The organism is Salipaludibacillus sp. CUR1 (assembly GCF_021028955.1).
In the GTDB taxonomy this organism is placed as follows: Bacteria; Bacillota; Bacilli; order Bacillales; family Salisediminibacteriaceae; genus Salipaludibacillus.
In genome coordinates this window covers 1-40,663 of the sequence record NZ_JAIWPE010000004.1, presented here as the reverse complement: position 1 = coordinate 40,663, position 40,663 = coordinate 1, and the positions used below count along the sequence as shown (strand labels likewise).

Below are 40,663 nucleotides of genomic sequence, written 5' to 3'. Positions count from 1 at the left end.
GGAAACAGGATTATAAGGGAGTTAGAAAAGAGTAACAGGTAGGTAGGTGATACGTGGGTGATACCGGTGTAACTGTTAGGTAACACCCACCAACGTATCAGGCAGAAATCGAGAGGAAACGGTAGCATAAGCAAGCTAAAAAAGAGTAACAGTCAGGTAGGTGATACGTGGGTGCTACCGGTGCAGCACCTACGTATCACCTGCCAACATATAAGGTACAAATCAATAGTAAATCAGAGCATTTAACACTATTTAAACAATAATTTAACTATATAACAGAAAACACTCTAATATAAGCTTTAATGGTATAATAAGAAGTATAGAAGAAGAAAAGAGAGATCGTTTGGCAAGCTGTACACTGTCTTAATTGTAGTTGAAATAACCGGAGCCTTTCGCCCTTTCGATAAAAGTGAGCATAACAATATGGATAACTGGATCATTTTAAATCAAAATTAGTCTGTAACGGCGGGTAAAACTCTGCTAATTTAACATGTGCGGCATTCATTATAGTTATGGAGGGGGCAATTAAGATGGCTTATATCCTTTTTATTCTTTTATTTACCCTGGCTCATGCAATCGCCTATATAGCTGCTGGTGCAATAGCTTTAAAGTTCAGCAAAGATATTTATGAAGAGAAAAGCCGTCATTGTGATTTTATGAGAGACATGTCCAATAAAGAAGAAAGCGGCCATGTGGAAAAATATTTTCTGCCGGCTCAAATTCTAAGAGGTCTTTTGATGGCTATCGTTTTATTACCTCTCTTACATGCTATATTAGAGTTGCCATTCGCCGTATCGTTTTTGTTTTTCGCAGGCCTGATGTTTATTTACACACATCTGGCAGCTGCTTCCCCTTTTATGGATAATATTGAAGGCCTCGTTTACTTTAAAAAGAGGTATGTGAAGAAAAAGTTTTTCTTTAAGTTCCAGATGGAGATGGTTATGTATATCATTCTGTTTGGTCTCCTGATCACCGCATTTCTCACATTCATCAGTTGAAGATAAATTCCTGAGAAACCCCCTAAGCCATTTTAAACCCATTAACTATGAAAAAGTGTAACTCCACGCCTGTGCAGTTACACTTTTTGTTTGTTTAGCCTCATAGCAGGTAATAATGCAGGATAGAAGGGTTGTTCTTCGTTACTGAAATAATGTAAAGGAGGGAGATTCACAAAATGTTTTCCAGAGTTTTAAGTTTCCTGATCGGAATCTTTCTGATAGATTACTGGTTTCATACAGGAAATGTTCAGGCTTTCGGGTTTGAGGCTGAGACGATGGCTGAGCGTATAGGTGCGTTAGTGTTTACAGGCGCTGTCACTCTGTTAATCTTTTATTTGGCTTACCGTTTTTTCGCCCGCTCGTTTTTTAACGGGGTCATTTTTGCTGCCGGCTTTTTTGCGAGTTTTGATATTGTCGTCGTTCATTGGCTGTTTAATCTGCACCGTCTGACTGATGGGCCTGAAGCCATTTATTTTGAAGTGGCTCTTGTCATTTTGGGAATTATTATGATTGTCTTTTCTCTCGGAAATGAAAAGAAGATAAAGCATTTGCCTGAATCAACCTAAAAGGCGGCCTGATCAGTTTGTGTTCCGCTGGTCCTTTCAGTCATTCTCCACTCGCAGTACTCTGCGCCTATTTATCAAATAATATTTCTCTGGATTTCCTCTTTACCATTCGTAAAGATTTATAAACCGTCTCTTTAAAGTTAAATCTGTCTTTTACCGGTTCGAATTCCTCCTCAAATAACTGGGCGTTGCAAGGGTACTGCTGGCCATCTGATTCAGTAATGAGATAGTCCCCCGTGTGTCCTTTCACTGTGTTACCTTCTGTTTCTATTGAAATGGGCCTTGTGATTTTTACAGCTTCGACAACGACAGGCTTTCTTTTGAATTTAGGCAAGACCTTTTCCTCCTTTCCGGAAAATGGGCTTAGTTTGGTTCATTATATTCGTGTACGGGCTGAAACGTGTCCCTGCTGCAAGTTAAGACCTGTAAGAGGATATTTTAGACAAAAGCAGGAATTTAAGCGGTCTGGCAGAGAATATATAATGAGTGATTATTCATTCATAAACTAGGCAGGAGGGGATTTTTTGCTTTTTTTAAATCCTGAAAAGGCAGGCACACAGGCACCGGATCAGAAAACACAGGACTTGATGAAAAAGACGGTTCAATTTTTTGAGAAAAAAGGACTCGAAGGTATTAAAGAAGATGACCAGGCGTCGGAATGGTATGAGGATTTTATCGAATTTTTAGCCGAAGAAAACGTGTTCGCCACATTGCTGACTCCCGCAGGCTACGGGGATGAAGATACCAGGTTTGATCTGTCGCGTATGTGCGATTTCAGTGAATTGACGGCGTTTTACGGCCTTTCTTATCAGTACTGTTTCCAGGTGAGCATTCTCGGGCTTAGTCCGATATGGATGTCAGGAAATGACACGTTAAAAAATAAGACAGCCCGGCTGTTAAAAGAGGGCGGGATCTTTGCCTTCGGGATGTCGGAAAAAAAGCATGGGGCAGACCTTTATTCAAATCAAATGAAGCTGTACCCGGCAGGCAATGGCAGCTTTAAAGGAACCGGATCAAAATATTATATTGGAAACGCCAATAAAGCAGCATTGGTGTCTGTTTTTGGCCGGATGGCTGATACAAATGACTTTGTTTTTTTCGCAGTCGATCCTGAAGATGAGCATTACGAGCTTCAGAAGAAAATTCATACGTCCGGAGTGAGGCCTGCGTTTGTCGGTGAGTTTTCACTCAAAGATTATCCGGTAACTGAGGATGATATTTTATCTAAAGGTCGGGATGCGTGGGACGCCTCATTATCCACGGTCAATATCGGAAAGTTCCAGTTGGGATTTGCGTCAGCGGGCATTTGCCAGCATGCTTTCTACGAGGCTCTGAATCATGCAGACAACCGGGTATTGTACGGGCAGAAGGTGACTGATTTCAGCCACGTCAGACACTTATTTACGGAGTCATATGCCAGGATCACCGCCATGAAACTTTATGCTCTGCGGGCAGTTGATTATTTCCGGTCCTCTTCTGAAAAAGACCGCCGTTACCTTTTGTTTAATCCGATTCAGAAAATGAAAGTGACGAAACAGGGGATGGAAGTCATCGACATGCTGCTTGACGTGGTGGCTGCAAAAGGGTTCGAACAGGACACGTATATGGAAATGGCTATCCGGGATATCGGAATGATCCCGCGGCTTGAAGGGACGAGCCATGTGAATATGGCTCTCGTAATAAAACTTATGGAGAACTACTTTTTCAACGAGGAAGAGTTTGAAGATATCCCTGTTCGCCGGGACGCAAAGGATGATTCCAACCTTTTTAACCAGACAACAGGGAAACTTGCCAGCGTGACGTTTCCGAATTACAGGAAGAGTTATGAAGGCGTCAGTCTCCCTAACGTCCTTATTTTCCTGGAACAGACTGATTTATTCAGGGAAATGCTTTACAAAGCGCCGCCGACTGAACAGCAGCAAAAAGACCATAACTTCATGCTTCATTTAGGGGAGCTGTTTACAATGGCGGTTTACGCTCAGCTCGTCCTGGAAAATGCAAGACTTCATAAGCTCGATGATGATTTAACGGATTACATGTTTACCTTTATGGTAGGGGATTTTGCCCAATTTGCTTTGGCGCACCTTTCCCAATTCGGTCTTACCGAGGACCAGGAAACTTATCTGGAAAAAATGCTGAAACGTCCGTATAAGAACTCCAGCCGTGATCAGCGGATATGGGAGGAGCAGGTTCTCCCTCTTAAAAGCAGTTACGGGGTCAAGACCGGCAGTCCAGAGTAGTACTGAGAGAGCTGAATGATATGGAAGATGCCAGAACTGATCTGGCATCTTTTTTATGTTTTATGCCAGGGGGTGCTATCGGAGAAAATAGGGTCCTATCAGCGAATATTCGGCTCTATCGGCGAAAAAGAGTGGTCAATCAGCGAAAAACGGTGCTCAATCAGCGAAAAAACAATTCAATCAGCGACTTTGCCCCTCCTATCCGTCTAATTAATAATCATCCTTGCTAATAGTAGGGCGCAAATAGCGGACAGACTATAGGCTAAGTTTTCTGCTAAAGGTTTCTTCAGCTGTGATGGCTTCCTCATGACTTATGATTCTCCACATAATCAGCATATTTACGGAACATCGTTTCCACAGCGATATAAAACGGAATAAATGAAACGACTTCTGTCCCGTCACCGGCGAATGTTTCGGAAGTTGCCGCATAAATGCTGTATGGGGACATTTGAGCAAGTTTGTTATTTTTCAAATTGGTTATTGAGATAAAGTCGAGACCCCGGGCGTTCAGCTGTTTGACGATCGGCATCAGAGCAGGCGTGCTGCCGGATAAAGATAAGATAATGACGACATCGTCCTCCTGCATAGCTTTCAGCATGGTTTCAAACTCGGTCTCATCATGAATAACTGTTATAAACGTGCTCATCAGGGCGAACAGCCGCTGGGCTTCCATTACACAGCTTAATTGTGCCGTGCCTGTGCCGTATATGAAAATCCTGTTAGCTGAGTACAGTTTTTCACTTATCGGATCAAAATCCACAGCTGCTAAATTTTTAAAAGTAGTCGTCACGTCGTTTTCAAGAATTTCCACGTGAGTGCCATGCATAAGTTCAGGCTGCTCCTCCCATTTTAAAAAAACGCGGAATTCACTGTAGCCGCTGAAATTGAGCTTTTTTGTCATCCTGTGGATGGATGACCGCGATGAGTGGCAAGCTTCAGCCAAATCATTGATTCCCATTTGAGAGCATGTCTTTTTATTGTTTAATATGTATTTCAGAACGTGCAGATCATTGTCGTTCAACTTCTCATAATATTCATTAATCAATTCTTCCAGACTCATTTCTACTCACCTCCCAGCGATTAAAGGTACTCGGCACAATTATATCACTGTTTAATAGTTCTAAAGAAATCCTTTACCGAGTATTGCGGGAAATTTCCCGCCTGGTGAAACAAAATTCATTCTCCTCAAACCCCTCCCTCAATTGCTCTCATCCATTGATGTCCAGACTCAGCCATCTTAAAATGAAATCGTTATCAACGAACGCAGACATAATATTTTATTATTTTGAAGGTGGTGCAGTACCCAATGAATTCAATACGCAGATTTGGCAGCGCGATGATTGTTCCTGTTCTGCTCTTCCCGTTCTTCGGGATAGTAGTCGGACTGGCGACCCTCTTTAAAAATGAGCAGATTATGGGTGGGCTTGCGGACCCGGACAGTCTCTGGTATCAATTATGGACCTTTATTGAAAACACGGGTTGGACAGTTTTCAATCATATGGAACTGGTCTTCGTGATCGGTCTCCCGATCTCCCTGGCTAAAAAGGCAGCGGGACGGGCGACACTCTCAGCTGTTATGGCTTACTTGATGTTTAACACGTTTCTTAATTCTATTCTTGAAATTTGGGGGCCGGCGTTCGGTGTCGATATGACTCAGAATATTGACGAGGCAGTCGGGTTAACCGAAATCGCGGGCATACAGACGCTCGATACTAATATTCTTGGTGCAATTATTATATCAGGTATTACTATTTGGCTGCATAACCGGTATTACGATAAGAAATTGCCGGATGCACTCGGTATTTTCCAGGGTGGACCGTTCATCGTCATGATCTCATTCTTTGCCATGATCCCTCTGGCATTTTTAACTGCCTGGGTCTGGCCTGTTGTTCAGGAAGGAATTGCTTCATTGCAAGGATTTATGATCGCTTCCGGTTATGTTGGCGTCTGGCTGTTCCACTTCCTTGAGCGTATTCTTATTCCAACCGGCCTGCATCATTTCATTTACACGCCGTTCCAGTTTGGGCCGGCAGTCGTGGACGGCGGAATTACGGCAGCATGGGTTTCTAAGCTTTCTGAGCTCTCAGCTTCAGCTGAACCGCTTCGGGAACAATGGGACGGAGGAGCTTTCCTTCTGCAAGGGAATATTAAAATGTTCGGTTCAGTCGGTATTGCTCTTGCTATTTACAGTACAGCGAAAGCAGAGAAGAAAAAACAAGTCGGGGCTCTCTTGCTGGCAGCCACATTAACAGCTGTAGTAGCAGGTATTACAGAACCGCTTGAATTTACATTCCTGTTCATCGCACCTCTACTGTTCGCTTTGCATGCGGTACTGGGTGCAACGATGGTGACTATTCAGAGCGCATTCGGCCTTGTCGGAAACCAGGGCGGCGGTTTAATTGAGATCGCGACGACCAACTGGATTCCGCTCATGGGCAACCATTGGGACGTCTATCTTGCCCAAGTCGTTATCGGAGTCATCTTCACGGTCATCTATTACTTCCTGTTCCGTTTCCTGATCCTGAAGTTTGACTTTGCTCTTCCAGGGCGTGAAAAAGAAGAAAATGCTGAAACGAAGCTTTATACGAAAAAAGATTATAAAGCAATGAAAGAAGACGACGGCTCTCAGCAACAACAGCAGTTTGACAGTGAATACGACCAGCGGGCAGCTGCCTTCCTCAAAGGGCTCGGCGGTGCAGAAAATATCGTTGATGTGACAAACTGTGCGACACGTCTTCGTGTAACGGTTGCTGATCCTGAGAAGGTGGAAGACGATAAGTACTTTAAAGAACATGGCCAAGCTCACGGTCTTGTGAAAAATAATGAAAGCATACAAGTTATTGTTGGTCTCTCTGTTCCTCAAGTCCGTGATTCGATCGAATCGTTTATTGATGAACAAAAGAAACAGTAAATTATAATTAGGAGGATGATAGATATGAAAAAATTCTCAATCACGATTGCCGGCGGAGGGAGTACCTTCACGCCGGGGATCGTCCTCATGCTGCTTGATAACCTGGACAAACTGCCAATCAATGAAATTAAGTTTTACGACAATGATGAAGAGCGGCAGGCCGTTATTGCTGGTGCCACCGACATTATTTTAAAGGAAAAAGCGCCGGAAATCACTTTTACGGCTACAACCGATCCGGAAACGGCGTTTTCCAACATTGATTTTGTCATGGCGCACATCCGCACCGGAAAATACGCCATGCGTGAAAAAGATGAAAAAATTCCTTTAAAACACGGAGTAGTCGGCCAGGAAACATGCGGTCCCGGTGGCATTGCGTACGGTATGCGGTCGATTGGCGATGTATTGGAACTGATTGATTTCAAGGACCAGTACTCCCCTGACGCCTGGTTCCTCAACTATTCCAACCCGGCTGCGATCGTTGCCGAGGCAACGCGTATGCTTCGCCCGGACTCAAACATTTTGAACATTTGTGATATGCCAATTGGCATTGAAGAGTTAATGGCGTCGGCGATCGGACTTTCATCCCGCAAAGAAATGGAGGTAAAGTATTACGGCCTCAATCATTTCGGCTGGTGGACAGATATTCGGGACAAAGAAGGCAACGACCTGCTGCCGCAAATTCGCGAGCATGTATCGAAGTATGGATATGTGACAGTCGATGAATCAATCCAGCACGCGGATGCCAGCTGGAACAGCACATTCGCTAAAGCAAAAGATGTGCAGGCTCTTGATCCGGCTACCGTGCCGAATACGTATTTAAAATATTATTTTTACCCTGATCATGAAGTCGCCAAATCCGACCCGAATTACACCCGTGCGAACGAAGTCATGGACGGCCGTGAAAAATTCGTCTTTGGGGAGTGCCAAAAAATCATTGATAACGGTACTTCTGAAGGGACAGAGCTCCATATAGATGAACATGCGTCTTATATAGTGGATCTGGCCCGGGCGATTGCTTTTAATACAAAAGAGCGCATGCTTCTCATAGTAGAGAACAACGGCGCGATCAGCAATTTTGATCCAACCGCAATGGTCGAAGTTCCTTGCCTCGTCGGCAGCCAGGGACCGGAGCCGCTCGTCCAGGGTGAGATTCCACGATTCCAGAAAGGGCTGATGGAGCAGCAGGTGGCTGTGGAAAAACTCGTTGTAGAGGCCTGGCACGAAAAGTCCTATCAGAAACTGTGGCAGGCACTTACGTTGTCTAAAATTGTTCCAAGCGCCCAAGTCGCCAAAGACCTTCTGGATGACCTTATTGAAGCTAATAAAGAGTACTGGCCAGAATTAACTTAACAGATAAGTTCACCCCCGGAGAGATGCTCTCCGGGGGCTTTTATAGCTTAATCCTTAATCTCTGTTAAGCGCCTTTGTTTTTTTGTTTTTCCTTTTCTTTCAATTCGTCGTACCAGCGGCCGTGATGGTCACGGGCATAGTCAACCGGGACGTCCCCTTTTGTCATTCCTTTCATAGAGACCCGGGAATTCGGGTGGCCTACGCTTAAATAAACATGTCCTACGACGACCGCTATGGCCAGGGCGAACCCGATATTATGAAAAACAAACGCCCATTGCACTGCTGAAGCGGAAAAGAACTGGTCAAACCAGAGAATGACTCCGGAGATTACAAGAATAAATCCCATAGAAAGCTGCAGCAGGGAGTTCAATTTTTCCCCGGCGTTATAAAAATCCTGTTTTGGCACGTCTGAATGAAGGCCGAAAAATTCTTTAGCGAATGGCATGAAGAATTTGAAATCATGCTTCTTCCAGGTGAATATTTGTCTTAACCAGTGAACCAGGCTTTGACGGTCGAAAATAAGCGCAATGATAAGCGGAGTCATAAATACGACAGCAAAGATTCGATGGAGAATCATGGCGTTCTCAGCGCTGCCTAAAATGATATACAGCCAATGGAAATACTCTGTATACAGGGGCAGACCTGTCAAATAAAGCATGAAAAAAGCAAGTGCATTCAGCCAGTGAACAAAGATTGCCGTCTTTGAAAAGCGTTTAACCAATCGCCGGTTTTGTTGGCTGCTCATTTTATTCTCCTCCTTCATGGTGTTCGCCTTTATTAAAGAGACGGTTGGAAATGGCTCCGCCGATCACAGCCATTGTGGTCGCCCCAAGCAGCAATTTACCGAGAGGCTGAGCGTAATCTTTCCAGATAATCGCAGAAGCCGGAGTGGTAGCATCCGACTCAAGGTCATACTCTTCAGGCTTATGCGCGAGAAGATAAATCGTATGAGTGCCCCCGACACCTTCCGGGTTATAGATGTTCGCATCCGGATAACGGTCTTTCACCTCAGCCAGCCGCTGTTCAGCCTTTTGAAGGATCTCGTCGCTTTCACCGAAAACAATGGCTTCAGTGTAACAGGTGGAGGCACATGCAGGTGTCATACCTTCAAGGACCTTGCCATTACATAGTGTGCATTTATTAGCCCTGGAGACACTGTTACCCTCCTTATCCTGGCAAAGCTCAACTTTCGCCCTGCCAAACGGACAGTTTTTCTCACAGTATTCACATCCGATACATTGCTCCTGATCCACCACCACTGCGCCAGTTTGAGAATAACTGATCGCGTTCTGCGGACATACTTTCTCGCAAACCGCGTCTTCACAGTGAAGACAGGAGAAACGGTGCATCACCCATTCCACATTGGGGTATTCTCCTTTTTCCACTTCACAAAAAGAAATATAAGACTGGTCGGGAGGCAGGTCATTTTCCATCTGGCAAGCGACCCGGCAGCTGTAGCAACCGATACACTTCGTCACGTCCACAAGCATTCGGTATTGTCCCATTTAAGCATCCACCTTTCTGACATCTACAATCACTTCGTGAATCATACTGCATCCGCTCATTGGCTGAAAATGGAAAGGTACATGTTCCATATAGCTAAAGCCGACTCCTTTGGCGGTCGTTAAGTACTTGGATGTGATGCCATAATGAGACGGAATATAGACAGTTTCAGGGTGGAGGCGGTCAGTCAGTTTCACTTTAACCGTGCTTGAGGCACTGTCAGACGAGACCTCTACAAGATCGCTGTCCTGAATGCCTTTCTTTTTTGCTTCCTGGCGGTTCATCCACAGGCGCTCAAGATCATAATCCTTCGTAATCTGCATCAGCATCGGTATATTAGCTGTCTGTGTATGACTGTGAATCGCCTGCTTTCCTGTCGTTAAACGATAGCTTCCGTTTTTCGGTTCAACGAGAGGGGGGATCCATGTCGGCACCGCATTAAAGCCGGCGTCTTCAAAAGTTTGACTTGCGAATTCCACCTTCCCTGAAGGAGTATTAAATTCAGGGACAGTTCCTATCTCAGCTTTTTTATCTTCGAGAGGAATGGAACCTTTTTCTCTCAGTTCGTCCATCGTAATGCCTAACGGTTCGACAGCCGCCTTATTATAATCCTCAAGAGTAAACGTAAAGTACTCCCCAACCCCGGAGGCCTTTGCCAGCTCAGTAAAAATCTCATCCGCAGGTTTCGTGTTCGGATGGACACGGTCTACAGCTTTCTGTCTGAGAACCACGGCAGCTGTTCCGCCTCCAACGCCGTCAACTGCGTCATCTCTTTCCATGTAACTCGGTTCCGGCAGGACATAATGGGAGAGCAGGGCTGTTTCGGACATTTGCACGTCAATCGTCACAACGAGATCCATCTCATTTAGAGCTTCTTTATAATATTCCGGATTTCCGTAGCCGAGCGCTGCGTTTGAATGATGGTAAAAGGCGGCTTTCATCTTTCCTTCTTTTGCACGCAGAGGAACGATGTTGGCTACGCCCCGCCCTCGTGGCGCCAATGGGAAATCCTCTTCGCCGTCTTTTACGGCATCGGGTTCCTGAGGTGCTGGAAACTGATCAGGGTCCAAGTCTCCGAGACCGGCACTTGCGCCAAAAATATAGCCGCCTTCCTGCTGGATATTACCGAGCATGGCATTGAATAAGGCGACGGCTCTGCCTGTTTCTGTACTGTTTTTATAGTTGCATCCGAAAGCGCCCCGCCAGGATTGTTCAATGACCGCTTTTGGTTTCAATTGAGCCATGTCAGTTGCGATCGTTTTAATCGTTTGGGCATCAATCCCGGTCACTTTTTCCGCCCATTCAGGGGTATACTGTTTAACTTCCTTTTTAAATTCCTCAAATCCAGTTGCATGGTCTTCAATAAAGCCGGCATCATATAAGTCTTTTTCTATTAAAATATGGGCCATGGCTAATACGAGCGCCAAATCGGTTCCGGGCCTGATCGGCAGCCATTGGTCTGCAAATGGCGACGTATTGTTTTTACGAGGGTCGACAATGATAACTTTTGCCCCGTTTTCTTTCGCCTGTGCGAGTGCGCTCATAGAGGAAGGCCTGATCCCGTCGCCGTAGCTCCGGCCAATAAACATAATATAAGAGGAGTTTGCAATATCCGCACTTGGTACGCCCCCGATTGTGTGATTAAACCCTGTATCACGGGAATTATTGCAAGCCACATGGTGGGTGTAGTAGTTTGGCGATCCTAAAGCTTTAATAAACCGGGTGGCATACACATTTCCGGTAGGGCGCGGGTCTTGCACGAGAGCGACCGATTCAGGTCCATGTTCTTTAATAATTTCTTTAAGTTTATCGCCTATTTCTTTGAAAGCCTGTTCCCAGGAAATGGGTTCATACTTTCCGTTTTCCATGCGTTTCATGGGCTGTTCAAGACGCTCTTTTGAATAAATGAGAGTGGCGTAGCCGTGGCCCCTGGCACAAAGGGTCCCTTTGCTTCGCGGATGATCAGGATGCCCTTCCAGCTTCCAGAGACGTCCGTTTTTGGTGTAGGCAATCATCCCGCACTGGCTTGAACAGCCGTTACAGGTTGTAGGAATTTTTGAGATGGCCGCTTTTTCATCTGCAGAGGCAGATGCCATCCAGCTGTGCATATCAAATGAAGTAAGGGAAACTGCAGCAGCAGTGGCTGCCGAAGCTTTAATAAATGAGCGGCGTGAAACGGGTTTTAACATACAGAATCCTCCTTAAGCCGGTCAAAAGACTGGTTACATATTGTGAATTCATTCACAAACTTATTTAATAATTCTGTCAATTTAAGGTATAATGAGTCCTTTTTTTGTTTTCTGATGGCTTCCACGAGATCGTCAAGCCAATTCAAGTGCTGGCTGACCAGCAATGTAAATTTGTCTGTTTCCTGTTCTTCGAGTAAAAAAGCGGCTAACTCCAAAATCACGCTTATATGATCAGGGTAAAACATCGGGTCATATGATGAGTTGAGACCTATTTCTTCAAGTAAATATCTCATGTGCCACGCCGGGTCGCCCATCATCATCCCTTTTGATTGAGCAAATGGAAGAGCGGCAGTCTGATCAGTTGTCCACGGTTTATAAAATGATTCAATGAGAGAAATTCCGTTTTGAGACGAACTGGAAAATAACGAGCGGAATTCTTCTTTCAAGCTGCTTAAGCTGGGAAGGTCACAGCAATCGTTTAAAGCTGCTCCTGATGCTTGTTCAAGTTCCGTCCGGAAATCCGGGTGGCTGATGACTTCATAGACCGCGTCCCCCGGCGGCTTATAGAGCTCTGCGTAAAATAGCAGTAAATCTCTTTGTTTCATGTGATCTGGCATTTTGTCTCCCCCTTACAAACTAAACGTACTGAATTGTAAAAAATTGCACCTTCATTGTACATTTTTTAAAAGTGTTTCAGAGGAAGCAAATATGAGTATTTTCTTAAATAAGTGAAAAGAAAGTGTGAAGTGGGGTCAGACCCCCCAGAAACTGGGGGGTCTGACCCCAGTCGGTATTTGTCGACTGAATTAGTGGTACGAACGCCTGTACGCTGACAACTGCTGTCATTTCCCCCGGTAAACTTGTGGTGAAAGTAAATTATCTGTGAGGAGATGATTTTAATGAGCAGGACAACAGAAATGGTGTTAGGGATATTGGGTGGTCTGATAGGATTTTGCGGAGCTTTTTTCGCACTTTTTATCGGTAGTATTGATGAAGCAGTAAGTGGGAGTAATCAGATTCTTGGGTTAGGGACGAGTGCCTTTATATTCAGCGGATTGGCTGTTCTTGGCGGGATTGTAGTGAAATTTAATCCTAAGCTCGGTGGATGGCTGCTTCTTATCAGCGGGGTGGCAATTTTAATTTCGATAAGTTTATTCGGTGTAGTACCTGCACTTTTACTTGTCCCAGCCGGATTAATGGGTATCATTAGAAAACCGAAGCAACAGGCTGCGGCAGCGTAAAAACAGGTGTCTTACGGGATAAGGTACTAAAGAATAACTTTGTTGCCAAGGTGTTGCTTCACTAGCAGTCAGGAAGGCCGTATAAAAGCACGCGCACCCTTCCTGACTGCTGGAGGGCAGTGAAAGAAAGGCAGCAGAAGAAAACAAATAATAGGCGGGTTCCTGCGTACGATCACAGGGCCCGTCTATTTGCTTTGCGCAGAGGAAGGCGCATTTTCTAAAACTGCCCGGGATGTCTTACTCCCCCTCACTTACGAAACTGCCCATTATTTAAAATCGCTGCAACTGGTCTAATGTCTTTTCTGAAGACATAAACCAATACTGAGGTGTTGTAAATGCACGAACTGTCGCTGATGGCCGAGTTAATTAAGCTTGTTTCTGAGGATGCCCATCATAGAGGCATCATTAAGGTGAGTAAAATTGATGTAATTGTCGGTGATTTATCTAACGTATTGCCTGAGGCGCTCGAGGAAGCGTTTGTTTATTTACGGCCCCGGGTCGAAGCCCCTTTTGATGAAAAAACTGAGCTGCATATTATCCGGGAGGAAGCGAGAGCAGAATGCCGATCATGCGGAACAGAGTTCGTTCCTGATTACCGGATTGCTTTCTGCCCTGTCTGCCGGCTTCCGACCAGCGAGCTTCAATCGGGTGAAACATTCAGAGTTGAATCATACGAAGGATGTGACGAGGATGGAAATTAAATTAAAAGAAGAGGTTCTGAAGGATCAAAATAAAGCAGCCGCTTTTAACAGAAAACTTTTTCAGGACAGCCGCACGCTTGTCATTAATATAATGAGCTCACCTGGTGCGGGAAAAACCACATTGCTGGAAGCAACAGTTAAAGCATTGGCTCCAGAATATAAGATTGGCGTGATTGAAGGAGATCTGGCAACGGAGCGGGATGCTGACCGGTTACGCGCTCTAGGTGTTGACACGGTGCAAATAAATACTGTAGGAGGCTGCCACCTGGATGCGAGGATGATTGCCAAAAAGCTGCCTGAATTTGACTTGGATAAGACTGATATTCTTTTTATAGAAAACATCGGTAATTTAGTGTGTCCGTCAGGCTATGATTTAGGCCAGCACTTTAAGGTTGTCGTCTTAAGTGTGCCTGAAGGGAATGATAAGATCCCAAAATATCCGATTATGTTCAGGCGGACGGATATAACCCTTATTAATAAAATTGATCTTCTTCCCTATGTTCCATTTAATCTGTTGGAAGCAGCAGAGGATTTGAAATCTATTAACCCGGAGGCGTTGTTCAAGCCCGTTTCAGCTTTGACCGGAGACGGGATGGGGGAGTGGACCGGATGGATCAGAGAGGTCTATCAGACATGCCTTTCGCGTTAAAAATCACGGTTACCGGAAGGGTCCAAGGGGTAGGCTTCCGGCCGTTTATTTATAGTCTTGCAAAAAAATATGGCCTTAAAGGGACGGTTCAAAATAACCTGGACGGCTTGCTGATCCATGTTGAAGGAGATAAAAGCCGGTTAAGAAACTTGGCAGATGAGGTTAGACACTCGCCGCCCCGGCTGGCAAAAGTGGCTAATATAACCATTCAGGAAGCAGCTCCTTCAGGCCTGGATGAATTTAGAATTGTCCCGAGCGAAAACGAAGGGGAGGCTGTCCCATGGCTGCCTGCGGATGCTGCTGTATGTGAGCTGTGTACAGCAGAAATGAACGACCCGGCGGACGGACGTCACAACTTTCCGTTTATTAACTGCACCCAGTGCGGACCCCGCTATACAATTATTCAAGGCTTGCCGTATGACAGACCGCTTACAGCGATGAAAGATTTTCCAATGTGCCTCAGCTGCAAGGAAGAGTACGAAGATCCCGGAAACCGCCGTCATCATGCCCAGCCCGTCTGCTGCCCGGCATGCGGGCCGAGACTTAGTCTTATTAACCACGCAGGGCAGCGTCTCAGTGAAAATGCCCATGCGATAAGCCAGACTATCGAATTTTTAAAAAAAGGAAAAATAACGGCAATAAAAGGGATAGGGGGCTATCATCTCGCCTGCGATCCGTTTCAGACTCCTGCTGTTGCACGGCTCAGGCAATTAAAAAGGAGGCCGCAACGTCCATTTGCCGTCATGGTGAAGTCCGTGGAAGCTGCACGAGAGTTTTGCAGTATAACAAAGAATGAAGAACAGCTGCTTTCAAGCCTGGAAATGCCGATAGTCATTCTGCGCAGAAAGGTAGGGTGCTCTTTACCAAACATTCTTTCCCCGGGGTTATCTACCCTCGGCGTCATGCTGCCTTATACCCCTCTCCATCATCTTCTTCTGTCTGGAGACTTACCTTGTCTGGTGATGACGAGCGCCAACACATCGGGACTGCCTATCTCTTACAGAGACGACTCTCAGAGTGATCTGAATAACTTGTGTGATTATCTATTAACTCATAACCGGCCGATTGAGAGACCTGTCGATGATTCAGTCGTTCAATGGGACGGAGAGGAGATAATATTTCTCCGGCGGGCCAGAGGCTATGTGCCGGAACCGGTTACATCCAAGCTCAACGTGAATAACATTCTGGCTATAGGAGGCGATCAGAAAAATACGTTTGCAATCGGAAAGGAGCATTATATTTATTTGAGTCCGCATATAGGAGATGTGGAAAGTGAAGAAATGATTCATTCATTGGAAGACACTCTCTGCCATTACAAAAACTGGCTTCAAAGTGAGCCGGAATGTATCGCCTTCGATAAGCATCCACTCTATGAAACGGCATCTTTAGAGAAAAAACTGCCGGGGATTAAAGTCCCTGTCCAGCATCACCATGCCCATCACGTGTCCTGCATGGAAGATAACAGCCTGGTGGAACCTTGTCTCGGAATTATTCTCGATGGCACAGGCTATGGTGAAGACGGCCATATTTGGGGATTCGAATTCCTGTACGGCAATGCTGACTCTGTCGAACGTCTGGGGCACTTATCATACACCCCGCTCCCTGGCGGTGAAAAAGCAGTGAGGGAACCGTGGAGAACAGCCGCCGGTATGCTGCTTCACTACTGGCCTGAAGAAGGCAGAAAACTTGCCGCTGACCTGTTTCCGGAGCAAACGGGTGATCTTGACGTGATCAGCCGGATGGTCGCAAACGGAATCAACTCCCCTTTAGCAGGTACTTGCGGCAGACTGTTTGATGCGGTGAGCGCTATACTGGGAATTTGTACTATATCGACGTATGAAGGTGAAGCGGCGGTTAAGTTAGCAGATGTCATAGACGGTACAGCTGTCACTGATCATGAAGAAGAAACGTACCCGTTTAGGCTCATCACTTCTCAAGGTCATGGTCATCTGCTCGATTTTTCCGCGATGATTTATGAGATTATCCAGGAAAAAAAGCAGGGTTTGGCTACCAGGAACATCATTCACAAGTTTCACCAGACGATTGTGTCCTCCAGCGTCCAGACAATTTTATCGGTTATAGCTGAAAGGCCGGAGTTGAACAGGACAGTCGTGCTATCGGGAGGATCTTTCCAAAATAATTACTTGAGAAAAGAAGTGAAAAGGCAGCTTAGGAAAAAAGGCTTTACCGTGTTTACACATAAACAAATACCGTGCCATGACGGCGGACTGTCTCTTGGTCAGCTCACCATTGCCGCCCAAGCTATAAAGTCACTGAGTCATAAAAAAAGAGGTGATAAACGGTGTGTGTAGGAGTGCCTGCAAAAGTAATTAAAATTGAAGGTGAAAAAGCGTTAGTCGATGTCATGGGAGCAAAAATGACTGTAGGGATCCTGTTCGTTCCTGAAATTGCCTTAAATAACTATGTTCTCATCCATGCCGGACAGGCGATGGTTATTATTGATGAAGAGTATGCCAATGCCAGTATAAAAGAATGGAGGGAGCTGCTGGATGCTAGAGACAAAGATTTTTTCACATCCTGAATTAACCCGGCGGCTGGCAGACGCGGTTGCAAAATCAGCTGAGACCTTTATTAAAAGAGAAGGAAGAATGCCGGCAGTGATGGAAGTTTGCGGATCTCACACGATGGCCTTTGCTAAGTCAGGCATAAAAACGAGATTAAGAGACTATGTGAGGCTAATAGCAGGGCCCGGATGTCCGGTCTGTGTAACAGATCAAAAAGCGATAGATGCCATGATCCGTTTATCAGAAAAAAACAATGTCATCCTTTGTTCATTCGGCGATATGATGCGCGTTCCGGGGTCTGGTTCTTCTTTGCTGCAAGCAAAAACAAACGGCAGTGATATCAGAGTTATTTACTCGCCTTCTGACAGCATACAGATTGCAGAAGACCATCCGGATAAAGAAGTTATTTTTTTAGGGATTGGTTTTGAAACGACCATTCCCGCTTTAGTCGCTGCGGTCCGTGAGGCAGAAAAGAAAGGTTTGACTAATTTTTCTATTTGGATGACGACAAAGTTAGTGGCACCCGTCTTAAGAGCCTTGCTTCAATCCGGAGAGGTCGAGCTGGACGGCTTTTTGCTGCCGGGGCATGTGTCCATCGTGACAGGAAAACAAAGCTACCGTTTTTTAAATGACGACTATCAGATACCCGGAGTGATTACGGGGTTTGAACCTGTACAGCTTCTCAGCGGCCTTTTAAAATTACTGAACCAGCTCCACGAAGGAAGAACCGGTATTATTAATGATTACACCTATGTCGTTAACGAGGCAGGCAATTTTACAGCACAACACTACATGGAAACATATTTAACCCGAGCAGATGAAGAGTGGCGTGGAATAGGAGAGATCCGGGGAAGCGGGCTTGTCTTAAGAGAAAAATACGCCCGGTTTGATGCAAAAAAGAAATTTAATGTTTTGCCGGCAGTACCGAAGAAAACGAAATGCCGCTGCGGCGACATTATCAGGGGCGTTATTACACCGGAAGAGTGTGTCCTGTTTAATAAAGCCTGCACGCCTTCTAAGCCGGTTGGACCGTGTATGGTCTCTTCGGAAGGGACCTGTGCAGCCCACTACCACTTCATGAGGGAGGACTAATTATGGCTGAACGGATCAGTTTAGCTCATGGTGAAGGAGGAGAATTAACTCATCAGCTTATACAGGAGGTTTTTATTCAGTCATTTGGCCACGCTGAGCAGGCGCGTTTAGATGCTGCGGTTATTCCCTGTTTTTCTGGGAAAATGGCTGTGACGACAGACAGCTATGTGGTGGATCCGCTCTTTTTTCCCGGGGGAAATATAGGCAAGCTGGCTGTAACAGGAACAGTTAATGACCTGGCGGTAACAGGAGCTGTGCCAAAGGTTCTAACGGCAGGTTTTATGATTGAGGAAGGGTTTCCCGTCAGTGACTTAAAGAAAATTGTTAAAAGCATGGCAGCTGAAGCTGAAACTGCGGGAGTTTCAATCATAGCCGGAGATACGAAAGTCGTGGAAAGGGGGAGTGTTGACGGAGTATTTATTAATACCACCGGTATAGGCGCCATCGGGGAAAAGTATATAAATCCTGCTGGGATGAAAAAAGGAGACGCCGTCATTATCACTGGAACGATAGGTGATCACGGAATTGCGATTTTGAGTGCCCGTCAGCAGCTAGGCTTAGTAACCGATGTAAAAAGCGATTGTGCCTCGTTAAACACTCTTCTTCACCAGCTACTCCAGCAAACAGATGGGATTCGGGTAATGCGGGACTTGACGCGGGGAGGTCTCGCGACAGGACTGGTTGAACTCTGCGAAGATTTCAGCGCTTCTATCGAGTTAAAGGAGACTTCTATACCTGTACGCGAGGAGGTAGAAGGAGCGTGTGACATTTTAGGGTTTGACCCTCTCTATTTGGCTAACGAGGGAAAAGCCGTTATTATTGTCGATTCAAAGGAAGCGGACAAGGTGATTCATTTACTGCAATCCCATAAATTCGGTAAGAATGCCAGACTTATTGGCCTCGTGACTTCCATATCTGAAAAAGCAGGCAAGCTGAAATTAAAAACGCCTGTTAACACAACGAGGCGTCTTACCCGTCTTTCCGGAATGGTGCTGCCGAGAATTTGTTAATGTTGCGGTTCAATTTGCATAGGATAACGTAAACCTTTTTAAGGGGGAGGAATTTATGCAAAACATTGCCTTGATCAGGCTCCAAATGAACCATCTTGTCACTCAGGCCCGGCAGGATATCCATTCACTTTCGGTTATGAATGACTCTTCTGATAACTCTCAAACCCTTCAGCGATTATGGGATACCGTTTCAACTATGCATTTCCTAAGTGAGATGCTGGCAAACCAAGCTATGATGGCCGGTTATTATTTTTCAACGGTTCCGGCACCGGCCTTGCCCGCACAAACTGGGACAGCGGCTCAGCCGGTTGTTCCTCCAGTCACACCTTTACCGAACCAGACATTGCCTCCTCCAGGTGAACGAACTCTGACGCTTCAGGAATTAGAAACTTATGACGGGAAAAATGGCCGGCCTGCCTATGTGGCGGTTGGCGGAGTGGTGTATGACGTCACAAATAACCGTGCGTGGGCGGCGGCCACCCATTTCGGACTGGTTGCGGGAAAAGACTATACGGCTGAATTTGCCTCGTGCCATGCCGGGCAGGAGTCCATACTGGCTACATTGCCAATCGTGGGGAGGCTGGCGGAATGAAAAAGGTTGTATTACCTCCGGAATCTTTGACCAATGAAGCAATTGCAGCAAGGCTGACAAATGCTGCAGATGAAAACCTGAAGAAAGGGCTTATTAACAAAAGAAATTTAGTGTATCTGGAGTTAAATGGCTGTTCGGGCAATATTATTTCGTTGCTGAACGGACAGAATCCTTCGTTCGAGTATACGCTGAATTCACTGGTTGACCTCCGCTACAGCAACAGTTTAATGGCGGCAGAAGGAGAGCGGGCTTCAGAGAAATTAATGGCTGTCTTAGATGAAGATTTTATTCTGGCAGTGGAAGGCGCTGTCGCTTTAAAAAATAACGGATTATACAATGTAATCGGCAGCCTGGATGGTCAGCCGCTTACCGGTCTTCAAGCCGCTACTATCCTTGGGGAACGTGCGTCACATATTTTAGCCGTTGGGGCGTGCGCCACACATGGCGGGGTTTCGGCTGCTAAACCGAATCCGTCAGAATCGGTCAGCCTGCAACAGGTTCTTCTTGACCGGGAGATGATTAAATTGCCGGGCTGCCCCGTTAATCCCGACTGGTTTTTAGGAACGTTAGCCCACTTGCTACTGTATGGTGAGCCGGAAACAGATAACTTAGGCCGCCCGCTCATGTTCTACAGCACACTTATTCATGACCGCTGTCCGAGAAGGCCTTTTTTCGACAGGGGCATTTTTGCGGAGAAACTTGGGGATAAAACGTGCTTATTTAAATTAGGATGCAGGGGACCGGTGACCCGCACGGACTGCCCTACAAGGCAGTGGAATGGCCGTGTGAACTGGCCGATCGGTGATGATACTCCGTGCATCGGCTGTTCCCAATTCGGTTTTCCTGATGCGATGGCTCCGTTCATCAGTTTTGACACGACAAGGGTGGTGAAGGATGAGTAAGCGAATTGTCATTAATCCTTTAACTCGGATTAGCGGTTTTATGGAAATAGAAGTGACAGTTGACCGGAATGAAATAGTGGATGCTAAAACGACAGGCAATTTATTTCGGGGGTTTGAGCAGATGCTTGTTGGAAGAAGCCCGTTCGACGCCGTGTATTTTACCCAGCGGATCTGCGGAATCTGCTCTGCGGCACATTCTATGGCTTCTTCTTTAGCATTAGAAGATGCATTGGCTATTGAACCTTTGGAGCAAGGGAGATATTTAAGAGATATTATTCATTGCTGTGAATTTCTGCAGAATCACATCCGTCATTTCTACCAGTACACCGCTCCTGATTATGTATTCATCGGCGAGAATGTTCTTTTTCAAGCAGACCATAATGATTTCAGGCTCCCTAAGAATGTGAACGATCGTCTTTCACGCCATTATTTTGAGTCTCTTCCGATCAGCCGGTCAGCTCATCAAATGCTCGCTGTGTTAGGAGGAAAAGCTCCGCATAACCACGGGGTGTTTATCGGCGGTATAACCACTCAGGCCACTTCTGAAAAAATTGTTCAGCTCGATGAAATTTTACAGACTATTACAGCGTTTATTGAAGAAAAAATGATTCCGGATGTCTACGATATAGCCAGGTATTATCCGGAGTATTTCCGTATGGGGGGAGGATACGGGAATCTGTTAACATTTGGATCTTTTAATAATTATAAAGAATTGGGAACGTTGTATGTTGACCCGCTCGTGTCTACTCCGGAATTGGAATATCCTGAACCGTTTGATGAAAATAAGATAACGGAAAAAATAGATTATTCCTGGTTTAAATCAAAGCAGAATACGTATCTTCCGGATGAGACTGTCCCTGAACCGGACAGGGATAAGCAGAAAGCATACTCCTGGGTAAAATCCCCGAGGTACAACGGTCTGCCGATGGAAGTCGGTCCTTTAGCCAGGTTAATATTAAGCGGTGCCTATGAAAATGGCATCTCAGCTATGGACCGGACGATTGCAAGAGCTCTTGAAGCAAAAAAGATTGCAGATATTATGAAAACATTACTCAGGAAAGTCGTCCCCGGAGTGGATATGCAGAAAAAATATGAGCTTCCGGAGATGGCGACCGGAAGAGGGCTGGTTGATACAACAAGGGGAGCACTTGGTCACTGGCTCAAAATTCAGGACAGGAAGCTGTCATTCTATCAGATTATTACCCCATCAACATGGGATTTTTCACCCCGGGACGATAAAGGTTTCCGAGGGGTGGCGGAACAAGCGTTAATAGGTGCCCCTGTTGACGATCCTGATAACCCGGCGGAAATCGGAAGAATCCTCAGATCATTTGATCCGTGCATGTCTTGCGCTACGCATGTATTCAGCAAGGGTAAACAAGTCAAAACTATTAAGGTGTTTTAATGGAAAAAACAGTGATCTTAGGGATTGGCAATCATTTAATGAGGGATGACGGAATCGGTATGTGTGTGGTTGAAAAACTGGCGGAACACCAGCAGGATTTTGATGCTATCCAATATGTCATTGGGGAATCAGACATTGATTATTGTCTGAAAAAAATTGAAGGAGCATCCCATGTTGTAATCGTAGATGCTGTTATATCAGGAAAAAACCCAGGAGACGTGTCTCTTTTCTGTCTCTCTGACTTAAATGAACAACAGGAATTGACCCTATCGCCGCATAACTTGCATTTATTTAATGCCCTTTACCACGAGCGGGACCGGATAAAAGGATATGTTATCGGTATAGAGCCGTGCGACATATCCTTTCATCTCGGGTTAAGCCAGCAGCTAAATGAAAAACTTAGCGATATTACAGCCCGCGTGGAGAAAATCATTGAGAAGATCACTGTAAAAAAATGGGGGGTCTGACCCCTTATCTATTTAAAGGGCTCTGCTGCAAACCGTGGCAGGGGCCCGTCCAATTAGCAGGATGATTTTTTAACAGGCTAATTCTAGCCGTCGGTGCTTCCCCGGTTACCGAGCGCATCGAGCAAACCTGTAAGTTCATCTGATAACTGTTTCCATTCATCGTCGCTTAATGTGTCGGAGGAAGATAACCTTACTAACGGAATCTCGATTTGAAGTGGAATATCAAAAAGTACAATATCAATTGGAGACGAGATACCGATACATAAAATTTCTCTCCCATCGTTCCTTTTGTTTTCTGCCAACTCAGATCACTCCTTTCCTGTAGAGTACTAATATATATATGAAGAAATTAAGTGATTGCTTGTTTTGACACCTAATTAAGAAGTGGGAGTTTCAGAGTTTTGTTAAAAAAACAGTTGGAAGCCCCAGGACATTCAACTGAATTAATAGAGAGTAAGGATTAAACCTTCGCGGCCATATTGGAAGCGGAGTAGTTTAATATGCCGCTATTATCTTCCAAAGGGATCTCTAAGCCGGTAAGAAAAACTACAGGTGGAATAAATTACTTGGGAAGTTTATGTGAAATGTTTAACAAACACCTTGAATGATTATCATTCTCAATTAAAATAAGGATATATGAGAACGTTTTTCAACACGGGGAGGGGAAGTATCATGAAAAACGAAGGCCTTTGTAAACTGGCTTGCGCCACAGTGTGCCGCGTGAAGAAACTGCCGGATTGTCCGCTTCTTGAAGGGCTTGGCATTGAAGTCGGCACAGAATTTTGTATTAAACAGAAAAGTCCATGGCGGGGGCCAATTGTGGTGGAAACAAAAGGCAGGCGGCAATTAGCCATTGACTATCATATCGCTTCACAATTTGAAGTGGAGGAGGTGAATGGCGGTGTCCTGTCACGAAAATAAAAACCACGTACAAACTGAAGGGAAGAAGCGTGTGCTTCTTATGGGGAACCCTAATGTAGGGAAAAGCGTTATTTTTTCCACACTGACAAAAAAACGGGTTATAACCGCAAATTATTCCGGTACGACGGTCACTGCGATGAAAGGGGAGCTGGTTCAGGCTAAGCCTGAAGCCGTCTTAATCGATGTGCCGGGCATCTATTCGCTTAAACCCGTGTCTAAAGCAGAAGAAGCAGCGATGACGATGTTAAATGAAGGGGCAGATGTGATTATCTGTGTGCTCGATGCAACAAATTTAGAGAGAAACCTTCAACTGGCTCTTGAGCTTAAGCGAAAAGAGACGCCAGTTATTTTTTTGCTGAATATGATGGATGTTGCGGAGAAAAAAGGGATTCAAATTGATGATAAAAAGCTCAGCAGCCTGCTTCAGGCTCCGGTTATTCCGACTGTGGCCGTAAAAAGAAAAGGGTTTAACCGGCTGATTGCTGAGATTAACAAAGTGATCTCAGGACGCGAACACGGAAAGCAGGCGCCGCTCACTGACGCAATGCCCCCTGTCTTAATTGGCGAAGAAGTTCAAACTTATATTGAGTACGAGGAATCGTGGACTGATAAGTGGGAGCGGTGGACAATTCAGCCGAAAACAGGGCTTCCAATCGCCATCCTGGCTGTTCTTCTGGCGCTTGCATTTGTCGTCGGAGCAGGTAAAGCGGTCCGCAGCGTTTTCTTTCTCCCGCTCTTAAATAATTACTATATTCCATTCATGGAAAGGCTGGCGGGAAACTGGACGACAGAAGGAACGGCCCTTTATTCGGTGCTGGTCGGCGAATTCGGGGTGCTTATTAAAGCGGTGGAATGGCCGATAGCCTTAATTTTACCTTATGTGTTCTTATTTTATATTGTTTTATCGTTTTTAGAAGACAGCGGCTATTTACCGCGTTTAGGTATCCTCATAGACGGACTGCTGCGGCGGTTCGGACTGCATGGCCATTCGATCATTCCGATTTCCATGGGATATGGGTGCGCCGTTCCCGCCATTATCGGGACAAGGGCAGCTTCGAGTCTTAAAGAGCGGCTGATTATTTCCGCTCTGGTAAGTCTGGCTGTGCCCTGCATCGCTCAGACAGGAGCATTTATTGCCCTTCTTGGCGATCATTCTTTCGTGCTGCTGTTAGCGGTCTTTCTCGTGTCTTTTTTTGTAATGTTTATCAGCGGGGCGGTCTTAAATAAATTCCTGAAAGGGACGCTCGATCCTGTGTTAATTGAAGTGCCTAACCTGCTTGTGCCAAGTGCCTCTGCACTATGGAAAAAAGTGATGATGCGCACGAAACATTTTATGATTGAAGCCGAAATACCAATGGTTTTCGGGATTCTTTTTGCTGCACTTACGATTGAAACAGGGGCGTTAACCCATGTGAGCTTTATTCTCGAACCGCTTGTTGTGTCTTTCCTGGGTCTTCCGCCGGAAGCAAGTGTGGCACTTATTCTTGGAGTCGTAAGGCGTGAGTTGGCGGTGCTTCCTCTCCTGGGTATGGACTTATCGTTAGCCCAGATGTTTGTGGGCTCGGTTGTGGCTCTCCTTTACATCCCTTGCATGAGTGTATTTTTCGTCCTTATTAAAGAATTCAGAATAAAATGGGCGCTGTCGATTTCAGCGGCGACGATTATCCTTGCCTTTGTTGTTGGCGGCATGGCAAACTATCTGATTCACTTTTTTCAGTGGATGGCTTTGGGAGGGGGCTTTTAAATGACGATTATTCAGGCATGTACACGTTTTTGCGAAAAAATGTGCTGTGATTATCCGGTATGCGCTCGTATAGGCGCTCTTTATTATGCCCCCATAGTAGACAAGGAAGCAGATTTAGCCAAGGTAGGTGATGGAGACCGGGTTCTGTGTGTGGGAGGAGGGAGAACACCTTTTACGGCCTGTCTTTTTGCTGAAAAAACCGGTGCCGCAGTTACGGTGATAGATAATGACCCGGAAGTTATAGAACCGGCAGAGCGTTTTGTAAAAGCATGGTCTCTGCAAAAAGGAGACATTGAAATTGTGTTTAAAGACGCGCGTTTCGTTAATCCTTCTCATTATGATGTGGTCCATCTTGCTCTTCAAGTGATCCCTCAAACAGAGATTATAGAAGATTTGACAGAGTTGATGGCCCGGAGCGGCAGAGGGAAGCTTCTGTACCGTACTCCCCGGCAATTTGCCGAACAGCAGTATCCTTCCTGTCTTCTCTCAGCAAAAGGCGAGGAATGTTCTAATAAAGCGGCTCACAATGGAGCGACCATGATTGGGGAAACGGTTCTCTTTGATGCTGCCGAGTCTTCCGGAGCTGTGTTTAAGGCGAAAAAAAGGGATGTGCAGGCAGGATGAAGAAGCTTATGCTTATTTTAATAATGGCGGGAGCGTTATTATGGGCGTTAGTTACTGTCGATTTAAATGACTGGCGGATGGTAACGGCTTATATTAATTGGCCGGCTGTCATGTTTATTGTTCTCATTCAATGTGCCACATTCGTATTGATGGCCCGGCAATGGGTCAAGCTTTTAAAATATGACAGTTATGTTCCGTTAAAAAAGGCAGTAAGGATTCTGTTGATCAGTGCGTTTACCGAAGGGATCACCCCGTCAGCCAAGTTCGGTTCTGAAGCAGCTAAAGGTTATTTGTTAAGAAAGGAATTTGGCCTGTCAATGACACGGATAATTAGTATCATTTCCGTACAGAAAGTGATAAGCCTGGCTGCTCTGATTCCTTTCCTGACCCTGGCCGCTGCATTGATTACTAATGAGACAGGCGGCTTCATTTATTTACTGGGCGCCATGGCAGCTGCTGTGCTGGTCTTATGTTATGTGATGAAAAAAAGGGGAGCGGAAAAACTGAGGAAGGCTGTTTTCGTCTGGACAAAGAAAGATTATGCTGAGCAGGTAATTCTGTCAGCTCTCATCTGGTTCCTTTTTCCTTTGAAAGCTTATCTGCTTAGCCTCTCATTAAATCTCGATACCTCTTTTATTATGATAACAGCTGTTGTTTTTTTGCCATATGCAGCCGCTCTTCTGCCTCTTACCCCAGGCGGACTCGGAACATTCGAAGCAACGATGATTGCTGTTCTGGCTGGAATGGCCATAGCTCCGGAAGCGGCCATAGCCTTTACGCTGCTGTTCCGGCTGATCACCTTCTGGCTGGGCGTCGCAGCAGGCGGCCTGGCATCCTTAACCCTCACAGCCAAAAAACCAGTCCTTTCATCGTGAAAGGACTGGTTTTTGGAAATTAATGGGGGGTCTGACCCCTTTGTGAGGTAAATTATGGGTTTGGCCCCGTCTCTAGTTGACTGTGCGGGTGCGGTCTTGCCAGAAGGGCTGGCGCAGCTGGACTTTCTGAATTTTACCTGATGCTGTTTTAGGGAGTTCCTCCAGAAAAGTAATACCTTTGGGTGCTTTAAAACGGGCCATTTTTTCCTGGGCAAAGGCGATGAGTTCTTCTTCAGTTGCTCCCCCTTTTTCCCGTAAAACAACATGGGCGTGTGGCACTTCACCCCATTTTTCATGAGGGACAGAGACGACTGCCACTTCGAGAACAGCAGGGTGATCGTACAGGCAGCTCTCGACTTCAAGAGAAGATATATTTTCTCCGCCGCTTATTATGACGTCTTTCTTCCGGTCGACGATATTTATATACCCTTCCGCATCCACGCTTGCCATGTCCCCTGTATAGAGGAAGCCGTTTTTGATCGTTTTGTTCGTCGCGTCAGGATTTTTCCAGTAGCCTTCCATCACATTATTAGACCGGGTAATGATTTCTCCTATTGTTTTACCGTCCCAGGGCACGTCTTCATCGAGTTCGTTTACGACCCTCACGGATGATCCAATCATAGAATAGCCGACTTTAGCTTTTAAAGTATATTTTTCATCTGTTGATTTATCCAGATGTTCCGAGCGGATTTGGGAGGTTGTAATTAATGGCGAGATTTCAGTCATCCCGTAAACTTGTATGAATTTCCATCCTAACTCTTCTTCCGTCCGTTTCACAAAAGCGACAGGAGGGGCTGAGCCCGCAATCACTACCCGCATGTCCTGTTCCAGCTTCAACGGTTCTTTGTTATGCGCGTTTTGCTCCATAATCATATTTAAAACGGTAGGCGCCATATGGGCCACAGTCACTTTTTCTTTTTTAATATTTTCCAAAATTAAAGCCGGATCCATCTCACGCTGCATGACCTGAGTTGCCCCGTTTGCTGTGTAGTAAAACGGCGAGCCCCAGCCGTTCACATGGAACATTGGCAGGACGTGAAGGAGGGTGTCTCTGTCACTGACTCCCAAGTGATGCATCGTTGATAGGGCATGCAGGTAATTGCTCCGGTGGTTCAGCATAACCCCTTTCGGATCGCCGGTTGTTCCGCTCGTGTAAAGAAGGCTGGCAATGTCGGTTTCTTCAAGAGGTTCACGGTCAAACGGGCCATCATCGAACTGGCCCAGCCATTTTTCATAAGCGAAGTCGCCATTTGCATCATCAGCCATCCCGTGCACAATAATGGTATGAACCGTCTCCAGGTGATCCTTGATCTGCTTTAGCTGGTCATAGAGCGAGAGATCAACGAAAAGCACTTGTGATTCGCTGTGGTTTAAGATAAAAATATAGTCTGCCGGTTTAAGCCGTGTGTTTAAAGGTGTCATTACGCCGCCTGTCTGGAAAACGCCGTAAAAACCCTCAAGCATTTCAAGGGTGTTGGGTGCTAAATAGGCGACTTTGTCGTCTTTTTGTATGCCAAGTGACTTTAATCCCCGCGAAAGCTGCTGTACCCTCCCGTTCATCTCTTTGTAAGTCAACCGTCTGTCTCCATCAATGACTGCTGTTTTTTCCCCGTATAGCTGAACGGCCCGATCGAGAAAATCTGTTACAACCAAAGGTACATGCATATCGGTTCCTCCTTAAATTAATTCCTGTATTTTTTGTTGTTCAGGTATGCGCTTTCATGAAGCCGCAAGCCAGCTCATTTGGCAGCAGCTTAAAAAGCATTTTGAAATGTATGTAAGGTCTGTTGTATATCACTTTCTAATAATAAGCGTAGCACATTGACTGAATACTTACAATATTACGTTTTTTTAGTGGAAACTGGGAGGTTTATGCCAGATGAAAGAGTTTATTTCTTACAAAAAAATATTTAAGTTACCTCGATTTCCAGCCTCCCTGATAAACTGATAAGCTCAGTAAACGACGTCGGGGACGGCAAATTTTCCCGCTTATTAGTTCATTTGGTAGAATAAAAGAGACACTCTTTAAACATATCCCCGCGAAAAGGAGGACACTGATAAATGACTCATATTTATCTCGATTTTAACGCAAGTACGCCAATCGCCCCGGAAGTGGGAGAGGCTATGGAGCCGCTTGTAAAAGATTATTACGGCAATCCATCCGCAGCACACTGGGCTGGCAGTCCTGTAAAAGACATTCTGCAGCAGGCACGAAATCAAGTGGCACAGTTAATCGGAAGTTCAGCAAATGAAGTGATTTTCACGAGCGGCGGAAGTGAAGCGAACAACCTGGCCTTGAAAGGCTACTTTTTCAAACACCGCCACCGGGGAAATCATATTATTTCGTCAACCATCGAACACCCGGCAATTATCAGCCCTTGCAGGTTTCTTGAAAAAATGGGAGCTGAAGTCACTTATATAGGGGTGGATGAGTTCGGCAGAGTGGCACCTGAAGATATTGAGGCGGCTATTACGGATGAAACGATTCTTATCAGCCTGATGCACTCAAATAATGAAGTTGGAACACTGCAGCCAGTTAAAGAAACTGGTGAGATCGCAGCAAAGCACGGGATTGCTTTTCACACTGATGCCTCTCAGTCCGTCGGAAAAGTGCCAGTGGATGTAAAGGAGTCAGGAGTGGATATGCTGACGATTGCCGGCCATAAACTTTACGCGCCTAAAGGAATCGGAGCGTTGTACATAAAAAGCGGCATTGAACTGGAGCCTCTAATTCACGGAGCCGGCCATGAATTTGGGCTCCGGGCGGGGACTGAAAACACGCTGCTCGCTGCAGGGCTGGGTAAAGCGTGTGAAACAGCGGAAAAAATTCTGCCTGACAGCCGGGCGAAAGAACTGACAGATTATTTTTGGAAAGAACTTAAAGGCAATTTTGGGGAAAAAGTTGTTTTGAACGGCCACCCGGAAGAGAGGCTGCCAAATACGCTGAATGTCAATTTCATCAATAGAACAGGCCAGGAAGTACTGGATGCCATGCCGGAAGTAGCCGCTTCCACGGGTTCTGCGTGCCACGCCGGGAGCGTAGAATTATCTCCGGTATTAAAGGAAATGAATGTCCCTGAAGAGGTCGGCATGGGCGCTGTCAGGTTCAGCACAGGAAGAACGACAACCAAAGAAGAAATAGACATGGTGGTGAAAAAGCTTAAACGTATGTTGTAAATTTCTGGGGGGTCTGACCCCTTTGTGAATTTTCACATTTAGAATAGGAACCCCCTTTTTCCGGTAGACTAAAGGAAAAAGCAGTGGAAAGGGGCACTTCAGATGGGTAAAAAAGAGAAGAAGCACAGCCGGCAGTTTAAAGAGAATGAAAATCATGGGGAGCATCGTCGCGGACGGCTCAGCCAGGTTAAGAATGTCAGTGAGCACAAAGGCGATGCGGAGGATGCTTACGTTAACCCCGAAAGAGAATAGATAGCTCCATGCCTTGCGGCTGCCGCAAGGCATTTTTGTAACCTAGGCATCGGGCAAACCGGCGGGTCATCTGATCATGATGAATAAATCGATTCAAATTGAAAGCAGCCAGCAAATTAGAAGACCGCTCCTTTTCCGCCTCCTGGATTTAAAATAATTAAATGTATAAACGTCCCGGCTTGAAACAAAACACGGGTAAGGGATGCAGGTCAGCCCTTCAGACGTCCTGCTTTATATTCCGCCTGCTGTTTGTGATGCCTTCTTAAGACCAGTCCAATTTATGTGATCACAAAGCCTTTTTAACCGGCTTTCCTTTCATAGGTTAAGTGATTATGCAACGGACGTCTCCCAGCCGTTATAAAAAACCGGCTCCGGATTTGGTAAATAAGGCTTAGACGGTTAATCCAGCAGCGGCAGCCATATGCCTTGATTTTAGAAAAATGTGGCTATATAATACAGTCCTGTTAAATGTATATTGATTATGGAGCGGATAATTGTGAAATCAACAAGTGTAAAGCCGCATATGAAAATAGAAGATACTGACCTGCAAAATTACCAGAAAAAATTTAAAGCGCTCGCAGATGAAAAACGCCTCCAGATCCTTTCGATTTTATGCAGTGAGGGAGCGTCTTTTGTAGGGGACTTAACCGAAAGAGTAAATCTTCCTCAGTCTAAGCTGTCGTATCATTTAAAAATACTTCTGGAAGCAGACATAATTCTTAAAGAACAAAAAGGGGTATGGAATTATTACGAAATAAATAATGACGTTTTAGATAACCTCCTGTCTGAAGAACTGTGCAGAAAATTTCGCCCGGCTGATTAAAGCCGGGTGTTTTTTAGTGCAGGTAATGTGCCTTTCCCTTCTCTCCAAGCAGTCACATTCCCGGCGTTTTGCTCCTTAGCCTCAGTTCCCGATTTTACATTTTTTTCCTCCCAGTTCCCTGTTCCATTGCCATTTCTTTAACGAAACTAATTAAATTTCCTTAATATACCTTCAAAAATGAATAATTTCCCCCGAAAATGAAAACCCTTTTTCAGAGTGACTTCTTTTCTGAAGATATGATTTTTTGGGGGCAATAACATGACGTTAACTGCGAAACAGATGAAGGTAGAAGCGCATAACTCGGCATTGCAGCATGATCCTTATTTGAGTAGAAAAACCCCGTCCCATTTTTGGAAACGGAACGAGTCTCATATTGAGGAACTGCGGTCGTTTGTTGACAAGCTGCGCCACAACCAGCCGGAATGTGCCCAGCCGGCCGAAGAATGGCTGCTGGACAATAAAGAATTTATTGAAGAACAGGTTTTGATGATAAAAGATAGTTTATCAAAAGCTTATTTAAAGATGCTGCCTCACCTGAAGAATACGGGGGAACTGAGGGTTCTTTCTATTTGTGAAGGTTATGTTCATCTGACAGACGGAGACTTAAATAAAGAATCATTTATGGACTATCTGAAAGCTTACCAGGAAGTTTCTGTTCTGACGATAGCCGAAGTGTGGGCGCTGCCAATTATCATGCAGGTTGCGCTAATCAGGCATTTGGCCAAAGGAATGAAGCCAGTAGAAGAGCGGCATGAGATCTGCAAGCAAGTGGCCGCCATGCTCTCAGATGTGAGAACTGAAGACTTGACTCCGGAAAAATTAAAAGAAGTAATTGAAAAAGCAGGTTACGAGATGCCTCTTTCAGGGCCTGTAATCGTTCATCTTGTCCAGCACCTCCGGGAACGGGCTGATTACTCAGCTACTGTAGGTGAATGGCTGATATGCAAGCTGGAAAACGGACCTGAAAGTCTGGATCACATTATGTCTTATGAATATCAGCTGCAGGCGGGATACCAGGTAATGACAGGGAACGTTATTACGAGTATGCGGCAGCTGACCAGATGGGACTGGCAGGCGGATTTTCAGGAACTGAGTATGGTAGAGCAGACGTTAAGGAAGGAAGCTTCCGGGGTTTATCCCAGGATGGATTTTTCAAGCAGGGAAACGTTAAGGAAAAAAGTAGAGTTCCTTGCCAGGCGCATGAGCGTACCGGAAAATCTGGTTGCTTCCCAGGCTCTTGAATTAGCTGATGAGGCGGCAAGCTCCTCTGGAAATCAGCAAGTTCAACATTTGCCTAAAACTGCTTTTGTTTCTTACTATTTACTGGAAGCAGAAGGGCTTGTTTCGTTAAGAAAAGCCTTAAAAATGTGCAGTAAACCAAAGCCGATTCCTGAAAACGGCGTTAAGAGAAGGGCTTCTCAATCGTACTTTTCTCTTTTTACCGTCCTGTTTTTAGCTGCAGGAATGGTGATTGCATCTTTGGCAGCAAACGGGGCGGTCTTTACACCGGTGGAGTGGGCACTGCTTGGGCTGATTATATTATTGCCGGCAAGTGAATGGGCTGTTACCGCCGCTCACTGGATGATAGAAAGAGTGACAAGGCCGGTGCCGCTTCTGAGATATGATTTATCAGAAGGCGTGCCTGATGACGCGAAAACGATGGTCGTTATCCCGGTGATCTGGTCGCGGCCTGAAGAAGTTGAAAAATTAAGTGAGCGTCTTGAACTCCACTATTTAGCGAATAAAGATTCAAATATTCATTTTGCCCTTCTTGGAGATTTTAAGGATTCCCATAAGAAACAGGCTGAAGGGGACAGGGCTCTTTTAAATACGGCCCAACAGGAAATTACAAGGCTTAACAAAACTTACCCTGGGAGCTCTTTCCATCTTTTTCACAGGAAGAGAGTGTGGAACCAGTCAGAAAACATATGGATGTGCTGGGAGAGAAAGCGGGGCAAACTGGTTGAGTTTGTTGAGCTTTTAAAAGGAAAAACAGATACAACCTTCGATGTGGTGATTGGAGATACAAGCAAGGTTAAAGATATCCGGTATATCATTACACTTGATGCTGATACAGAACTTCCGTTTGAAAGCGCCCGCCGAATGATCGGGACGATGCATTTGCCATTTAACCGGCCGAAGCTGAATCAGTCCGAAACAAGGGTCGTTGAAGGGTATGGCGTACTTCAGCCCCGGATTGGCATGAGCCATGAAGCAGCAAACCGTTCCCGTTTTGCCTCCTTATGGGCTGCTGAACAAGGAATTGACCCTTATTCGTTTGCTGTATCTGATCCATACCAGGATGGATTGGGAGAAGGGATTTTTACAGGAAAAGGAATTTTTGACTTAGAGGCCTTTCACCATGTGCTGTGTGACCGCATTCCTGATAACCGTCTTTTGAGTCACGACCTGCTGGAAGGCGGTTTTCTGCGGGCGGGACTCATGTCGGATATCGAACTTGTAGATGATCACCCTGCTAAATTTATTGCCCACCAGAAACGGCTTCACCGCTGGGTGAGAGGGGACTGGCAGCTGCTATTGTGGCTGATGCCAAAATCACGCAACCGCAGGGGGGAACTCGTTCCTTCCAATTTGTCCATTCTTACCCGCTGGCAGATTATCGATAATTTAAGGCGCAGCCTGATGGTTCCAGCGTTATTTTTAATTCTTTTAGGCGGGCTGACTGTTTTCCCGGGCAGTCCTGTTTTTTGGACGCTGCTCGTACTTGCAACGTTATTTTTGCCGGTTATCCGTCAGCTCGTCATGGTGAACCACCTTTACAAATATCCTAAAGGGCTGTTTTATTCTGCTGCCCAGGCAATGGTCACTTTAATTACGATGCCTTATCAGACAGTTGTCCTGATGGACGCGATTATCCGTACGCTTTACAGGCTGTTTGTGTCGAAACGACGTTTGCTCGAGTGGACACCGGCTGCGGAAGTCGATCGTCACAGCGAAAAGAGAGGTGCGCCGGTATTATCAGGACTGTACGGCGGTTATGCTCTCACTGCTCTTTTTTTCTTTGCAGTGTTCTGGACAGGCAGCGTTTTAGTTCAGACGCTTGGAGCTGCTGTTATTATTATCTGGGCGGTCGCTCCTCTTATCATTCAGTGGATGGACGCCCCTGTGCCGGAGGAGCAGTTTCACTTTTCACAAGCCGAAAAAGAAGAACTTACAGTCCTTTCAAGGGAAATCTGGGATTTCTACGAGGATTTTGTTGCGGAGGGAGATAACTGGCTTCCGCCCGATAATATTCAGGTACACCCGCCTAAAGGAATCGCCCATCGGACGTCTCCAACCAATATAGGCCTGTACCTTTGCAGTGTTCTGGCTGCAAGAGATTTCGAATTTATTGATACGGCCGGAATGATTGACCGTATTGAAAAAACAATTTCTTCTGTGGAGCGGTTGAAAAAGTGGGAGGGCCACTTGTACAACTGGTACGATACGATTACCTTGAAACCGTTAAACCCTCAATACGTGTCAACGGTCGATTCAGGAAATCTGACAGGCTGTCTGATCGTTTTAAAGGAAGGAATCGCCGAGTGGCTGGATTCATTTGATGCGGCAAAGGAACCGCACGTAAGAGACAGAAGGGATGAGCAGCATCAGCTTGCTCTGTCTGAGGAGCTGGCTCCTTTAGAGCTGAAGGAATTTAAGTTGAAAAAACGTGAAGGGGCCCTTGAGAGCAGAGGTGCCAGGCTGCTTAAAAGAATAGAAAAGCTTATTGATGAAACGAATTACAGGCCGCTCTATAACCCAAAAGCGAAATTATTTTCGCTCGGTTATCACGTGGAAAGGCATAAACTTGATGATGTACTCTACGACTTAATGGCTTCTGAAGCCCGGCAGGCAAGCTATATTGCAATTGCTCTCGGTCAGGTACCGGTCTCGCACTGGACTTCCCTTGGAAGGACAATGACCAGGGCAGAGAATAAGCCGGTGCTCCTTTCCTGGTCTGGAACAATGTTTGAATACCTGATGCCGAATATGTTTATGAAAACTTATAAAGGCTCCTTGTGGGAAACAACTTATGAAGCAGTTGTCAGCCGGCAGATCGCCTACGCCCGCGAGAGAGGGGTACCTTTTGGGATTTCAGAATCAGGCTATTACGCTTATGACTATGATATGAACTACCAATACCGTGCCTTCGGTGTCCCTGGCCTCGGATTTAAACGGGGACTGGAACAGGATCTGGTCGTCTCCCCTTATGCGACTGTTTTATCTCTTCCTTTTTCGAAAAAAGAAGGGCTTAACGCTTTAAATGATTTGGAAAAAGTGGAGGCAAGGGGCAAATACGGCTTCTACGAGGCAATTGATTTTACGAGGGAGCGCCTGCCAAAAGACAGTGACTATAAAGTGGTTCAAAGTTATATGGCACACCATCAGGGCATGAGTCTGCTGACCCTAGTGAATCTGCTTCATAAAGATGTGATGGTGACAAGATTTCACCGGAATAAAGCTTTACGGGCGGCTGAGCTGCTGCTTCAGGAAAGGGTTCCGAACCGTCCGAAAGTTATCGACCATCATGCGATTAACCGTAAACACGAGCATTATTTAAAGGCCGTGCAAAGCGAGCCGGCTGTAAGAGAATATTCGTCGCCGCATACGCCGGTTCCGGAAGTATGCACGCTTTCAAACGGTAAGTTTATGACTGTGATATCAAATACAGGGAGCGGCTACAGCCAGTTTGAAGGACGGGCAGTGACAAGGTGGCGCCATGACCCTGTGAAAGATTCCTGGGGAAGCTACATTTATATCAGGGACACGTCCAAAGATGAGGTATGGTCGCCATCTTTCCAGCCAGGCCGGACGGAAGCTGAGAAGCAGTCTGTTCAGTTCAATCTGGGACGTGCACTGTTTTTAAGGGAAACGGACGAAATGGAAACAAGCATGGAAGTGTGTGTCTCTCCGGAATGGCCAGCAGAAGTCAGGCGGCTGACGCTGACAAATACGTCGGAAGAGACGAAAATTATTGAAGTTACCACATTTTCTGAGCTTGCTCTTGCTCATTCTATAGCTGATGAAGCCCATCCTGCTTTCAGTAAATTATTTATCCGGACCTCTTACGATGCAGAAAATGCCTGCCTGGTGGCCGGACGCAGACCAAGAGAGGCTGGAGAGCAGACGCTCTGGGCTGCCCACACGCTTACTGTTGAAGGAAAAACAGAAGGCCAGGTTGAGTATGAAACAGACAGGGGTACTTTCATCGGGCGTGGACGGGAGCTTGCTGATCCTCAAGGGATTAGGTCAAGACTGCAAGGCAAAACGGGCTCTGTGGCCGATCCGGCTTTTGTGATGAGAAGACGGATCACTCTTCATTCAGGGGAACAGATCCAGCTATTTGCTGTAACGGCTGTAGGTGAGACTGAAGAAGAAGCAGTGGATGTGTTGCAAAGGTTTAACTCAGACAAGATGGTGGAGCGGGCCTTCCAGATGGCCTGGACACGCACTGAAATTGAACTGAGAAACTTGCAGTTAACACCTAAAGAAGCGATGGACTTTCAGATTTTAGCGGGAAGAGTGCTTTATAGCCCGCCTTTGAAAAGAGAAAGAGAAAGACATATTTTATCTAATCAACAAGGACAATCGAAACTTTGGCAGTTCGGCATATCGGGAGACCGTCCGGTGGCCGTGGTTAGAGTCAGGGCAATGAGCGATATGGCTTTCGTCGGGAAAATACTGACAGGCCATGAATATTTGCGGCGGCTGGGGATTTTATTTGACCTTGTCATTCTAAACGAACTGGAAGAAGGGTACTTCCAGGAACTGCAGGAAGCCTTGCAGCAGACAGTGGAACACGGGGTTGACCGTTTCGGGGAAGGGGCGGCTGGTGTCCATGTCATTGCAGGGGCCCAGTTAAATGATCAGGATCGCTCATTATTTTTGTCTGTTGCAAGAGTGGTCTTGCACAGCTGGGGAGCAGGGCTCCGTTCTCAGCTTCGGATCATTGAAAATCAGGACTTAAAGAAACTTCCGAAGAAACTGGCTGCTGGCGAAAAAGTTAATAAATGGCACACCGTCCCCCGGCAACGTCCTGCGAGAAAAAATGTAACCTCTAATTTACTGTTTTATAACGGCTGGGGCGGCTTTTCGCCAGATGGAAAAACGTACCGGATCATCCTGAAGAAAGATAAGCATCTCCCTGCCCCTTGGATTAATGTGATCGCGAACCCTGACTTCGGCTGTTTTGTATCAGAATTGGGCACAGGATATACATGGTGGCGAAACAGCCGGGAATGTAAGCTCACCCCGTGGTCGAATGACCCTGTGCTGGATCCTCCGGGAGAAAAGCTTTTTATAAGAGATGAGGAAAACGGGGATGTTTGGGGCGGCACTGCTTCCCCAGGCGAGCAGGAAGAACCTTACGTGGTTACTCACGGAAGGGGATTTACAAAATTTGAGCATGAAAGAAATGCTGTTGCGCATACAATGACTGTATATGTGCCATTAGAGGATCCGGTAAAGATTGTAAAAGTGACTTTAAAAAATCATTCTCTTGAACCTAGGAAGCTTTCGTTAACGTATTATGCTGAATGGGTTTTAGGAGTGAACCGACAAAGCAATTCACCTTTTATCGTTACGGACTGGCATGAGGATAAGGGAGTTTTGACAGCCCGTAATAACTACCAGGAAACTTTTCGCGAGGCGACTGCTTTTCTGGGGATGTTTTCAGAAGGAGGGACAGAGGACAAATCGTTTACAGCCGACCGGAATGAATTTATCGGACGGAACCGGAACCTGGAAGATCCCGCTGCCATGAAACGTGAACAGCTTTCAGGACGAACAGGAACCTTTAATGAAAGCTGCGGCGCTTTACAGGCAAAAATAACGCTTCAGCCGGATAGTGAAAAGGTTGTCTATATTCTGCTGGGCTGTGATGCCTCACAAGAAAAAATTGACAGGGTAATTCATAAGTACAGCCAGGATTCCAATTGCCAAAAGGCTTTAAAAGATGTAGAAGCTTATTGGGAAAATACATTGGAGCATATCAATGTTCAAACGCCATCGCGCAAGATGGATATTCTTTTGAACGGCTGGCTTGTCTACCAGTCACTTGCATGCCGGATGTGGGGACGTTCAGCCTTCTATCAGTCAGGCGGTGCCTACGGTTACCGTGACCAGCTTCAGGATTCTCTGTCGCTTCTTCATATCCACCCGGAATTAACACGAAAACAGATCCTTCTTCATGCTGCCCATCAGTACGAAGAAGGTGATGTGCAGCACTGGTGGCATGAAGAGACACATATGGGGATCCGGACCTTATTTTCGGATGACTTATTATGGCTGCCGTACGCTGTTTCCAGGTATGTCGAGCATACCGGCGACCTTTCCATTGCAGATGAAGTGGTGCCATTTTTGAAAAGTGCTCCGCTTCAGGAAGGGGAACATGAACGTTATGAACCGACGGTCGTTTCAGAGGAAACCGGCACTGTATATGACCATTGTTTACGTGCCATTGAAAAAGCATTAAGCCGAACAGGCGAGCATGGTCTGCCTCTCATCGGCGTTGGTGACTGGAATGACGGCATGAATCTTGTAGGAGCAGAGGGGCGCGGAGAAAGCGTCTGGCTGGGATGGTTCTTGTGCGATATTTTAAAACGGTTTGAAGACGTGCCGATGGTCCGTAATGATGCCGCTAAAAGCAGTTATTTCCGCCAAAAGAGGGAAGAGCTGATGGCCGCTTTAAATGAACATGGCTGGGATGGGCAATGGTACCGCAGGGCATTTACAGATCAGGGGAACTGGCTCGGGTCAAATGAAAACGATGAGTGCAGGATCGACGCGATTGCCCAGTCCTGGTCAGTAATTTCAGGAGCGGCCCCGGAAACGCGCGCCCTCCAGGCTATGGATTCATTTAACCGGGAACTGGTGGACAGAAACTTATCTGTTCTTCGATTGCTTACTCCTCCTTTTGACAAGACAGAGGACAGCCCGGGTTATATTCAAGGATATCCTCCGGGTATTCGTGAAAATGGCGCCCAGTACACCCACGGGGTGATCTGGAGCATCGTAGCCTATTGCCAGCTCGGCAAACAAGACCTTGCTATGGAAATGTTCCAGTTGCTGAACCCGATCACTCATACCCGCACAGACCATGAAGTAAGAGAGTATAAAGGGGAGCCGTACGTCATGGCAGCTGATGTTTATACAGCTGACCCACATAAAGGGCAGGCGGGCTGGACGTGGTATACAGGAGCAGCGGGCTGGATGTACCAGGCAGGGCTGGAATGGATTCTCGGTATTCGCCGCAGGGGAGAAAAGCTTGTGATTGACCCTTGCATACCGGAAGAATGGCCGGGGTATTCATTCAGTTACACTTATGGCACCTCCCGATACGAGGTGGAAGTGGTAAACAAAAACAGCTGCGGAAATACGGTACGGAGGCTGATTATTAATGGAGAACAAAAAAATACCGGCGACACCCTGTTTGAAATTCCTTTGAGTGATGATGGCAGAATGCATAAAGTTAAAGTTTACCTGTAAAACTTGAGGAACAGGCGCTTAAGTGCATTAAAAAACAAGAAAACGTGCCTTATAAAGGAGAGGGGAATGTGCATGACAGGAAAAATTACTAAAGCTGTAATACCGGCGGCTGGATTCGGAACCCGGTTCCTGCCGGCTACAAAGTCTCAGCCGAAAGAAATGCTTCCCTTAATAAACAAACCTGCGATTCAGTATATTGTGGAAGAGGCGATTGCTTCAGGTATTGAGCATATACTGATAATCACCGGCAGAAATAAGCGTTCAATTGAGGATCATTTTGATCATAGCGTTGAGCTGGAAAATATTTTGAAAGACAGAGGAAAATGGGCACAATATAAAGAAGTGCTGGAAATTGCTGAAATGGCGGATATTCATTTTATCCGCCAGAAAGAACAGCTCGGTCTGGGCCATGCGATTCACTGTGCAAGGGGGTTTGCAGGAGATGAACCATTTGCAGTCCTGCTCGGGGATGATGTCATTCATAACCCTGCTAAACCAGCGCTTAAACAGATGATAGAGCAATACGAACAGTATGGTAAGTCAATTGTAGGTGTTCAGGAAGTAGCGACTGAAAATGTCTCTAAATACGGCATAATTTCCGGAGACAGGGTAGACGGGGCAGATGGTTCGGTGTATGAACTGGATAACCTTGTTGAAAAACCGGCTCCGGAAAAAACACCTTCCAATATGGCGATTGTCGGCCGGTATATTATACAGCCGGAAATCTTCGGCATCCTGAGTAATACCCAGCCGGGGATGGGAGATGAAATCCAGCTTACTGACGCACTAAAGACGCTGTGTATGACTCAGGGCATGCAGGCCCGCCTCCTTGAAGGGAACCGTTTTGACATCGGTGACGTGTGGGGCTATATTCAGGCGACTTTTACTCTTGCAATGGAAGATGATAAATTACAGGATAAACTGAAACACTTTTGTATGGAAAACTTAAACAAATAAGTAATGTTCAACCCGCGGCCTCCTGAAATAGGAGGCCGTTTTTTTTGGAGCGAGCGGGAGGAGGGGGCTGGGAATTGCTGGGGGGTCTGTCCCCCCAGCAACTTCCAAAAGGCCGAATAAAACTTCAGCCTTTGGTTGGAGGGGAATTCAACCTGCGGGTCGCTTCGGAGAAAGAAATTATCCCTTACACTGAAAGTAACAAAAGAAAAGAACAAGACAGAAGCAAATTAATTTGAATATAAGAAAAGAAGGTGAAAAACATGATCTTTCATTTGTTTAACTTCACTGTGAGCATTTCCAAACGGCATTTTTCAAATGATGAGTTAAAGAGGGAGATGACAAGAAAAGCAAAAAGACATGCAGAACTTGAGTTAAGAGCGAAGCAGGCAGGGTATGCCAGGCTAATAAAGTAGACTTAAACATTTGGCGTATCGTTCCGAAGTATAATTGTGGGGGGGGGGG

34 protein-coding genes are annotated in these 40,663 nt (G+C 45.9%); 26 read left to right on the top strand and 8 right to left on the bottom strand.

Translation table 11 applies throughout. The annotated features are described in order from the left end of the window. The first annotated feature begins 530 nt into the window (after positions 1-530). A complete protein-coding gene (locus K8O68_RS00340) occupies positions 531-998 on the top strand; it encodes a hypothetical protein (protein WP_230894961.1) in 468 nt (155 codons plus the stop codon). Positions 999-1,174: 176 nt separating this feature from the next. Further along, a complete protein-coding gene (locus K8O68_RS00335) occupies positions 1,175-1,564 on the top strand; it encodes a DUF2243 domain-containing protein (RefSeq protein WP_230894960.1) in 390 nt (129 codons plus the stop codon). 67 nt (positions 1,565-1,631) lie between these two features. Here K8O68_RS00335 and K8O68_RS00330 read toward each other — a convergent pair whose 3' ends face one another. Then, complete coding sequence (locus K8O68_RS00330) at positions 1,632-1,898, bottom strand: hypothetical protein (RefSeq protein WP_230894959.1); 267 nt, start codon at positions 1,896-1,898, stop codon at positions 1,632-1,634. 190 nt (positions 1,899-2,088) lie between these two features. Between K8O68_RS00330 and K8O68_RS00325 the strand changes: the two genes are divergently transcribed. Beyond that, on the top strand, positions 2,089-3,804 hold the full coding sequence (locus K8O68_RS00325) for an acyl-CoA dehydrogenase family protein (RefSeq protein ID WP_230894958.1): 1,716 nt from the start codon (positions 2,089-2,091) through the stop codon (positions 3,802-3,804). A gap of 304 nt (positions 3,805-4,108) precedes the next feature. On the opposite strand, the gene K8O68_RS00320 is transcribed toward K8O68_RS00325, so the two are convergent. After that, positions 4,109-4,864, bottom strand: coding sequence for a MurR/RpiR family transcriptional regulator (locus K8O68_RS00320; RefSeq protein ID WP_230894957.1), 756 nt, complete (start codon positions 4,862-4,864; stop codon positions 4,109-4,111). Positions 4,865-5,110: 246 nt separating this feature from the next. Here K8O68_RS00320 and K8O68_RS00315 point away from each other — a divergent pair, with 246 nt between their 5' ends. Both K8O68_RS00315 and K8O68_RS00310 read left to right on the top strand, forming a co-directional pair. Beyond that, positions 5,111-6,715, top strand: coding sequence for an alpha-glucoside-specific PTS transporter subunit IIBC (locus K8O68_RS00315; protein ID WP_230894956.1), 1,605 nt, complete (start codon positions 5,111-5,113; stop codon positions 6,713-6,715). Between the two features lie 18 nt (positions 6,716-6,733). Then, positions 6,734-8,065 (top strand): 6-phospho-alpha-glucosidase, encoded by a 1,332-nt coding sequence (locus K8O68_RS00310; RefSeq protein ID WP_230894964.1) that lies wholly within the window; start codon positions 6,734-6,736, stop codon positions 8,063-8,065. A 64-nt stretch (positions 8,066-8,129) separates the two neighbouring features. Here K8O68_RS00310 and K8O68_RS00305 read toward each other — a convergent pair whose 3' ends face one another. Genes K8O68_RS00305 through K8O68_RS00290 form a run of 4 tightly spaced genes read right to left on the bottom strand, consistent with a single transcriptional unit; the run spans position 8,130 to position 12,374 of the window. Beyond that, entirely contained in the window at positions 8,130-8,810 is a 681-nt protein-coding gene (locus K8O68_RS00305) for a formate dehydrogenase subunit gamma (protein ID WP_230894955.1), read from the bottom strand. A 1-nt stretch (position 8,811) separates the two neighbouring features. After that, positions 8,812-9,570, bottom strand: coding sequence for a 4Fe-4S dicluster domain-containing protein (locus tag K8O68_RS00300; protein WP_230894954.1), 759 nt, complete (start codon positions 9,568-9,570; stop codon positions 8,812-8,814). Next, positions 9,571-11,757 carry a molybdopterin-containing oxidoreductase family protein gene (locus K8O68_RS00295; RefSeq protein WP_230894953.1) on the bottom strand — a complete coding sequence of 729 codons (2,187 nt, stop codon included), beginning with the start codon at positions 11,755-11,757 and terminating at the stop codon, positions 9,571-9,573. It abuts the gene before it with no gap. Beyond that, positions 11,751-12,374: a TorD/DmsD family molecular chaperone gene (locus K8O68_RS00290; RefSeq protein ID WP_230894952.1), complete on the bottom strand. Its 624-nt coding sequence runs from the start codon at positions 12,372-12,374 to the stop codon at positions 11,751-11,753. The genes K8O68_RS00295 and K8O68_RS00290 overlap by 7 nt, the downstream gene beginning before the upstream one ends. 282 nt (positions 12,375-12,656) lie before the next feature. On the opposite strand from K8O68_RS00290, the gene K8O68_RS00285 reads away from it, so the two are divergent. From K8O68_RS00285 to K8O68_RS00235, 11 genes are all read left to right on the top strand, one after another. Continuing rightward, positions 12,657-12,998, top strand: coding sequence for a hypothetical protein (locus K8O68_RS00285; RefSeq protein WP_230894951.1), 342 nt, complete (start codon positions 12,657-12,659; stop codon positions 12,996-12,998). A gap of 335 nt (positions 12,999-13,333) precedes the next feature. Continuing rightward, the gene (locus K8O68_RS00280) at positions 13,334-13,699 is read left to right on the top strand and encodes a hydrogenase maturation nickel metallochaperone HypA/HybF (protein WP_230894950.1); all 366 of its coding nucleotides are present in this window, start codon (positions 13,334-13,336) and stop codon (positions 13,697-13,699) included. Then, positions 13,689-14,348 (top strand): hydrogenase nickel incorporation protein HypB, encoded by a 660-nt coding sequence (gene hypB, locus K8O68_RS00275; RefSeq protein ID WP_230894949.1) that lies wholly within the window; start codon positions 13,689-13,691, stop codon positions 14,346-14,348. The genes K8O68_RS00280 and hypB overlap by 11 nt, the downstream gene beginning before the upstream one ends. After that, positions 14,309-16,660: a carbamoyltransferase HypF gene (hypF, locus tag K8O68_RS00270; protein WP_370640458.1), complete on the top strand. Its 2,352-nt coding sequence runs from the start codon at positions 14,309-14,311 to the stop codon at positions 16,658-16,660. Before hypB ends, hypF begins: the two co-directional genes overlap by 40 nt. Further along, entirely contained in the window at positions 16,651-16,890 is a 240-nt protein-coding gene (locus K8O68_RS00265) for a HypC/HybG/HupF family hydrogenase formation chaperone (protein ID WP_230894948.1), read from the top strand. The genes hypF and K8O68_RS00265 overlap by 10 nt, the downstream gene beginning before the upstream one ends. Beyond that, positions 16,859-17,965 carry a hydrogenase formation protein HypD gene (hypD, locus tag K8O68_RS00260; protein ID WP_230894947.1) on the top strand — a complete coding sequence of 369 codons (1,107 nt, stop codon included), beginning with the start codon at positions 16,859-16,861 and terminating at the stop codon, positions 17,963-17,965. Before K8O68_RS00265 ends, hypD begins: the two co-directional genes overlap by 32 nt. Positions 17,966-17,967: 2 nt before the next feature. Next, entirely contained in the window at positions 17,968-18,975 is a 1,008-nt protein-coding gene (gene hypE / locus K8O68_RS00255; RefSeq protein WP_230894946.1) for a hydrogenase expression/formation protein HypE, read from the top strand. Positions 18,976-19,030: 55 nt separating this feature from the next. Beyond that, positions 19,031-19,567, top strand: coding sequence for a cytochrome b5 domain-containing protein (locus K8O68_RS00250; RefSeq protein ID WP_230894945.1), 537 nt, complete (start codon positions 19,031-19,033; stop codon positions 19,565-19,567). Next, a complete protein-coding gene (locus tag K8O68_RS00245; RefSeq protein WP_230894944.1) occupies positions 19,564-20,469 on the top strand; it encodes a hydrogenase small subunit in 906 nt (301 codons plus the stop codon). The genes K8O68_RS00250 and K8O68_RS00245 overlap by 4 nt, the downstream gene beginning before the upstream one ends. Further along, entirely contained in the window at positions 20,462-21,874 is a 1,413-nt protein-coding gene (locus K8O68_RS00240; RefSeq protein WP_230894943.1) for a nickel-dependent hydrogenase large subunit, read from the top strand. Before K8O68_RS00245 ends, K8O68_RS00240 begins: the two co-directional genes overlap by 8 nt. Beyond that, positions 21,874-22,341: a hydrogenase maturation protease gene (locus tag K8O68_RS00235; RefSeq protein ID WP_230894942.1), complete on the top strand. Its 468-nt coding sequence runs from the start codon at positions 21,874-21,876 to the stop codon at positions 22,339-22,341. The genes K8O68_RS00240 and K8O68_RS00235 overlap by 1 nt, the downstream gene beginning before the upstream one ends. An 83-nt stretch (positions 22,342-22,424) precedes the next feature. On the opposite strand, the gene K8O68_RS00230 is transcribed toward K8O68_RS00235, so the two are convergent. Beyond that, positions 22,425-22,643: a hypothetical protein gene (locus K8O68_RS00230; protein WP_230894941.1), complete on the bottom strand. Its 219-nt coding sequence runs from the start codon at positions 22,641-22,643 to the stop codon at positions 22,425-22,427. 370 nt (positions 22,644-23,013) lie between these two features. Here K8O68_RS00230 and K8O68_RS00225 point away from each other — a divergent pair, with 370 nt between their 5' ends. Genes K8O68_RS00225 through K8O68_RS00210 form a run of 4 tightly spaced genes read left to right on the top strand, consistent with a single transcriptional unit; the run spans position 23,014 to position 26,505 of the window. Then, complete coding sequence (locus K8O68_RS00225; RefSeq protein WP_230894940.1) at positions 23,014-23,262, top strand: FeoA family protein; 249 nt, start codon at positions 23,014-23,016, stop codon at positions 23,260-23,262. Beyond that, positions 23,237-25,006, top strand: coding sequence for a ferrous iron transporter B (locus K8O68_RS00220; RefSeq protein WP_255716896.1), 1,770 nt, complete (start codon positions 23,237-23,239; stop codon positions 25,004-25,006). Before K8O68_RS00225 ends, K8O68_RS00220 begins: the two co-directional genes overlap by 26 nt. After that, entirely contained in the window at positions 25,007-25,630 is a 624-nt protein-coding gene (locus tag K8O68_RS00215) for an SAM-dependent methyltransferase (RefSeq protein ID WP_230894938.1), read from the top strand. Positions 25,631-25,638: 8 nt separating this feature from the next. Next, positions 25,639-26,505 (top strand): lysylphosphatidylglycerol synthase transmembrane domain-containing protein, encoded by an 867-nt coding sequence (locus K8O68_RS00210; protein WP_230894937.1) that lies wholly within the window; start codon positions 25,639-25,641, stop codon positions 26,503-26,505. Positions 26,506-26,577: 72 nt separating this feature from the next. Here K8O68_RS00210 and K8O68_RS00205 read toward each other — a convergent pair whose 3' ends face one another. Then, positions 26,578-28,170 (bottom strand): long-chain-fatty-acid--CoA ligase, encoded by a 1,593-nt coding sequence (locus K8O68_RS00205; RefSeq protein WP_230894936.1) that lies wholly within the window; start codon positions 28,168-28,170, stop codon positions 26,578-26,580. Positions 28,171-28,566: 396 nt separating this feature from the next. On the opposite strand from K8O68_RS00205, the gene K8O68_RS00200 reads away from it, so the two are divergent. The 6 genes from K8O68_RS00200 (at position 28,567) to K8O68_RS00175 (ending at position 40,614) form a co-directional block, all read left to right on the top strand. Beyond that, positions 28,567-29,682: a cysteine desulfurase family protein gene (locus tag K8O68_RS00200; protein ID WP_230894935.1), complete on the top strand. Its 1,116-nt coding sequence runs from the start codon at positions 28,567-28,569 to the stop codon at positions 29,680-29,682. Positions 29,683-29,784: 102 nt separating this feature from the next. Then, on the top strand, positions 29,785-29,934 hold the full coding sequence (locus tag K8O68_RS00195; RefSeq protein ID WP_177174211.1) for a hypothetical protein: 150 nt from the start codon (positions 29,785-29,787) through the stop codon (positions 29,932-29,934). Between the two features lie 523 nt (positions 29,935-30,457). Further along, positions 30,458-30,757 (top strand): ArsR/SmtB family transcription factor, encoded by a 300-nt coding sequence (locus K8O68_RS00190; RefSeq protein WP_230894962.1) that lies wholly within the window; start codon positions 30,458-30,460, stop codon positions 30,755-30,757. A gap of 258 nt (positions 30,758-31,015) precedes the next feature. Further along, positions 31,016-39,244 carry a glycoside hydrolase family 94 protein gene (locus K8O68_RS00185; protein WP_230894934.1) on the top strand — a complete coding sequence of 2,743 codons (8,229 nt, stop codon included), beginning with the start codon at positions 31,016-31,018 and terminating at the stop codon, positions 39,242-39,244. Between the two features lie 72 nt (positions 39,245-39,316). Further along, positions 39,317-40,201: a UTP--glucose-1-phosphate uridylyltransferase GalU gene (gene galU, locus K8O68_RS00180; protein ID WP_230894933.1), complete on the top strand. Its 885-nt coding sequence runs from the start codon at positions 39,317-39,319 to the stop codon at positions 40,199-40,201. A gap of 260 nt (positions 40,202-40,461) precedes the next feature. Next, on the top strand, positions 40,462-40,614 hold the full coding sequence (locus K8O68_RS00175; protein ID WP_230894932.1) for a YrzI family small protein: 153 nt from the start codon (positions 40,462-40,464) through the stop codon (positions 40,612-40,614). Positions 40,615-40,663 lie beyond the last annotated feature (49 nt).

Bases quoted from the DNA above. Each gene is read 5' to 3' on its own strand.
- K8O68_RS00340 (WP_230894961.1), top strand. From the start codon at position 531: ATGGCTTATATCCTTTTTATTCTTTTATTTACCCTGGCTCATGCAATC.
- K8O68_RS00335 (WP_230894960.1), top strand. From the start codon at position 1,175: ATGTTTTCCAGAGTTTTAAGTTTCCTGATCGGAATCTTTCTGATAGAT.
- K8O68_RS00320 (WP_230894957.1), bottom strand. From the start codon at position 4,864: ATGAGTCTGGAAGAATTGATTAATGAATATTATGAGAAGTTGAACGAC.
- K8O68_RS00315 (WP_230894956.1), top strand. From the start codon at position 5,111: ATGAATTCAATACGCAGATTTGGCAGCGCGATGATTGTTCCTGTTCTG.
- K8O68_RS00305 (WP_230894955.1), bottom strand. From the start codon at position 8,810: ATGAGCAGCCAACAAAACCGGCGATTGGTTAAACGCTTTTCAAAGACG.
- K8O68_RS00300 (WP_230894954.1), bottom strand. From the start codon at position 9,570: ATGGGACAATACCGAATGCTTGTGGACGTGACGAAGTGTATCGGTTGC.
- K8O68_RS00295 (WP_230894953.1), bottom strand. From the start codon at position 11,757: ATGTTAAAACCCGTTTCACGCCGCTCATTTATTAAAGCTTCGGCAGCC.
- K8O68_RS00290 (WP_230894952.1), bottom strand. From the start codon at position 12,374: ATGCCAGATCACATGAAACAAAGAGATTTACTGCTATTTTACGCAGAG.
- K8O68_RS00285 (WP_230894951.1), top strand. From the start codon at position 12,657: ATGAGCAGGACAACAGAAATGGTGTTAGGGATATTGGGTGGTCTGATA.
- K8O68_RS00280 (WP_230894950.1), top strand. From the start codon at position 13,334: ATGCACGAACTGTCGCTGATGGCCGAGTTAATTAAGCTTGTTTCTGAG.
- hypB (WP_230894949.1), top strand. From the start codon at position 13,689: ATGGAAATTAAATTAAAAGAAGAGGTTCTGAAGGATCAAAATAAAGCA.
- hypF (WP_370640458.1), top strand. From the start codon at position 14,309: ATGGATCAGAGAGGTCTATCAGACATGCCTTTCGCGTTAAAAATCACG.
- hypD (WP_230894947.1), top strand. From the start codon at position 16,859: ATGCTAGAGACAAAGATTTTTTCACATCCTGAATTAACCCGGCGGCTG.
- hypE (WP_230894946.1), top strand. From the start codon at position 17,968: ATGGCTGAACGGATCAGTTTAGCTCATGGTGAAGGAGGAGAATTAACT.
- K8O68_RS00250 (WP_230894945.1), top strand. From the start codon at position 19,031: ATGCAAAACATTGCCTTGATCAGGCTCCAAATGAACCATCTTGTCACT.
- K8O68_RS00245 (WP_230894944.1), top strand. From the start codon at position 19,564: ATGAAAAAGGTTGTATTACCTCCGGAATCTTTGACCAATGAAGCAATT.
- K8O68_RS00240 (WP_230894943.1), top strand. From the start codon at position 20,462: ATGAGTAAGCGAATTGTCATTAATCCTTTAACTCGGATTAGCGGTTTT.
- K8O68_RS00235 (WP_230894942.1), top strand. From the start codon at position 21,874: ATGGAAAAAACAGTGATCTTAGGGATTGGCAATCATTTAATGAGGGAT.
- K8O68_RS00225 (WP_230894940.1), top strand. From the start codon at position 23,014: ATGAAAAACGAAGGCCTTTGTAAACTGGCTTGCGCCACAGTGTGCCGC.
- K8O68_RS00220 (WP_255716896.1), top strand. From the start codon at position 23,237: ATGGCGGTGTCCTGTCACGAAAATAAAAACCACGTACAAACTGAAGGG.
- K8O68_RS00215 (WP_230894938.1), top strand. From the start codon at position 25,007: ATGACGATTATTCAGGCATGTACACGTTTTTGCGAAAAAATGTGCTGT.
- K8O68_RS00210 (WP_230894937.1), top strand. From the start codon at position 25,639: ATGCTTATTTTAATAATGGCGGGAGCGTTATTATGGGCGTTAGTTACT.
- K8O68_RS00205 (WP_230894936.1), bottom strand. From the start codon at position 28,170: ATGCATGTACCTTTGGTTGTAACAGATTTTCTCGATCGGGCCGTTCAG.
- K8O68_RS00200 (WP_230894935.1), top strand. From the start codon at position 28,567: ATGACTCATATTTATCTCGATTTTAACGCAAGTACGCCAATCGCCCCG.
- K8O68_RS00195 (WP_177174211.1), top strand. From the start codon at position 29,785: ATGGGTAAAAAAGAGAAGAAGCACAGCCGGCAGTTTAAAGAGAATGAA.
- K8O68_RS00190 (WP_230894962.1), top strand. From the start codon at position 30,458: ATGAAAATAGAAGATACTGACCTGCAAAATTACCAGAAAAAATTTAAA.
- K8O68_RS00185 (WP_230894934.1), top strand. From the start codon at position 31,016: ATGACGTTAACTGCGAAACAGATGAAGGTAGAAGCGCATAACTCGGCA.
- galU (WP_230894933.1), top strand. From the start codon at position 39,317: ATGACAGGAAAAATTACTAAAGCTGTAATACCGGCGGCTGGATTCGGA.
- K8O68_RS00175 (WP_230894932.1), top strand. From the start codon at position 40,462: ATGATCTTTCATTTGTTTAACTTCACTGTGAGCATTTCCAAACGGCAT.